At 38.5% G+C, this 57,671-nt stretch carries 61 protein-coding genes (1 of these 61 running past the window's edge); 36 read left to right on the forward strand and 25 right to left on the reverse strand.

Annotated elements, in window-relative coordinates:
* Window positions 1–310: the 5' portion of a hypothetical protein gene (locus tag B9T27_RS02140; RefSeq protein ID WP_086205205.1), read on the reverse strand. 233 nt of this gene lie to the left of the window's left edge; the window shows 310 of its 543 coding nt (coding positions 1–310); the start codon lies at window positions 308–310; its stop codon lies beyond the left edge, outside the window.
* 157 nt (window positions 311–467) lie between these two features.
* Window positions 468–818, reverse strand: coding sequence for an HPF/RaiA family ribosome-associated protein (locus B9T27_RS02145; protein ID WP_086205206.1), 351 nt, complete (start codon window positions 816–818; stop codon window positions 468–470).
* A 523-nt stretch (window positions 819–1,341) separates the two neighbouring features.
* Between B9T27_RS02145 and B9T27_RS02150 the strand changes: the two genes are divergently transcribed.
* Both B9T27_RS02150 and B9T27_RS02155 read left to right on the forward strand, forming a co-directional pair.
* Window positions 1,342–2,064 carry an outer membrane protein OmpK gene (locus B9T27_RS02150; protein ID WP_086205207.1) on the forward strand — a complete coding sequence of 241 codons (723 nt, stop codon included), beginning with the start codon at window positions 1,342–1,344 and terminating at the stop codon, window positions 2,062–2,064.
* Between the two features lie 108 nt (window positions 2,065–2,172).
* Window positions 2,173–2,676: a GNAT family N-acetyltransferase gene (locus B9T27_RS02155; RefSeq protein ID WP_086205208.1), complete on the forward strand. Its 504-nt coding sequence runs from the start codon at window positions 2,173–2,175 to the stop codon at window positions 2,674–2,676.
* Between the two features lie 54 nt (window positions 2,677–2,730).
* Here B9T27_RS02155 and parE read toward each other — a convergent pair whose 3' ends face one another.
* Both parE and B9T27_RS02165 read right to left on the reverse strand, forming a co-directional pair.
* Window positions 2,731–4,611 carry a DNA topoisomerase IV subunit B gene (gene parE, locus B9T27_RS02160; protein ID WP_086205209.1) on the reverse strand — a complete coding sequence of 627 codons (1,881 nt, stop codon included), beginning with the start codon at window positions 4,609–4,611 and terminating at the stop codon, window positions 2,731–2,733.
* A gap of 16 nt (window positions 4,612–4,627) precedes the next feature.
* Window positions 4,628–5,212, reverse strand: coding sequence for a YqiA/YcfP family alpha/beta fold hydrolase (locus tag B9T27_RS02165; protein ID WP_086205210.1), 585 nt, complete (start codon window positions 5,210–5,212; stop codon window positions 4,628–4,630).
* 245 nt (window positions 5,213–5,457) lie between these two features.
* Here B9T27_RS02165 and B9T27_RS02170 point away from each other — a divergent pair, with 245 nt between their 5' ends.
* On the forward strand, window positions 5,458–6,789 hold the full coding sequence (locus tag B9T27_RS02170) for an alpha/beta hydrolase (protein WP_086205211.1): 1,332 nt from the start codon (window positions 5,458–5,460) through the stop codon (window positions 6,787–6,789).
* A 304-nt stretch (window positions 6,790–7,093) separates the two neighbouring features.
* On the opposite strand, the gene B9T27_RS02175 is transcribed toward B9T27_RS02170, so the two are convergent.
* Together B9T27_RS02175 and gshA are read right to left on the reverse strand one after the other, a co-directional pair.
* Window positions 7,094–7,594, reverse strand: coding sequence for a disulfide bond formation protein B (locus B9T27_RS02175; RefSeq protein WP_086205212.1), 501 nt, complete (start codon window positions 7,592–7,594; stop codon window positions 7,094–7,096).
* 32 nt (window positions 7,595–7,626) lie between these two features.
* Entirely contained in the window at window positions 7,627–9,204 is a 1,578-nt protein-coding gene (gene gshA, locus B9T27_RS02180; protein WP_086205213.1) for a glutamate--cysteine ligase, read from the reverse strand.
* Window positions 9,205–9,413: 209 nt separating this feature from the next.
* Here gshA and B9T27_RS02185 point away from each other — a divergent pair, with 209 nt between their 5' ends.
* From B9T27_RS02185 to B9T27_RS02205, 5 genes are all read left to right on the forward strand, one after another.
* Window positions 9,414–9,953, forward strand: coding sequence for a DUF924 family protein (locus tag B9T27_RS02185; RefSeq protein ID WP_086205214.1), 540 nt, complete (start codon window positions 9,414–9,416; stop codon window positions 9,951–9,953).
* Between the two features lie 105 nt (window positions 9,954–10,058).
* Complete coding sequence (locus tag B9T27_RS02190; protein ID WP_086205215.1) at window positions 10,059–10,622, forward strand: CC0125/CC1285 family lipoprotein; 564 nt, start codon at window positions 10,059–10,061, stop codon at window positions 10,620–10,622.
* A 16-nt stretch (window positions 10,623–10,638) separates the two neighbouring features.
* Complete coding sequence (locus B9T27_RS02195) at window positions 10,639–11,943, forward strand: DUF445 domain-containing protein (RefSeq protein ID WP_086205216.1); 1,305 nt, start codon at window positions 10,639–10,641, stop codon at window positions 11,941–11,943.
* Window positions 11,944–11,977: 34 nt separating this feature from the next.
* Window positions 11,978–13,132 carry a methionine aminotransferase gene (locus B9T27_RS02200; protein ID WP_086205217.1) on the forward strand — a complete coding sequence of 385 codons (1,155 nt, stop codon included), beginning with the start codon at window positions 11,978–11,980 and terminating at the stop codon, window positions 13,130–13,132.
* Between the two features lie 115 nt (window positions 13,133–13,247).
* Window positions 13,248–14,615 (forward strand): MATE family efflux transporter, encoded by a 1,368-nt coding sequence (locus B9T27_RS02205; RefSeq protein ID WP_086205218.1) that lies wholly within the window; start codon window positions 13,248–13,250, stop codon window positions 14,613–14,615.
* Window positions 14,616–14,675: 60 nt separating this feature from the next.
* On the opposite strand, the gene B9T27_RS02210 is transcribed toward B9T27_RS02205, so the two are convergent.
* Window positions 14,676–15,521, reverse strand: coding sequence for an SDR family NAD(P)-dependent oxidoreductase (locus B9T27_RS02210; protein ID WP_086205219.1), 846 nt, complete (start codon window positions 15,519–15,521; stop codon window positions 14,676–14,678).
* 200 nt (window positions 15,522–15,721) lie between these two features.
* On the opposite strand from B9T27_RS02210, the gene B9T27_RS02215 reads away from it, so the two are divergent.
* The 3 genes from B9T27_RS02215 to phoR all read left to right on the forward strand — a co-directional run bounded on the left by B9T27_RS02215 (window position 15,722) and on the right by phoR (window position 18,758).
* Window positions 15,722–16,444 (forward strand): TetR/AcrR family transcriptional regulator, encoded by a 723-nt coding sequence (locus B9T27_RS02215; RefSeq protein WP_086205220.1) that lies wholly within the window; start codon window positions 15,722–15,724, stop codon window positions 16,442–16,444.
* A gap of 211 nt (window positions 16,445–16,655) precedes the next feature.
* The gene (phoB, locus tag B9T27_RS02220; protein WP_086204248.1) at window positions 16,656–17,366 is read left to right on the forward strand and encodes a phosphate regulon transcriptional regulator PhoB; all 711 of its coding nucleotides are present in this window, start codon (window positions 16,656–16,658) and stop codon (window positions 17,364–17,366) included.
* Window positions 17,367–17,375: 9 nt separating this feature from the next.
* Window positions 17,376–18,758 carry a phosphate regulon sensor histidine kinase PhoR gene (phoR, locus tag B9T27_RS02225; RefSeq protein WP_086205221.1) on the forward strand — a complete coding sequence of 461 codons (1,383 nt, stop codon included), beginning with the start codon at window positions 17,376–17,378 and terminating at the stop codon, window positions 18,756–18,758.
* Between the two features lie 78 nt (window positions 18,759–18,836).
* Here the strand turns inward: phoR and asd are convergent, their stop codons facing one another.
* The 3 genes from asd to pncB all read right to left on the reverse strand — a co-directional run bounded on the left by asd (window position 18,837) and on the right by pncB (window position 21,853).
* Complete coding sequence (gene asd, locus B9T27_RS02230) at window positions 18,837–19,688, reverse strand: archaetidylserine decarboxylase (protein WP_086205222.1); 852 nt, start codon at window positions 19,686–19,688, stop codon at window positions 18,837–18,839.
* On the reverse strand, window positions 19,685–20,533 hold the full coding sequence (locus B9T27_RS02235) for a sulfurtransferase (RefSeq protein WP_086205223.1): 849 nt from the start codon (window positions 20,531–20,533) through the stop codon (window positions 19,685–19,687). Before B9T27_RS02235 ends, asd begins: the two co-directional genes overlap by 4 nt.
* A 114-nt stretch (window positions 20,534–20,647) precedes the next feature.
* On the reverse strand, window positions 20,648–21,853 hold the full coding sequence (pncB, locus tag B9T27_RS02240; protein ID WP_086205224.1) for a nicotinate phosphoribosyltransferase: 1,206 nt from the start codon (window positions 21,851–21,853) through the stop codon (window positions 20,648–20,650).
* A gap of 347 nt (window positions 21,854–22,200) precedes the next feature.
* On the opposite strand from pncB, the gene B9T27_RS02245 reads away from it, so the two are divergent.
* Complete coding sequence (locus B9T27_RS02245) at window positions 22,201–22,557, forward strand: hypothetical protein (protein ID WP_086205225.1); 357 nt, start codon at window positions 22,201–22,203, stop codon at window positions 22,555–22,557.
* Window positions 22,558–22,681: 124 nt separating this feature from the next.
* On the opposite strand, the gene B9T27_RS02250 is transcribed toward B9T27_RS02245, so the two are convergent.
* The gene (locus B9T27_RS02250; RefSeq protein WP_086205226.1) at window positions 22,682–22,882 is read right to left on the reverse strand and encodes a CopG family transcriptional regulator; all 201 of its coding nucleotides are present in this window, start codon (window positions 22,880–22,882) and stop codon (window positions 22,682–22,684) included.
* Window positions 22,883–23,150: 268 nt separating this feature from the next.
* Between B9T27_RS02250 and dtd the strand changes: the two genes are divergently transcribed.
* Complete coding sequence (gene dtd / locus B9T27_RS02255) at window positions 23,151–23,591, forward strand: D-aminoacyl-tRNA deacylase (RefSeq protein WP_086205227.1); 441 nt, start codon at window positions 23,151–23,153, stop codon at window positions 23,589–23,591.
* Window positions 23,592–23,667: 76 nt separating this feature from the next.
* On the opposite strand, the gene B9T27_RS02260 is transcribed toward dtd, so the two are convergent.
* The 3 genes from B9T27_RS02260 to serB all read right to left on the reverse strand — a co-directional run bounded on the left by B9T27_RS02260 (window position 23,668) and on the right by serB (window position 26,254).
* Window positions 23,668–24,147 carry an SCP-2 sterol transfer family protein gene (locus B9T27_RS02260; protein ID WP_086205228.1) on the reverse strand — a complete coding sequence of 160 codons (480 nt, stop codon included), beginning with the start codon at window positions 24,145–24,147 and terminating at the stop codon, window positions 23,668–23,670.
* A 168-nt stretch (window positions 24,148–24,315) separates the two neighbouring features.
* Window positions 24,316–24,630, reverse strand: coding sequence for a ciprofloxacin tolerance protein AciT (aciT, locus tag B9T27_RS02265; protein ID WP_086205229.1), 315 nt, complete (start codon window positions 24,628–24,630; stop codon window positions 24,316–24,318).
* A 403-nt stretch (window positions 24,631–25,033) separates the two neighbouring features.
* On the reverse strand, window positions 25,034–26,254 hold the full coding sequence (gene serB, locus B9T27_RS02270) for a phosphoserine phosphatase SerB (protein WP_086205230.1): 1,221 nt from the start codon (window positions 26,252–26,254) through the stop codon (window positions 25,034–25,036).
* 77 nt (window positions 26,255–26,331) lie between these two features.
* On the opposite strand from serB, the gene B9T27_RS02275 reads away from it, so the two are divergent.
* From B9T27_RS02275 to B9T27_RS02315, 9 genes are all read left to right on the forward strand, one after another.
* The gene (locus tag B9T27_RS02275) at window positions 26,332–27,618 is read left to right on the forward strand and encodes a hypothetical protein (RefSeq protein WP_086205231.1); all 1,287 of its coding nucleotides are present in this window, start codon (window positions 26,332–26,334) and stop codon (window positions 27,616–27,618) included.
* 283 nt (window positions 27,619–27,901) lie between these two features.
* Window positions 27,902–29,023 carry a bifunctional 3,4-dihydroxy-2-butanone-4-phosphate synthase/GTP cyclohydrolase II gene (gene ribBA, locus B9T27_RS02280; RefSeq protein ID WP_086205232.1) on the forward strand — a complete coding sequence of 374 codons (1,122 nt, stop codon included), beginning with the start codon at window positions 27,902–27,904 and terminating at the stop codon, window positions 29,021–29,023.
* 24 nt (window positions 29,024–29,047) lie between these two features.
* Complete coding sequence (gene ribE, locus B9T27_RS02285; protein WP_086205233.1) at window positions 29,048–29,518, forward strand: 6,7-dimethyl-8-ribityllumazine synthase; 471 nt, start codon at window positions 29,048–29,050, stop codon at window positions 29,516–29,518.
* 3 nt (window positions 29,519–29,521) lie between these two features.
* The gene (gene nusB / locus B9T27_RS02290) at window positions 29,522–29,971 is read left to right on the forward strand and encodes a transcription antitermination factor NusB (protein WP_086205234.1); all 450 of its coding nucleotides are present in this window, start codon (window positions 29,522–29,524) and stop codon (window positions 29,969–29,971) included.
* Between the two features lie 12 nt (window positions 29,972–29,983).
* Window positions 29,984–30,901, forward strand: coding sequence for a thiamine-phosphate kinase (thiL, locus tag B9T27_RS02295; protein WP_086205235.1), 918 nt, complete (start codon window positions 29,984–29,986; stop codon window positions 30,899–30,901).
* The gene (locus tag B9T27_RS02300; protein ID WP_086205236.1) at window positions 30,879–31,400 is read left to right on the forward strand and encodes a phosphatidylglycerophosphatase A; all 522 of its coding nucleotides are present in this window, start codon (window positions 30,879–30,881) and stop codon (window positions 31,398–31,400) included. The genes thiL and B9T27_RS02300 overlap by 23 nt, the downstream gene beginning before the upstream one ends.
* A gap of 21 nt (window positions 31,401–31,421) precedes the next feature.
* On the forward strand, window positions 31,422–32,786 hold the full coding sequence (gene glmU, locus B9T27_RS02305) for a bifunctional UDP-N-acetylglucosamine diphosphorylase/glucosamine-1-phosphate N-acetyltransferase GlmU (RefSeq protein ID WP_086205237.1): 1,365 nt from the start codon (window positions 31,422–31,424) through the stop codon (window positions 32,784–32,786).
* Between the two features lie 12 nt (window positions 32,787–32,798).
* Window positions 32,799–34,637 (forward strand): glutamine--fructose-6-phosphate transaminase (isomerizing), encoded by a 1,839-nt coding sequence (glmS, locus tag B9T27_RS02310; RefSeq protein WP_086205238.1) that lies wholly within the window; start codon window positions 32,799–32,801, stop codon window positions 34,635–34,637.
* Window positions 34,638–34,738: 101 nt separating this feature from the next.
* Entirely contained in the window at window positions 34,739–35,203 is a 465-nt protein-coding gene (locus B9T27_RS02315) for a DUF523 domain-containing protein (RefSeq protein ID WP_086205239.1), read from the forward strand.
* A gap of 56 nt (window positions 35,204–35,259) precedes the next feature.
* Here the strand turns inward: B9T27_RS02315 and B9T27_RS02320 are convergent, their stop codons facing one another.
* Together B9T27_RS02320 and pncA are read right to left on the reverse strand one after the other, a co-directional pair.
* Window positions 35,260–36,228: a bile acid:sodium symporter family protein gene (locus tag B9T27_RS02320; RefSeq protein ID WP_086205240.1), complete on the reverse strand. Its 969-nt coding sequence runs from the start codon at window positions 36,226–36,228 to the stop codon at window positions 35,260–35,262.
* Between the two features lie 96 nt (window positions 36,229–36,324).
* The gene (pncA, locus tag B9T27_RS02325) at window positions 36,325–36,957 is read right to left on the reverse strand and encodes a bifunctional nicotinamidase/pyrazinamidase (protein WP_086205241.1); all 633 of its coding nucleotides are present in this window, start codon (window positions 36,955–36,957) and stop codon (window positions 36,325–36,327) included.
* Between the two features lie 449 nt (window positions 36,958–37,406).
* Here pncA and dapA point away from each other — a divergent pair, with 449 nt between their 5' ends.
* From dapA to purC, 3 genes are read left to right on the forward strand one after another with little or no spacing between them, the layout of a single operon-like run.
* Window positions 37,407–38,303 (forward strand): 4-hydroxy-tetrahydrodipicolinate synthase, encoded by an 897-nt coding sequence (dapA, locus tag B9T27_RS02330; RefSeq protein ID WP_086205242.1) that lies wholly within the window; start codon window positions 37,407–37,409, stop codon window positions 38,301–38,303.
* Window positions 38,304–38,318: 15 nt separating this feature from the next.
* Window positions 38,319–38,924, forward strand: coding sequence for a lipoprotein-34 precursor (NlpB) (locus tag B9T27_RS02335; protein WP_086205411.1), 606 nt, complete (start codon window positions 38,319–38,321; stop codon window positions 38,922–38,924).
* 37 nt (window positions 38,925–38,961) lie between these two features.
* Entirely contained in the window at window positions 38,962–39,681 is a 720-nt protein-coding gene (gene purC, locus B9T27_RS02340) for a phosphoribosylaminoimidazolesuccinocarboxamide synthase (RefSeq protein WP_086205243.1), read from the forward strand.
* A 351-nt stretch (window positions 39,682–40,032) separates the two neighbouring features.
* On the opposite strand, the gene B9T27_RS02350 is transcribed toward purC, so the two are convergent.
* The 3 genes from B9T27_RS02350 to B9T27_RS02360 form a co-directional block, all read right to left on the reverse strand.
* Window positions 40,033–42,384 (reverse strand): glycerophosphodiester phosphodiesterase family protein, encoded by a 2,352-nt coding sequence (locus tag B9T27_RS02350; RefSeq protein ID WP_086205244.1) that lies wholly within the window; start codon window positions 42,382–42,384, stop codon window positions 40,033–40,035.
* A gap of 138 nt (window positions 42,385–42,522) precedes the next feature.
* Complete coding sequence (locus B9T27_RS02355; RefSeq protein ID WP_086205245.1) at window positions 42,523–43,797, reverse strand: replication-associated recombination protein A; 1,275 nt, start codon at window positions 43,795–43,797, stop codon at window positions 42,523–42,525.
* Between the two features lie 195 nt (window positions 43,798–43,992).
* The gene (locus B9T27_RS02360; protein WP_086205246.1) at window positions 43,993–44,445 is read right to left on the reverse strand and encodes a YcgN family cysteine cluster protein; all 453 of its coding nucleotides are present in this window, start codon (window positions 44,443–44,445) and stop codon (window positions 43,993–43,995) included.
* Window positions 44,446–44,635: 190 nt separating this feature from the next.
* On the opposite strand from B9T27_RS02360, the gene B9T27_RS02365 reads away from it, so the two are divergent.
* The 8 genes from B9T27_RS02365 to ahr all read left to right on the forward strand — a co-directional run bounded on the left by B9T27_RS02365 (window position 44,636) and on the right by ahr (window position 49,777).
* Window positions 44,636–44,794, forward strand: coding sequence for a DUF1328 domain-containing protein (locus B9T27_RS02365; protein WP_086205247.1), 159 nt, complete (start codon window positions 44,636–44,638; stop codon window positions 44,792–44,794).
* A 173-nt stretch (window positions 44,795–44,967) separates the two neighbouring features.
* The gene (locus B9T27_RS02370) at window positions 44,968–45,705 is read left to right on the forward strand and encodes a dienelactone hydrolase family protein (protein WP_086205248.1); all 738 of its coding nucleotides are present in this window, start codon (window positions 44,968–44,970) and stop codon (window positions 45,703–45,705) included.
* 64 nt (window positions 45,706–45,769) lie between these two features.
* Window positions 45,770–46,135, forward strand: a complete 366-nt coding sequence (locus tag B9T27_RS02375; RefSeq protein ID WP_086205249.1) for an HIT family protein — start codon at window positions 45,770–45,772, stop codon at window positions 46,133–46,135.
* Between the two features lie 104 nt (window positions 46,136–46,239).
* Window positions 46,240–47,274 carry an A/G-specific adenine glycosylase gene (gene mutY, locus B9T27_RS02380; protein WP_086205412.1) on the forward strand — a complete coding sequence of 345 codons (1,035 nt, stop codon included), beginning with the start codon at window positions 46,240–46,242 and terminating at the stop codon, window positions 47,272–47,274.
* Between the two features lie 62 nt (window positions 47,275–47,336).
* Complete coding sequence (locus tag B9T27_RS02385; protein ID WP_228146125.1) at window positions 47,337–47,873, forward strand: M23 family metallopeptidase; 537 nt, start codon at window positions 47,337–47,339, stop codon at window positions 47,871–47,873.
* Between the two features lie 21 nt (window positions 47,874–47,894).
* Complete coding sequence (locus B9T27_RS02390; RefSeq protein ID WP_086205250.1) at window positions 47,895–48,140, forward strand: hypothetical protein; 246 nt, start codon at window positions 47,895–47,897, stop codon at window positions 48,138–48,140.
* A 22-nt stretch (window positions 48,141–48,162) separates the two neighbouring features.
* Window positions 48,163–48,717, forward strand: coding sequence for a DNA-3-methyladenine glycosylase I (locus B9T27_RS02395; protein WP_086205251.1), 555 nt, complete (start codon window positions 48,163–48,165; stop codon window positions 48,715–48,717).
* Window positions 48,718–48,754: 37 nt separating this feature from the next.
* Window positions 48,755–49,777, forward strand: coding sequence for an NADPH-dependent aldehyde reductase Ahr (ahr, locus tag B9T27_RS02400; RefSeq protein WP_171263314.1), 1,023 nt, complete (start codon window positions 48,755–48,757; stop codon window positions 49,775–49,777).
* Window positions 49,778–49,957: 180 nt separating this feature from the next.
* Here the strand turns inward: ahr and B9T27_RS02405 are convergent, their stop codons facing one another.
* Window positions 49,958–51,397, reverse strand: a complete 1,440-nt coding sequence (locus B9T27_RS02405; protein ID WP_086205253.1) for a PLP-dependent aminotransferase family protein — start codon at window positions 51,395–51,397, stop codon at window positions 49,958–49,960.
* A gap of 99 nt (window positions 51,398–51,496) precedes the next feature.
* Here B9T27_RS02405 and B9T27_RS02410 point away from each other — a divergent pair, with 99 nt between their 5' ends.
* Window positions 51,497–51,916: a hypothetical protein gene (locus B9T27_RS02410; RefSeq protein ID WP_086205254.1), complete on the forward strand. Its 420-nt coding sequence runs from the start codon at window positions 51,497–51,499 to the stop codon at window positions 51,914–51,916.
* Here B9T27_RS02410 and B9T27_RS02415 read toward each other — a convergent pair.
* Window positions 51,876–52,766, reverse strand: a complete 891-nt coding sequence (locus B9T27_RS02415) for a LysR family transcriptional regulator (protein WP_086205255.1) — start codon at window positions 52,764–52,766, stop codon at window positions 51,876–51,878. The two genes, B9T27_RS02410 and B9T27_RS02415, sit on opposite strands and share 41 nt — an antisense overlap.
* 120 nt (window positions 52,767–52,886) lie before the next feature.
* Between B9T27_RS02415 and dkgB the strand changes: the two genes are divergently transcribed.
* Window positions 52,887–53,696, forward strand: a complete 810-nt coding sequence (dkgB, locus tag B9T27_RS02420; protein ID WP_086205256.1) for a 2,5-didehydrogluconate reductase DkgB — start codon at window positions 52,887–52,889, stop codon at window positions 53,694–53,696.
* 265 nt (window positions 53,697–53,961) lie between these two features.
* On the opposite strand, the gene B9T27_RS02425 is transcribed toward dkgB, so the two are convergent.
* Both B9T27_RS02425 and dapB read right to left on the reverse strand, forming a co-directional pair.
* The gene (locus tag B9T27_RS02425) at window positions 53,962–54,612 is read right to left on the reverse strand and encodes an START domain-containing protein (protein ID WP_086205257.1); all 651 of its coding nucleotides are present in this window, start codon (window positions 54,610–54,612) and stop codon (window positions 53,962–53,964) included.
* A gap of 55 nt (window positions 54,613–54,667) precedes the next feature.
* Window positions 54,668–55,483 carry a 4-hydroxy-tetrahydrodipicolinate reductase gene (gene dapB / locus B9T27_RS02430; protein WP_086205258.1) on the reverse strand — a complete coding sequence of 272 codons (816 nt, stop codon included), beginning with the start codon at window positions 55,481–55,483 and terminating at the stop codon, window positions 54,668–54,670.
* A 292-nt stretch (window positions 55,484–55,775) separates the two neighbouring features.
* Between dapB and B9T27_RS02435 the strand changes: the two genes are divergently transcribed.
* On the forward strand, window positions 55,776–55,967 hold the full coding sequence (locus B9T27_RS02435; RefSeq protein ID WP_086205259.1) for a hypothetical protein: 192 nt from the start codon (window positions 55,776–55,778) through the stop codon (window positions 55,965–55,967).
* A gap of 77 nt (window positions 55,968–56,044) precedes the next feature.
* Here the strand turns inward: B9T27_RS02435 and dnaJ are convergent, their stop codons facing one another.
* Both dnaJ and B9T27_RS02445 read right to left on the reverse strand, forming a co-directional pair.
* Complete coding sequence (gene dnaJ, locus B9T27_RS02440) at window positions 56,045–57,157, reverse strand: molecular chaperone DnaJ (RefSeq protein ID WP_086205260.1); 1,113 nt, start codon at window positions 57,155–57,157, stop codon at window positions 56,045–56,047.
* A 91-nt stretch (window positions 57,158–57,248) separates the two neighbouring features.
* Entirely contained in the window at window positions 57,249–57,626 is a 378-nt protein-coding gene (locus B9T27_RS02445) for a hypothetical protein (protein WP_086205261.1), read from the reverse strand.
* Between the last annotated feature and the right edge of the window lie 45 nt (window positions 57,627–57,671).

Raw genomic sequence — 57,671 nt, forward strand, 5'->3', positions numbered from 1 at the left:
AAGGTCCATAACATTCTTCAGCATCCCACAAATGAAAATTTGCTTTGGCTTGAATTAAAGCATCTAAAATATCTAAATGAACTTGTAATGTTTGCTGTTTTTGCTCTGTGCTTAATTGTTGCCCAGCTTCATAGGCTTCACAAATATTTTCCCACCATTTAAATAGACCATCCGACCAAACAGAGACGGCAGGCCCTTTTTCTGGATCAATAAAATTCGGATCAAGACCATCAGCTAACAGACGCTGAACTTGGTTCAGGTCTAAATCTTCTAAAGCCTGTAAAAACACTTGTTGTTGAGCATTTAACATGCCGATCTCTCACTTATATTAGTGTGATGATTATGCCGAATATTTAGCAGAATGTTTCGAGAAATTTTAATGGCTTAACATTTTATTTAAATCATGCCCATTTTTGTTATTTTCTGACAAAGCTCTTGCTCACAAAAAAGCCCCGAAGGGCTTTTTTTTAAATTTCCTCATCTATGATTTCGAGATGAGCAGCACGCGGACTCTCTTTTTTCTCTAATACATGTTCTAAGCTACGTTTCACTCGCTCAATCGCACCATGTAACGCCAAATCAATATTCTTTGCTTTATAGGTTCCTACCACAGGTTTTAAGCCTGCAGCTTTCGCTTCAACCATACAACGGATATCATCATCTCCGCCTTTCGGGCCATTTTCATCACTTAGATGAACAGAAAATTGGGTAATACGTTCACTATGACGTTGAAATTCTTGGTTCAGCTCTTCGCGTACATAGGTAATCAAGCGTTCGCTATTTTGAATGTTTTTATCAGTACGGATTTCAATGTTCATAAAATATCATCCTCTTTCTTCATTTGAATCTTTTATACAAAATAAATGGTCTATATTCTATTTTGCACACGCCTTAAGCTTACTGTTTATCACAGTTCTTCATCTTCAATTAATTGGAATGACTTCCTCCATAATTGAACGGATGAACACTTTTTATCTGCAGATTCGTGTTCTTATGTATTCAATATCAGGCCTTATTGAAAAATAAGCAAGTAGATTTTGAAAAAATTAATGAAAAGAATATGAAAATTGACAACTTATTACAAAGTAAAATAACGTACTGTTTTATATGTATTTTTAATAATTTTTTTCTGTTCAAAAAACAACCTTATTCTAAGATTTTAATCTAGCTACTCCATACTCCTAAAATTATTAAATTTCAATTTTAAATATTAAAATCTAAACCCTCTAGTTTCGAATACTTTTAAAAATTACATATTTTTTTTCTTTGATGCTATTTCAGCTTTATTTTTGCTTAATAATCTGTATCCTTTAAGCGCTTTCTTGGGGGAGAAATTTTTTAATGAAACTTACACACATTACTGCACTGTGCCTGCTCGCTTCAACTGCAACTTTGACGCAGGCAGCACCTGTTTGGCAAGACTTCAGTGTTACTGGTCTATATGGTGAAAACTATGAGTTAACACCAGACAAAAAACAGTCTACTGTAACTTTTGAATATGCAGCAAAGCTTAAATATGGTGATTTTTTTGCTTTTGCAGACCGCACTAACAGCAGTGGTCAATCAGATACTTATTTTGAAGTATCACCGCGTTTAAGCTTAGGCGCAGTTTCAGGTCAAAAACTTGAATTAGGGCCAATTAAAGATGTGTTAATCGCAACCACTTGGGAAGGTGGTAAAGATATGAACAACTATCTATATGGGGTAGGTGTAGATTTAGCGATTCCTTATTTCCAATATGCTCAATTAAACTTGTATCGTGCGAATAATGATATTCAAGCAGATGACTATCAATTGACATTTACCTATGGCATTCCATTTAAGCTTGCAGCTGAAGAATTTCTAGTTGATGGTTTCCTCGATTGGTCTACTGCTGAAAATGATAAAGTTGCTCATTCAAGTGAATTGAACTGGACCACACAATGGAAGTGGAATGTAGGCCCACACATTTCTCCAGCAACACGCTTATATCTTGGTGTTGAATACTCGGTATGGCATAACAAATATGGCGTTCCAGATAAAAATGAAAATAACGTTAGCGCATTAGTGAAATATCACTTCTAATTGCCACTGTGATTTTTATTTAAAGGCAAGACTTCGGTCTTGCTTTTTTATTGCTGTCATTCGCTAAAGTTTTTAAAATAGGTGGACAATTTTTCACTCGGCATTTTTATGGACTTTTTAATTCGTCCCGCTCAAATAGAAGATTTACCGCATATTCTCAAAATTTATAATGCCGAAATTATCAATGGAACCGCAACGTGGAATCATCATCCTAAAACTTTAGCAGATCTAAAAATTTGGTTTGAAGACTTAATCACTCAGCAATTCCCACTGTATGTTGCAGAAGAAAAATATTCCCATAATATTGCAGGATTTGCCGATTATTCTGCCTTTCGTTCAATTCATGGCTTTAAACAAACCATTGAACATTCTGTATTTATTCATCCCAATTTTACACGCCAAGGTTTAGGCAAGACTTTAATGCTTAAGCTGATTGAACATGCCAAACAGCAGAATATGCATGTTATGGTGGCTGCGATTGATCATGATAATACTGGCTCAATTGTATTGCATGAAAAACTAGGCTTTAAACAAACAGGCTACATGCCTCAAGTCGGTCAAAAATTTGGACAATGGCGAGATCTTGTCTTATTACAACTGATATTGGATTAATATTAAAAAAATTATAAATATAGGTGCTAAAAAGCCCCTTTCGGGGCTTGTATTTTATACGGCCAAATCTGCCAAATTACCTTTTTGTTCTAACCAATGCTTACGATCGCCAGAACGTTTTTTTGCTAACAATTTATCCAATAAACCTGCAGTAAAATGAGCATCATCCAAATCTAGTTGAACTAAGCGACGCGTATTCGGATCCATTGTGGTTTCACGCAACTGACTCGCATTCATTTCACCCAAACCTTTAAATCGCATAATCTGTGGATTCTTAGACTTGGCTTTCTTTAAGATAATCTCTAACTCATCATCATCTAGAGCATAATGAACGTCTTTCGCATCATCTACACGATATAACGGTGGCATTGCTACAAATAAATGCCCTTCTTCCACTAAGGCATGAAAATGCTTCACAAATAAAGCACACAGCAAAGTCGCGATGTGTAAACCATCTGAATCTGCATCTGCAAGAATACAGATTTTGCCATAACGTAATTCGGAAAGATCATCACTACCTGGATCTACACCGATGGCAATTGCAATATCATGTACTTCCTGAGAAGCGAGAACTTCATCTGAAGATACTTCCCAAGTATTCAAAATTTTTCCACGAATTGGCATAATCGCTTGGAAGTTTTTATCCCGTGCTTGCTTAGCCGAACCACCAGCAGAATCCCCTTCTACGATAAACAATTCAGACTCTTCTAGTGTATGGCCAACACAATCGGCCAATTTTCCTGGAAGCGCAGGGCCCGAAACAATCTTTTTACGTTCAACTTTTTTCGCGGCTTTTAAACGGCGACCCGCTTTGGCAATTGCCAATTCAGCCAGCTGCATTGCGACTTCAGAGTTTTGATTAAGCCATAAAGCAAAAGCATCTTTGGCAATATTTAAAACAATATTGGATGCTTCACGACTGGAAAGACGCTCTTTGGTCTGTCCCGAAAATTGTGGTTCTTGGAATTTTAAAGACAGAATATAATTCACGCCATCCCAAACATCTTCCGCAGACAATTTCATATTACGGGGCAGTAGATTACGGAGCTCACAAAACTCACGCAAGGCATCGGTTACACCGGAGCGTAAGCCATTTACATGCGTACCACCTTGTGCGGTAGGAATTAAATTCACGTAACTCTCTTGAATTTGCTCACCGCCTTCAGCATTCCAACAAATTGCAAATTCAGCACTCGCACGCTCCACTTCACCTGTTGCAACAAAAGCAGGCTCAGGGATAATTTCACGCTCTTGTAGCTCATCCATCAAATAGTCAACTAGACCATTTTCAAACTGCCACTCTATTTTTTCATTATTAATTTCGTCAATATAAATAATTTGTAGCCCTGCAGCTAAAACTGCTTTGGCTTTTAAATTATGTTTTAGTGCTTTTAAGGCAAATTTAGGTGAATCAAAATATTTATCTTCTGGCCAAAAATGAACCCTAGTTCCTGTGGCACGTTTCGCCACTTTACCTTCTAAAACTTCAAGCGCTGAAACGGGCTCACCTCGTTCAAACGCCATTTTATATAAATTACCTTGACGCTGTACTTCCACTTCTACCCGTGTCGACAATGCATTAACAACAGAAATTCCGACCCCATGTAAACCACCTGAAAATTGGTAGTTATCGGTACTAAATTTACCGCCAGCATGCAGCTTGGTCATGATAATTTCAATGCCACTCTGACCATACTCAGGATGAATATCAACCGGCATCCCACGACCATTATCTTCGACCGATAAAGAGCCATCTTTATAGACGATCACAGTAATTTTATTGGCATGTCCTGCAAGTGCCTCATCGACCGCATTATCAATAACCTCTTGCGCCAAATGGTTTGGACGAGTGGTATCGGTATACATGCCTGGACGACGACGTACAGGATCTAGGCCAGATAAAACTTCAAGTGATTGGGCCGTATATTGAGACACGTTGTAGGTTTTCCTTTTATTTTAGGGAATACGATAAAAATTCCAAAAGCATCGGTATTTTATCTGCAAAATTTTCCATGGCATGGTTGCCATGCATCTCGATCATGATTAAGGATGTATGCGCGGCAGCACTATAATACCGTTGTGCTTCACGATAATCTAAAACTTCATCACCTTGTTGTAACAGAACCAATATTTTGTCTGCATCCTGTACAAATGGCACAGCAATTCGTTCTAAGTGATCAAGTTGTGCATCATCTAAAGTCCAGTGCTCATTTACTTTATACGGAATTTGCTCAACTCCAAATAAATCTCGGAACAATTGCCATGGTCGCATAGCAGGATTAATCAGTACAGCAGGTACACCATATTTCGCGACCAATTGTGTCGCGTAAAAACCACCTAAACTACTCCCAACCAAAACAACATCATCGAATTGTTCAATTAAACTGGAAATAGCATCAAATACCTGTTGAGGCGGCATATTTAAATCGGGCAAATGTACTTTGTACGCTGGATATTGCTGACAATAATGGTTTAATTGCTGTCCTTTAATAGATAAAGCGCTACTTTGAAAACCATGTAAATAGATAATATTCATATCAACTTATTTGAAATTTAACTCAATTTGTTTTATTTTTACGTGATATATATCACAAAATTATACGATTGTTAGGTAATAACCTTTTGTTTGTCAGACAAAATTTTAACATTTGAAGATAATCATCGGTATCTTAAAACTGTTCAGGATGAACAATATTCGATGATTAAATAGGATTTATACATTGATCTGTAGCAAAAATAAAGTCTCCGATATGGATCAATTAGAATTAGGATAACCCACACATGCCGAGTTTAACACCACTACACGAAACCTATTGTAAATGGGATCGCTCCCCACTTAGTCAAGCTGATGTACTGGAAGGTTTAGCTCAACTGGTCAGCACTCGCTTAAGTGGCGTTGTTCAAGATTTTATTCAAGCGATTCAACGCGAAATGCTCTTGAGTGTATTTGGTTTAAGTAAACAAAAAGCCCAAAAATTTCAAATGCAGCCTTATGTCGAAAAGGCTTATCAATTGGGATATAGCACTTTACAGCACTACGGTAACTACTTACTTGCACCCAGTTTACGTAAAATTATTGAACGTTTCCCCAATTTACATGACAAAGCACTAACAGCGAATATGCATTTTCTAATCAGTGCGCTCAATGGTGTTTTAGGGGATTATCTGCTTAGCACTCAGAATCCTCTTGCACTTTCGAGCCTTTTGTATGACCGGTATGGCATGGTTCAGCAAGGTGATTTAGACGGACGTATTGTAATTTTTGTGCATGGTTTATGTATGAATCACTTAGATTGGTCCAACCGTGGTAATGGAGGTATCGGTGAGAAACTGTTAGCGCAGCGTGATAACAACACAATGTTGTATCTCAATTACAATACTGGACGGCGTATTTCTGCCAATGGTCGCAGTCTCTCTAACTTACTTGAAGACTTAGTCAAACGTAATCCACGCATCACCAGTATTGATTTAATTGGACATAGCATGGGTGGCCTTGTTTCACGAAGCGCTTTATTTTATGGCAAACAAAATATGCACCAGTGGTTCCATATGGTGGAAAATTTAGTCTGTATTGGTTCACCTCATCATGGTGCAGTGCTGGAACGTTTTGGTTTTGCCTTACAAGAAAAAACCGGACATTTCCCACTTGTTAAAATGATCAGTCACATCGTAAATATTCGTAGTAATGGTATTTTAGATTTACGCTATGGCAGTGTTCGTGATGATGATTGGGAGCATAATAATGCACGAATTGGCTTAGTCGATGATAATCGTAAACCAGCACCATTGCCTTCACACATCAATAGCTTTTTAGTTGCGGGTACACTCGAGCTTGCCAATAAAAAGAATAAGACTTTAAAAATTATTGGCGACTATTTGGTTAGTGTCAAAAGTGCTTTAGGTGAGCATCCCAATCCACGCTATCAACTCAAACTACCTGAATCCCATAAAGCTGTTTTTTATGGCTTAAATCACTTAGAAATTCAATATCATCCGAGTGTGGCAGAACAAATTGCAAAATGGTTTTACCCAAATCATGATGATTTGGCAGAAAAACAAATTCGTAAATATCTAATTCAATTGGAAAATATGCAAGGCATTGTACAGACCTGATTATATATTTTTAAACCAATTGAGTTTTCAAGTTGGCTTTTCTATGCGGTCATTTGGATTTATGCTTCGACTATAAGTCGAAGACTTTCTATGGGATGCATAATTTCATGGTATGTATGCACTACACATAACCTGCGCGGATTAATCTTTGTACCTATTTCTAGAGTAGAGATATCATCGCTGAGCAAATGAATATTGAGAGTGTCATCCCTATCCATTAAATATTTTTCATCGGGTTATTTTTAATTAGGGCGAGAATACTACAATAAAAAATAGCCAGTTTAAACTGGCTATTTTAAAAGTATTAAGTAGGATATTTACGGAATAATTGCCATAAGCTAATCAAGGTTAAAACACTAAAGAATGCCAAAGACCAAACTGGTAAGGATTGTCCTAAAAATGTCCAATCTACCATGGCACATTCGCCTGAGCCTGTTAATACTTCTTTAAATACAGATTTCATTGGTAAAGTTTCTACCCAATAATCTAGTCCTGGTCCACAGCTTGGCACTTGATCTGGTGGCAAATTTTGTAGCCATACATGACGAGCCGCAACGCCTGCTGACCAAGCAATCGCAACTAAACCTAAAAATGCATAAACACGTTTAAATCCAGTACTAATCGGATTATGTAAACATGCAATTAAGGAAATAAGCCCTAAACCGATTAAACCAATACGTTGAAATACACAAAGTGGACATGGCTCTAAACCCTGAGCATGTTCCAAATACAAGGCAAATGCCATACCGACGACACTTGCTAAAAATAAAATACCACTCACGAAGCGATAATTACGCCATTGCATGGATTTTCCTCTTAATTTTTTATCAGATTGGTTTATCTAAATTTAGCAAGATAGTCATTAAAACTGATACTTGTATCTTGCTCAAGCTGCTGTTGCTGTTGCAGGGATGACTGCGTAAGTGCTTCAAAATACGCTAAAGTTTCAGAGCTTAATACATGCTGTTGGTAACTTTCAAGATGTTGATTTGCCATAAAGCTACCGAAGCTCCATGTCCCACCTTGTTCAAGGGTATCTTCAATTACTTGAGCAGATAACGTTTCAGCAACGTCATCAATACGGCGCTGCATTACCAATATAGCCTGTGTATACAAATCAGTTGCATACGTTTGATTCAGTAACTCGGCTAAAGGTTGCATTGCATTAATGTGCGACTGTAGCCAATCTTCAAGTGAGTACTCCTGACCTGCTTCCATAATCTTGGCATTCGGTGCACGACCACGATTGACCACCTCAGCTTGGTTTTTTTCAATGATTTCTTGTTCATCATCAAACAGATCAGGGCTATCTTTCAATAGACAATATAAGGCTAAAACCTCGAGGAAGCCGGCGCTATCTTCATTGATTCCAATTGCACTATACGGATTCACATCTACCGCACGCAATTCAACATAGCCAATTCCACGATCAGCTAAAGCTTCAGAAGGGGTTTCACCTGCTTGGGGAACTTGTTTCGGACGTACTAAACTATAATATTCATTTTCAATTTGCAGGACGTGATCATTAATTTGAATTGGTTCACCTTGCGCATTATTTAGACCCAAATGACTAAATTGCTCATAAGGCGTATGGACTGCTTTTTGTAGCTCTTCCACATAAGCTTTTAAATTATTGTAATGGATGCCTAATTGTTTCTGTGCAGAATTTTGATAACCAAACTGCCCCATTCTTAAGGCTGTCGCATAAGGAAGATACAAAGTACCTTTCACTAAAGGCAATAATTGATGTTCACGCCCAGTCATAAAACATTTGCACACCGATGGACTCGCACCAATCAGAAATGTCACCAAAGGCGTTAACCGAATAAAATTACGTACTAAACCCAAATACCGATGGCTACGGTAATCCTGCAAATTTAATGCCTTTAAGACAGTATCGGTTTCATGTTGTTGTAATGCTTCAAATACAGTGTCAGGAAATGAAATATTATAATGTACACCCGAAATCGTCTGCATACGACGACCATAGCGAATTCCCAAGCCATGACGATATAAGGTTTTAAATTTTCCAATATTAGATGTGCCATATTGTGCTAACCGAATATTTTCCTCTTGCTCATCCAACATACATGGCATCGACAATGGCCAAAGTTTTTCGCCATTTTCTAAATAACGATGCACAACTGCATGAATATCTGCTAAATAATTTAATGCTTCTGGAATACTTTCTTTCGGCGGAGTAATAAACTCCATCAAGGCTTCAGAATAATCTGTGGTGATATGTGGATGGGTTAGAGCTGAACCCAAAGTTTTAGGATGATCTGCTTGAGATAAGAAACCATTACTTTGCATACGTAAACTTTCACGCTCAATGCCACGTAACATTCCAGTGAACAATGCTGAATCGACCCAAGTCGGTAAAACAGATGGAAAAATCGCTTCGGGTTGATTCATACTTACTCGCTTATCTTAAAGAATTTTTTAAAATAAAATTATTGGATTACATCAGTATAACGTGAATTATTGCTGCTACAGCATGCCCGATTCGATTTTGGACGAACTATTCATTCTATTTTGGCAAATTTTTATCACAAAGTTGCGCTATATAACATCATAAATTTGTGATTTTATAGAACAATAATCGCTAAAGAATTGTAAATATAATGAATTATCAAGCAGTCATCGATTTTTGGTTCAACTCAAACACTCAAACTTATTGGTTCGCTAAAAGTGATGAGTTCGACCAAGAATTACGCAATCATTTTACAGAGGTCCTTGAACAAGCACGTCAAGCTGAACTTTGGACATGGCGGAAAACGGCTGAAGGGCGTTTAGCTGAAATTATTGTACTAGATCAATTTTCACGAAATTTATTTCGTAATTCCCCTGCATCATTTACACATGATCCTTTGGCACTTGCACTGGCACAAGAAAGTATTAGTTTAGGGCTAGACCAACAGCTAGCTCCTGAACAACGTGCATTTTTATATATGCCTTTTATGCACAGTGAATCCAAACTAATGCATGAACATGCACTACAACTTTTTGAAAATTTAGGTAATCCCATTAATTTAGATTTTGAAAAACAACATAAAAGTATTATTGATCGTTTTGGGCGCTATCCACATCGCAATGCAATTTTAGGGCGTCAATCTACACCTGAAGAATTAGAGTTTTTAAAACAACCAAATAGCCATTTTTAATGCTCGGAGTGGCCTTACAAAAACCAGCTTGAAATCCATCTTCGCTCCACCCATTTATAACAATATAAACCCCTAAAACTACTGATCCATCAAAAGGAACGAACCATGAAAAAAGTATTTATCGGTCTGGCTATGGTGGCAGTACTCACAATTTCAGGTTGTGCCACCACACTCTCCAAACCGCGTACATTTGACCAATTAGGGCAGTTTTCAACCTACCCACTCAACGCTCAAACTTTCCGTGTTAGCTTTAAAGGCAATAGCAACATGAGCTTTGGCACAGCAGAAGAAATTACACTGGTAAAAGCAGCGCAAACTACCCTTTTAAATGGCTTTCAGTTTTTTAAAGTCATGAATGACCCGAGTAATCGTACCCAACTGCCCCCACGTCAAGCAGTGGTTTATCCAAATCAAAACTTCTATTATCCCTATAATTATGGCCGACATGGGGCATTCTATCCTCCATTCTATGACATGCCACAAGTGGTCACACTCGATCCAGTACAAGTGTCCTATACGATTGCATGTTTTAAAGACAAAAAATCTGCACCGAATGATGCTTTTGACGCTCGTCTGATTTTGCAGTCTTTAGGACAAAAATATGGCGTTAGTCCGACAGGACAGGTACTACAACCCCAGCCCGCTGAGGTAACATCATCAAAACAATAAAATCTTAGGAATTTGAATGCGTGATTCTGAACAAAGCATACCGAGTTTAAATAGAAGTAAACGTTTTGCCACAATCGCATTAATCGTTGCGATTGTGGCGTGGATTATTTTAATTATTGTTGCTAAATTAATGCCTGAATATGTTTGGTTTATTCATATTCTGATGTTGGGTGCAGAAGCTGGGGTTGTCGGTGGTTTAGCCGATTGGTATGCGATTACCGTATTATTTAGAAATCCTTTTGGCAAAATTCCGATTCCTCATTTTTTAAAAGATCATACTGAAATTATTCCACGCAACAAAGCCCGAATTGCAGAGTCGATGGGAAAGTTTGTTCAAGAAAACTTCCTCTCTCCACAAGTGGTTAAAAGAAGCTTGGCCGATACTGATCTAAGTTTAGCAATTGGCCAATGGCTGGCCAATCCAAGTAATAATAGCCAAGTTGTCGATGTCATTCAGCAGACTGTACCCAAAATTTTTGAATTTGTCGGACAGGAGCAAATTGGACGCTTTATTCAAAATAATAGTGTGCAATGGGCACGTAATACTCGAATGAATAGTCTGGCCAGCGAAATGCTACGGGCAGTTTTAGAAAATGACTTTCATCAAGATGTATTGCAGCGTGGCTTAGATATTGCACATGAATGGATGATGCAACATCCTGAAAAAACCCGCGAACTTACCCAAACTCTCTTTAAAGAACTTGGTGTATCACGATTAGCAAAAGGTGCAAGTTGGATTGGGATCGATGTTGAACAACGTACCATTGATTCTTTATTAGAAAAAGTCGAATCCATGCTGGCAGATTCTGAACATCCTATTCGTCAACAAATAGAAGCCGTCGCGCATCAGCTTATGCTAGAGCTTGCAGATAATAATAGCCATGCTAGCTTACGTTTGAATGAAAGTAAAAATGCTCTATTAGATAGTTCATCAGTCTTGAATTTTATTACAGGCGCGGTGGTCATTCTCTGTGATGCAGTTAAACAAGACTTGCTGAAAGCCAATTCTGGTATTGCTCTTAATTTACGTATTGCGATTCAACAAGTGGGTGAAAACTTAATCCAAAATCAAGCGGTACGTGAGCTTTTAAATGATCGTATGAGTGGTCTTGCGGTAAATTTAAGTGATCAATATAGTGAAAAAGTCATCCGTTTTATTAGTGAACGTATCCATGAATGGGACTCCCGTGAAATGATTGCTAAGATTGAAAATGAAGTTGGCGGGGACTTGCACATGATTCGAGTCAATGGTGTCGTGGTTGGTGCTTTTATTGGATTAACTTTAGGCGTAATTCGCGCAATTATTGATTTTGCGTTATAAGCTATAGTCATCACCACTTTTTCGTGTTTAGGTCATGATCGAAATCCACTCCAAACTCCCCGCGCAAGGTGTCACTATTTTTAGCATCATGACCGCGATGGCGCAACGCCTGAATGCACTCAATCTTGCGCAAGGATTTCCAGATTTTGCTGCACCTCCTGCATTATTAGATGCTTTAAGTAAAGCTACTCTAGAAGGCTATAATCAATATGCATCGGGTGATGGCTTACTCACCCTACGTGAACAAGTCGCCAATCTTTTTTTACAACGTGATCAGCTCACACTTGATCCAATAACAGAAATCACCATTACTCCGGGGGCTACGATCGGCATTTTTTGTGTGATTCAAGCCCTCATTCACGCTGATGATGAAGTTATTATCTTTGACCCCAGCTATGACAGTTATGCACCGAGTGTGCAATTGGCAGGTGGAAAAGCCATTCACATTGCGTTGGATTCAGATGACTTTTCGGTAGATTGGAATCAAGTTAAAGATGCTATTACAGATAAAACTCGAATGGTGATTGTGAATACCCCTCATAATCCGACAGGGGCAATCTGGTCACGTCAAGATTGGTTAAACCTGATTGCATTAATTCAAGATAAAAATATCATCGTCCTATCTGATGAAGTCTATGAACATCTCATTTATGACGGTGAAAAACATCTTTCAGCACTCACCTTTCCTGAACTCCGAGATCGAAGTTTTGTGGTCGGTTCTTTTGGAAAAACCTTTCATGTCACAGGTTGGAAAACTGGATATTGCATTGCATCTCCCCAGCTCATGAATGTTTTTCGCCAGATTTATCAATTTACCAACTTCTGTGGCGTTACGCCGATACAAATGGCACTTGCCAACTACATGCAACAACATCCTGAGCATATAACCGATTTATCTAGCTTCTACCAACGCAAACGTGATTTGTTTATTTCAGGATTAGAAAACTCAAAATTTCATGTAATCCCTTCCAAAGGCACATTTTTTCAAAACCTAGATTACAGCGTAATTCGTCCAGATTTAAATGATGTCGAAATGTGTAAATATCTAGCCGAAGAACATAAAGTTGTAGCGATTCCAGTCTCAGTTTTCTATCAACAAGCACCTAAAAATTTACGCTTAATTCGTTTTTGCTTTGCCAAAAAAGATGAAACTCTAATACAAGCCTGTAAAATTTTAAGCCAAGTATAAGCCCTATATTTACCCGCAAGAAAAAGCCTGAGTTACGCAAAGACTCAGGCTTTTTCATTCAGTTATATGCTACTGTGGCTAAAGAAATAAATGAAAAATGGACCATAATATAACAATGCCACCTCGTAAAAATTTACTGCATCATCCGCAATTTTGGAAAGCATTCTTAATCTTTCTGATGCCGCTTATTGCAACCAATATTTTGCAAAACTTATCTGGAACCATTAATACTGTTTTTGTTGGGCAGATGTTAGGCGTAGATGCCATTGCTGCGATTTCGGTCTTTTTCCCGATCCTTTTTTGTATGATGGCCTTCGTGATTGGCTTATCTGCAGGTGCAACGGTTCTGGTTGGACAAGCTTGGGGCGCACAAAATATTGAAAAAGTCCGCTGTGTAGTGGGTTCAACCCTATTTATGACATTAATTGGGGGGAGTGTAATTGCATTATTGGGAGTTGTTTTTGCACATAAAATCCTATTGTTTCTAGGTGTCGATCCTAAAGTCATGCATCTGTCTTTACCTTATGTACAGTGGATGCTTGCAGGAAGTCCATTATTATTTATTTATATTATTTACACCTCTATTTTACGCGGTGTCGGTGACAGCACTACCCCACTGATTGCTTCAGGACTGACCATTTTAATTGGCCTAATGGTCACTCCTGTATTGATTGCAGGTTATTTTGGCTTTCCGAAAATGGGAATTATTGCTCCTGCTATTGCCACCATTATTGGGTTCTTATCGGTCTTAGTTTTTCTATATTTTTATTTAAATAAAAAGCATCACCCCCTTAAACTAGATCGGGCTTTAATCGCACACATCAAGCATGATCCCGAACTCAGTCGTCTCATTTTAAAATTAGGCATTCCGACAGGGGTGCAAATGGTGACCAACTCTGTTGCAGGCTTAGTCATTATTGGTTTAGTCAATCAATATGGTTCGCATGCCACAGCAGCATATGGTGCAGTCAATCAAGTTCTAAATTATATTCAGTTTCCTGCTTTATCGATTTCAATCGCTGCCTCAATTTTTGCAGCACAAGCGATTGGTGCTGGAAAATCTGAACTTCTAAGTAAAGTCACCAAAACGGCCTTAACCATGAATATCGTGATTACTGGCAGTTTAGTTACGTTGGCTTATTTATTCTCTAAATATTTAATGGCTTTATTTATTACCGATCCAAGTGTGGTGATCTTAGGCCAACAGCTCTTATTCATTGTGTTGTGGTCGATTCTATTTTTTGGTGCGAGTGCTATTTTTGCATCGATCATGCGAGCCAGTGGTACCGTCAATGTCCCAATGTTGATTAATATTGCCGCCATTTTATTGATCGAACTCCCCTGTGCCTATTGGTTTAGTCATCGCTGGGGGCTACAAGGAATTTGGTATGCTTATGCCTTATCCTTTTTTAGCTTGTGTCTTTTACAAGGTAGCTATTATCAATTTGTATGGAAGAAAAAAACGGTTAAAGTACTTATTTAAAGAGGACAAAAACCTGCTTTCGCAGGTTTTTCTTTTTAAAAAAATTTAAAAACTAAAAGCTTATTTAGGCTCTAAACGTTTACTCATTTTGGTGGCAAAACCAGTAATTTTTTGATATCCAGTCGGTAAAATCCGTTGGATAAGATCTAAGCTTTTGGCATCATTCCCAATCAGTAAACGACGTTTATCTTTAAGTACAGCATCCAAAATTTGCTGTGCAGCTTCTTCAGCTGGCATACGTAATAATTTATTGAATGCTTTGGCTGATTTTTCAGGATTCATACCTAAAGAACGTAAACTATCATTCATACGTGCATCATTGGCAATATTGGTTCGAATTCCACCTGGATGCACACACAATGCACTGACGCCACAATTTTCCAAATCAAGTTCTTGGCGTAAAGACTCGGTGAAACCACGCACAGCAAACTTACTTGAGTTATAAGCGGACTGTGTTGGTTGCGCAGTTAAACCAAACAAACTTGAGGTATTGATAATGTGGCCTTCGCCTGTTTGTTTCAGGTAAGGTAAAAATTCTTTAGTACCATAAACCACACCCCAATAATTAATACCCATAATCCATTCTAAATCGTCGTAGCTCGCACCCTCGACAGTCGACCCTAGAGCAACACCTGCATTATTAAAAATCATATTCACTGAACCATGATTTTGTACGGTATCTTCAGCCCAAGCTTTAATTTGATCACGATCAGCCACATTGACCTTTTTACTGGTGACGCGTACCTGATACGGTTTAAGTAATTCAGCTGTTTCTGCTAGCCCTTTTTCATTCACATCACTAATAGATAAGTGACAACCTGCTTTAGCCAATAAAATTGCTAAATGCTGTCCCATACCTGAGCCTGCACCAGTAATTGCTGCAACTTTATTCTTAAAATTTTTCATTGAGTTTCCTTGTTTGAATTTTCCACACACAGTGATTTTTATTGTGTGGCTCACTTGATCACTATAAATTTGACAATACTTATTGTCAATATACTCAGCTTTTATTGATGTAAATTCAAACAAAAATATGAACATAGGTTTAAGCGACATTTATTGATAAAATATTGTCATTGGCACACCTTCATTGGCATAAATATACTATGACTAAACAAGATTTAACTCCTGATGCATCCGCAGCAAAAGCAATAAAAAAAGTGGCTAAAGAGCGTCAATTTAAAGGGATGTCCTTGTCTGAACGCAAACTGGCACGCCGACAAAAACTTATTGAGGCGGGTATAGAAGCCTATGGCACACATGGATTTTTTTCAGTGACGGTCAAAGATATCTGTAATGAAGCTAAACTGACTGAACGTTACTTCTATGAATCTTTTAAAAAAAGTGAAGAACTTTTTCAAACGATATTTTTACAATTAATTGAATCTTTACAACAAAATGTGATGCAAGCCGTGATGCAAGCTGCGCCTGACCCGCAAAATATGATTGATGCCGGTTTAAGCGCACTCTTTTCAATGTTAAAAAATGATCCACGTATGGCACGTATTATTTATATCGATGCAATGCTGGTACAAGAGCTGCATAATCACGCTACTATTCATGAAACCATGAGTCGTTTTGACCGTATGATTCATGCTTTTGTCATGCTGATGATGCCGCATATAAATCTGAATGAAAAACAAGTTTCACTAATTGCGACTGGCTTAAATGGCTATGTTACCCAAATTGCCATTCGTTGGGTCATGGGTGGATTTAGACTCTCATTCGATGAGGTTTTGCACTCTTGTAAGATTGTTTTCGCTTCTTTGCTCAAAAGCTTATCAGAAAAGGAAAAAAATAGCCCCAAATCAAATATTGTTATCAAATGATCTTCCACTTAATCTAGTAAGTTGAATTTAAAATATTTAATGGCCAAGTCTAGTCATATAAGATGTATATAGATGCGTGAAAATTGTCACAATTCATTGCAAAAATAAGTGAATCAGCCATTTTTGCAATGATACTGTCATAATTAATCTTTGTAATAAGCCTGTCATAAATATAAAACGGTAAAACCGTTCATACATAGGATATTGCGTTGTGAAAGATGACTATATTTTAATCGTCGATGACGAACTTCCGATCCGAGAAATGATCCATACATCATTGGACATGGCCGGATTTCAATGTTTACAAGCAGAAGATGCAAAACAAGCACATCAAATGATTGTCGATCAACGACCTGCATTAATTTTATTAGATTGGATGATGCCGGGTGGTGTCAGTGGCGTTGATTTATGTCGTCGTCTAAAACGAGATGAAAATCTTTCTGAAATCCCTGTGATTATGCTCACTGCTCGTGGCGAAGAAGACCATAAAGTCCAAGGGCTAGACGCTGGTGCAGATGACTATATGACTAAGCCATTTTCAACACGTGAATTGGTTTCTCGAATTAAAGCTGTATTACGTCGTGCCAATGCACTTAGTGGTGAAAAAGCGATTGATGCAAATGGCTTAATTCTTGATCCTGTCAGCCAACGTGTTAGTTTTAGTGACAAAATTTTAGAGATGGGCCCAACTGAATATCGCCTACTCGCTTTCTTTATGACCCATCCAGAACGAGCCTACACTCGCTCACAACTCCTCGATCAAGTATGGGGTGGTAACGTGTATATTGAGGATCGTACTATTGATGTCCATATTCGTCGTTTGCGTAAAGTACTTGAACCTTTTGGTGTAGACCGTTATGTTCAAACTGTTCGAGGTACTGGCTATCGTTTTTCGACCCGTGCCGATGTTGCCTTAGGTTAATTTTAGTTTATGTATGAACCCTACCCCACTCCCGATCTTGCTCGAGATCATAAAAAATTTCGCTATAGCAGTTTATGGACATTTGCCAAGCAAGATTTACGCCTCTTAATCTTTTTACTGGTTATCGGAGGCTTTATTGGTTTAGGGGTAGGATATTTTTGGGTTGGTCTGTGTATTGCCTTTTCGATCTTTTTTGCATTTCAGCTTCGCTCCTTGTATCTGGTCAATGAATGGATTTCCAATCGCCCTTATGAAGTTCCACCCAACTTAGATGGAATTTGGGGGGCATTACTCTTCAATGTCTATCGCGCACAACGCCAAGAACGAGTTGTGCAGGCTGAAATGGTGGGACTGATTGATCGTGCACAATCATCATTGGTGGCTTTGGCTGAAGCAGTCGTATTAACCGATGAATTACACCAAATTGAATGGTGGAATCCAGCAGCAGAAAGATTATTAGGCATTCAACCGTTAGATCGTGGACGTAATCTGCTAACGATTATTCGTCAGCCTAGTTTTATCGATTATTTTAATCATATTGATAAATCTCCAGACGGTATCAAAATAAAGTCCTCGGTTTTTGAGGAGCATTATGTACAAATAAAATTGACCCGATTTGGCAGTGAAAGTCGGCTATTGCTGGCCTACGATGTCACCCGTATTCATAATCTGGAACAAATGCGTAAAGATTTTGTCGATAATATTTCACATGAATTGCGGACACCTCTGACGGTGCTTAGTGGCTATATTGAAACCTTTACCGATCAAGAAGATTTAAATCCGCGTTGGAAACGTGCTTTTGACCAGATGCATTCACAAACACGAAGAATGAATGCACTAGTCAATGATTTATTATTGCTCTCCCGTTTAGAGGGCAATAAACAAATTGCCAAAAACCAAATTATTGAAATGCCAAGTTTGATGAATCAACTTTTTGATGATGCACAAGCCTATAACGTCGATTATGGTCATACTTTAAATTTAGAAATTGATAGTCATTGCGATTTAATTGGCTCAGACACAGAATTGGCCAGTGCTTTTAGTAATTTAATTACCAATGCAATTAAATATACCCCTAAAGGAGGGACGGTCACGATCGGGTGGCATGATGATGGCGAACATGGCTACTTCACTGTACAAGATACTGGGATTGGGATCGATCCAAAACATTTACCCCGTCTGACTGAACGTTTTTATCGTGTGGATAGTGCCCGCAGTCGTCAAACTGGCGGAACTGGTCTAGGCCTAGCTATTGTCAAACACGTGTTAATGCAGCATGCAGCCTATTTAGAAGTCGAATCGAAAGAGAATCAAGGTTCAACCTTTAAAGTCGTCTTTCCTAAAGAACGCCTTTATAACCCTGATGAAAGCTTAAATTCCTTTGAAATATAGAAAACTCTACAGGCTCTAAACACTAAAACAACCTATAAAAAAGCCCTGTTTCAACAGGGCTTTTTTCATTCTATAATACTAAACTACTGTACCTAAACGCTCACCCATGACGACCGTTGAATTGGCTTTGAATTGTGTATCCCATGCCATTTTATCCTGTTCAAATAAAATGATAGCCGTTGAACCCAAGTAAAAACGCCCCAGCTCATCGCCTTTTTTAAGTTTCATCTCATGATGATTTAACTCTAAACGACCCGATGGTTTCACTTTACCTGTTGCTACTGTTTCAATACCGGCCACAATCATAGCGCCGACTAAAACGACTGCCATACGACCCAATTCAGTATCAAATAAACAGACCATGCGTTCATTGCGTGCAAATAAACCCGGAATATTTTCCGCTGTGGTTTGATTGACTGAAAACAGTTCGCCTGGAATATACAACGTTTCCGTCAAGGTTCCTGCAAATGGCATATGCACACGATGATAATCCCGCGGTGATAAATATACTGTTGCAAACTCACCATTCTTAAAAGGTTCAGCCAGTTGCGGATCCCCAATTAGTTTTTCGACCGAAAAACTTTGCCCTTTGGCTTGAAAAACATCACCTTCTTGAACTAAACCAATTTGTGAAATCGCACCATCCGCGGGGCTGACAATACTACTTGGATCTGCATCAACTTCACGCACACCGTCTTTCAATGCGCGGGTAAAAAATTCATTAAATGATTTAAACTTCAAAGCATCCGTTTGTTGTGCGATAGATAAATCAATATCGTATTTGGCTTTGAATGCTTGAATCGCGACATTCTTAATCACTGGATGTTCACTGGCAGCAACTTTACCCACGACACGGCTCAGTTGTTGCTGTGGAATAACGCGTTGTGCTTGAATGAAAATTTGTTTTTTTAACTTGGATGTAAGACTCACGAAGGTGATTCTCCAGTAATAATTGGACTGTCAAGGCGATTGCCCCATTCGCTCCACGCACCATCATAAGCTTGGATATTCCAACCGAGTAATCGACCCACAATATAAGCCAATCCCGAACGGTGATGTGATTGACAATACACCACCACAGGCTGATCAAGTTGAAAACCCAATTGTTGTAAACGTTGTTGAGTGCGTTCTAAAGGCTGCAATTTTAAATGATTTTCACGATCAATTGCAGTACTCCATTCAAAATGAAGTGCGTTTGGAATGTGACCGCCGCGTCGCGCTGCAAGTCGTTGACCAGTATACTCATCTAGTGTACGACAATCCCAAAGCTGTATCGCCTGCTGTTGTACTTTTTCTAACAATTGCGGATATTTAATTCTATATTTTTGAATATCACTTAAGTTGGGTGAAATCAGGTTTGCGACTGGAACAACTGGATCAACATTCGATGTTGTCGGTAAACCTGCACCTAACCAAGCATGAATCCCACCATTTAACACACTGACTTTGTTAAAACCAAGACAATGCAAAGTCCAAATTAACCGCCCTGCCCATGCACCACCTTCATCGTCATACACCACTACATGCTGCTCAGGTGAAATATTCAACGCTTTGATAAGTGTATTTAAACCTTCTGCATCTGGCAGTAAACCCATTGCTTGCTCTTCTTGGCGCACCAACAAATTGGGTTTGAGATGAATTGCATGTGGTATATGCAGTTGCTCATAAACCGATCTTCGACTGAGATCGATAATACGTAACAACTCATGTCCTAAAAAAGGCCTAAGCTGATCAGTTTCAATCAATAACCCAAAGTTAAATACAGATGCTGTCATAATCTTTTTTCGAATTTTAGTCCATCAACTTGCGCAATCTTAACATAGTCATTTTTATCAGCATGCTAATTTCCTACATTCCTTTGCAAAAAATCAGCACTCAAATCACGAAAACTAAAGCTCTTCTTTAATCTCAAAAACCTGACGTAAGTACGCGAGAAATGTATCGTTATCAGTCATCGTTTTGCCAGGACTATCAGAAATTTTGGCCACAGACTGGCCATTACATTCCACCAATTTTAAAACGATATTCAGTGGCGTTTGCCCCATATCATTGGTTAAATTAGTGCCAATACCAAAACTGACTTGGAAACGATCTTTGAAGTATTGATACAAACTCCAAGCACGCTCTAAATCTAAACCATCACTAAACGTAAGCATTTTTGACTTAGTATCCACTTTCAATTTTTTGTAGTGCATAAAAGCTTTATCCCCCCACTCGAAAGGGTCTCCACTATCATGACGCAAACCATCAAACAACTTGGCAAAATACAAATCAAAATCACGTAGAAATGCATCCATTCCCACCACGTCTGTCAATGCAATGCCTAAATCACCCCGATATTCCTGCACCCAAGTTTCTAAAGCTGCTTTTTGGAAATCTCGCAAACGAACATCCAAGGCCTGAAAAGCTTGTAAGAATTCGTGTGCCATGGTGCCAATCGGAAAAATACCCAATTCTTTGGCAATTAACACATTGCTCGTCCCACGGAAAATAGTCGGTGCGACCTTATGAAAGGTTTGAATAATATGTTTTTGCCAAGCCAGACTATAACGACGGCGTGTGCCAAAATCGGAAACTAAAAAGGGTGGATCATTAGGATATTGTTGTTGTGTATATTGTTTTAACAATTGTACTTTTGCTTGCAGACGACGTTCACCTTCAGCGAGAACCTCATCGGAACGAATACGACGGAAATATAATTCATTGACAATGGCGAGTACAAAAATTTCAAACATCATCGCCTGAACCATCGGGCCTTCAACCCAAATATCCAAACGACCTTCGGTATCAATCCCCGCTTTAATAAAGCGACGTTTAAGTTGGAATAACTCTAAATAATCAACAAAATCACTTTTAATAAAGCGCATGCTGCGTAAATAAATTAGTTCATCTTCTTTAAAGCTTAGCTGACACAGAAAATCAAGTTGCTCATTTAAATCATCTAAAATATCAGTCAATGGATAAACCGTATCATCCAAATTGCGGCAACGAAAATGATAAACACTATGCGTTTGTGGAAATTTATGAAGTACCACTTGCAGCATTGTAAATTTATACAAGTCGGTATCGAGTAAAGATTGAATGATTGGTTGCATAGCAGACCCATTAAGAAGTTCTTTTATCACGATAAAAGGTTAATTGACTCTTACAAACCCAAAAGATGTGATTTATCAGATTTTTATCATTTTAACAAAAAACTATCGATTGAACCGTAAAGAGATCATCTTTTTTATCCAGACTCAAAAAATATTAACATATTATTATCATTTAATTATTATTAAATATTTTTTTATATACAAATATTGCAATAAAATTAATTTTTAATTAACATCATTTGTAATGAAAACAGCATTTTATTGGCAAGCTATACAATAGAATTAAGCTTTTTATTGGTTCTTAAATCCAAAAATTATGTACTTACTCACAAAAAAGGAATTGCACCATGGCTAAACTTAGCTTGGATCCTCTGAATGATATTGACGGTTTCGTAGTTGCCGCACTAGTAGACAGTACCAGTGGTTTAGCACTCGCAACAATGGGTTCAGGTATTGACTTAGAGCTTGCTGCTGCGGGGAATACAGAAGTAATTCGTTCAAAACGTAAAGTGGCAAAAGCACTTAATCTCAATGATCGAATTGAAGATATTTTGATTACACTGGGTAAGCAATATCATATATTACGTCCATTAGATCGTAATGAAGATCTTTTTCTTTATTTGGTTTTAGATCGTCAAAAATCAAATCTAGCGATGGCGCGTCACGAGTTAAAAGCGTTTGAAAAAGAATTAGATTTTTCTTAAGTTACACATAAAAAACTGTCCTCGCGTTAATCTAGGACAGTTTTTTATCTCGATCAGTTACAACTTAGCCAACTTAAATCATTAACATATTTTGACTCAATCTTATGAGATTGTAGGGTACAAGCTATTCATCTGGGGTTGATTTATCTAAATTAGATGAATTCATTTTTGTGGCATATTCCACACCATGGGTCTGTAAATAATCACGAATCAATTGTCGAACGACTTGTGATGGTTTTAAGTCTTGTCGATAACATAATTCTTCAAATGCTTGTTTTTTAATTGGATCAATCAAAATAGTCAATCGTGCTGTTTTATTTTCCATACCTTTCACCCATCACCAAATGATCATATTATTATCATATTATTATCATTAAATATTATCAAGATCTGCTTCAAAGGTCAGACGCTTTTAAGTCAGTTTATTATCATCTTTCATATAAAACTAGCATAATAAGAAAGAGATAGAAAACCATATTTTAATGATGTGTTTTATTTTGCTTAGCTCTAAAGGTAATGCCTCAGACCTAAGCTTTTGATCAGCTGCTTTGCTAAACTGGTATAAAGCTAAATTGAAGGTGTAAGTATCAAATATGCGGGCATTATTACAAAGAGTTCTAGAAGCCAAAGTAGTTGTAGATGGTGAAATTATAGGACAAATTGAAAAAGGCGTTTTAGTTTTTCTTGGCCTAGCGAAAGATGATAACTTAGATAAAGGTAAAAAACTGATTGATAAAATTTTAAAATATCGTTTTTTCGATGATGAACAAGGTAAAATGGGTTGGAATATCAGCCAAGCTCATGGTGGGCTTTTATTGGTGTCACAATTTACCCTCATGGCACAGACTCAGAAAGGTTTACGTCCTGATTTTGCTCCAGCCATGCCACCCGCTGAAGCGAAAGAATTATATGAACAACTTGTTGGTTATGCTCAATCTCAATTTGAACGAGTACAAACGGGTATTTTTGCAGCAGATATGCAAGTCCATTTGGTGAATGATGGGCCGGTCACTTTTAATTTAGAAGTCGAATAATCAATCGTAGCAATGCATAAATAAAAAGCCTATTACAATGAATAGGCTTTTTATTCTAGAGATGCTCTAAAACAACTTAACGACCAGTTTTTTCTTTTAAAAATTGACGTGCTATTTTAATTTTATCTTTCACTGGCTTTGGTACTTTTGGTGGAATTAATTTCGCAACTTGGTTAAACCAAACCAACAAACTAAAGTCACCTTCCATTTTAATGCTGCCTTCTTGCATTCCAGTCATGAATGCCGTTGGGTCACCTTTAATCAGTGTTTTTACACCTTGCTCGCTATCTGCAAATTGTAAAATAAAATCTGCTTGCTCAGGACAACCTGAAACGGTATCAATCTGACCATTATTTACAATGATTTGACGTGCAACACCTAAATCCGTCCCAATTTGAATACGAAACTGACGATCATGAGTCAATTCGATGAATTTAGGACTGGTACGCGTCAATTGCTTCATACGAAGTGCAAGTCCCAATACCAAAAGATCAAGCGGATCCGTACTTGCATCGACGATAGGTAATTTCACCACTGGAATTGAAGAAAATTTCATGACATTTAAGCCTGTTGTTTTAATATAAAATTGAATCCGCCCATCCTAGCATAACTTATTATTTTTAGAACAAAGCTTTGTATAACAAAATATGAAAAAGGCATAAGACTAAATAAGCCCTGTCAAAATTAGGCTAAATTTTAAAAAATGCACGAGATTACTAACTTATTATTCATCTTCATAAACTGGCGTATGCTCTATATATTGTCGATTTTCCAAGGCTTTCTGAGCACGGCTATCTTCTCTTAATAAAAATACAGTTAAAGCCAGCATTGCTAAACTTAATGCACTTAAATAACTATAAGTCACGGATAAAGCCAAAATGTTTTGTACGCTGAATCTAATCGCTTCTAAAATTCCCCAGAACAACATACCTGCACACATAAATCCTAACCAATGACGGTAAGGGGAAAAGAAAACAGTTATTAACGCGACAGCAATCAGTCCAAAACCGATTAATGCTGCAAAAGTCGCTGTTACCATAAAAACCTCCGTCTATTCAGTGTATCTCTCATACTAGCTTTAATCGTGTTTTATAACACCGTTTAAGCTTATTTATGGAATTATATAAAAGCTTCTGTAATGCATTATGGATAGTTTTAAGCAGAAAAAAAGTCTTGCTTGATGTTTAAACGACATACCTTGTCGCAACATTCTTTTGTCATTACACTTTTATTTGCTACGTTTTTGACCCAACCTATCAGGCATCAAGATCGGCGTGTCATTACAAAAAAATACCGATCAAAATGATGATAAAAAACTTTTTTTCGATTCTTTTAATCGATTTTCTTGTGTTTAATTTTTTAAAGCAATCCTAGATTCACTTCATTTAAATATGAAAAATGCGACTCTAAAGTCGCATTTTATAATCATATTTTGCAATCATTCAGGCACGATTCAAATCTTTATCGTGCACACCTAAAAGGTAAAGTACACCATCCAAACCCACACTAGAAATAGCTTGATTGGCATTTTGACGCACTAAGGGTTTAGCTCTAAACGCGACACCTAATCCTGCAATTGAAAGCATTGGTAGATCATTAGCGCCATCCCCGACAGCAATGGCTTGTTCGAGCGAAATCCCCATCGAGTCAGCAAGCTCACGCAGGAGTAAAGCCTTCCGAGCGCCATCGACAATATGTCCTTTGACTTCGCCTGTAACCATGCCATCTTCTACATCTAAAATATTGGCATGTACTTCATCAATACCTAACTTTTCTTGTAGATATTCCGCAAAATACTGAAAACCACCAGAAAGAATCGCTGTCCGATATCCTAAGGCTTTTAAGGTCGAAATTAAACGCTCTGCCCCTTCTGTCACAGTCAATCGCGCTGCAATTTTTGGAAGAACAGAGGCATCTAAACCTTTAAGTAAAGCCACACGTGCACGGAAACTCTGCTGAAAATCGAGTTCACCTAGCATTGCACGTTCTGTAATTTCAGCGACTTGCGTACCCACACCTGCTTCGATGGCTAACTCATCAATCACTTCTTGTTCAATTAAGGTTGAGTCCATATCAAAACAGACCAAACGACGATTACGACGGTAAGCATTATCTTCTTGTACCGCAACATCTACACTTAACTCATTCGATAAGCGTAAGCACGCTGCTCGCATTGCAGTTGCATCCAGCATTTGACCACTCAAGCCAAATTGCACACATGATCGTTTTGGATCTTCAGCATCATCTTTACGTTCAGGACGCCCCGATAATCGGGTGACTGTTTCGATGTTAAAGCCTTGGCCAGAAACAATATTGGTGACTGCTTGTAAATGAGCAGCAGTTAGCTCTGGTGCTAAGGCGGTCACGATATAACGTGTCCGACCACCTTCACTCACCCACTGGTCATATTCTGTGCCTGATATTGGTTTAAAGCGAACAGTTAAACCAATATCATGTGCTAAAATAAGCATCTCTTTCATTGCCAAAGCAGTTGCAGTTTGGTCATTTGACGCAACCACAATACCTAAAGTCAATTGGTTATGAATAACGGCCTGACCGACATCTAATATTTGCAAAGAATGTACGGACAATACTTGCATTAATCGAGTAAACTGATTGGGTTGGTCTGGCCCTAAAAATGATATAAGAATGATTTCGCGCATGAATTGACTCTGGTCTGAGCTACAACTATTGTTAGAATCATAATCGATATAGAATATTTTTTCTTTGGAAGTTTACGTTGAATGCACCTAGACAAGGGCTATTTGCTAGCCTACTTATCGTAAGTTTTGCATTGCATACCTTTTTGTTGGTAGTTGCAACGACACATCAGCTGAATGAAAACCGCGCCAGTCAAGGTCAACTCATGACTAGTCAATTGGTTGCAGATAGTATTGCTGAGCTAGAACCGCCCAATACCGTTTCATTGGCTTTATTGGCCAATCGTTATGCAACCAACCCTAGTGTTGCCTCGATCCGTATCTTAGATGCAAAAAAACAAGTACTGGCCACCAGTGGTTTAGCAAAAACTCGCCAAGGCGAAGTATTTGTCCGTGATGCATTACAACATGATAAAAATGTGGGCAGCATCGAGATCACTTTGATTAAACCCAGTATTGGCGAAATTTTACGTACCCAATGGCTCGCAATTTTAGCGTCACTTTTTATTCACGGATTGCTTTGGTTAGCTTATCGTGCAATTGCACGCCCAACACGCAGTGAATATTTGGCTAAACTAAATAATGAAGCACGGTTAAAACATGAAATTCAACAGCTCACTGAAACCTTAGAAGCAGAAAAAGCCAATCGCACCTTAGTGATCGCACAAGCTCAGCAACAGACTAAACCCAAGTCTGAACCACAACCTATAAATTTATCGGCTATCGAACAAAATATTATCGCTTTAAACATTCAATACTATGATCCTAAACAGTTAATTCAGACTGTCAATCAATCGGTCTCGGCTCCCTATTTCAATCTTTGTCAGATCTTTTTAAATAAAAGTATCGAACTCTGTGCACAACATTACAAACTCAATTCACATGATTTTATTCGCAATCAAGAATTTAATCAGCAAGGTGCAACCATCAGTGTTTCCGCTCAAATACCGCATGCAACTGAATGCTTATTGATGGTCGGTTCCGTTTTCCAATTACTCTCAGAAGTACTCTATAAACGTTACCGTGAAGAAAAACGCTTTGTTTTACAAACTCGCTGTTCTGTCGCTTCTACTGTTGATGCCATGCAGTTAAATGCGCCACAAGCTGCTGAACGTTTGACACATCATTTAATTGCTAAAGAAATGGCACTGCATTTAAGCAATGATCTGTTAAAAAATATTACTGAGTGCTACCAATTAATGCTCATGCCAAATCCAAACAATGTGCTGACTCGCCATGCCTTTATGATTAATGGCATGAATACAGCATGTGCTGAACTGGCTCAGAGTATTCGGACGGAAATTCTGAAAGGTAAAAAAAAGCCAAGTGTTCCGATGAATGAATCAGAACCAGTCACCGAAATTTAATTCTCAATACAGTCTCCAACCTGATTTAATGAACCCTTAAATCAGGTTTTTTTATGACTGCAGCCAAGCCTAGAACCTATATCAATATTCAAATGTCCATTTTTCAAACAAAAAGATATACTTTTGAATTTTCTATGGCTTTTCAATTAGCTAATAAGCTGTGTATAACAGTCTAGGTAAAGGGAATGTGATAAGCATAGGCAAAACACATGAAAACACGTTAGACTATGCCACAATGAATTAATCAAAATGTCACGTAGACAGAACAAGAAGGTGAAGGTTGATGCCGCTCAATACTGTTGAAGAGCTTGTAGCAGATATCCGCGCAGGAAAAATGGTCATCCTGATGGATGATGAAGATCGTGAAAATGAAGGTGACTTAGTCATCGCTGCAACTCACGTGCGTGCGGAAGACATCAACTTTATGATCACTCATGCACGTGGTTTAGTCTGTTTAACCTTAAGCCGTGACCGTTGTCAGCAGCTTAATTTACCACTCATGGTCGACGCCAATGGCGCGCAACATGCGACCAATTTCACCCTATCAATTGAAGCTGCGAATGGTATTACCACAGGCATTTCTGCGGCTGAACGGGCACATACGATTCAAACCGCTGTCGCTGCGCATGCGAAACCAACCGATATCGTTCAACCTGGACATATTTTCCCATTAATGGCACAACCTGGCGGTGTCTTGCATCGCGCAGGACATACAGAGGCAGGCTGTGATTTATCGCGTTTAGCTGGTTTAGAACCTGCATCTGTAATTTGTGAAATCATTAACGAAGACGGTACAATGGCACGTCGTCCTGATCTTGAGGTTTTTGCTGAAAAGCATGGGCTCAAAATCGGTACAATTGCAGATTTAATTCACTACCGTATGACCAATGAGCAAACTGTAGAACGTATCGATCAACAAAGCATTGAAACTGAATACGGCACATTTGATTTATACCGTTACCGCGAAATTGGTAGTCCTGATATTCATTTGGCTTTTGTGAAAGGTGAGCCTAAGCAAGGGATCACTACCGTTCGTGTACATGGCTTTAATCCTATTCGTGACTTGCTTAAACTGAATAAAAAAGGTGGCGAAGCCGCTTGGAATTTAGACAAAGCACTGAAAGCGATTGCTGATAGTGAGCGTGGTGTTCTGGTATGGATTGGTCAAGGTCATTTATCTGACTTGGGCCCTGCTTTGGATGCATTAACAACGCCTAAACCAACAAAATCGAGTTCTGCCCTGTCTCAACAATATCAAACGATTGGTGTCGGTGCACAAATTTTACGGGATTTAGGGGTGGAAAAAATGAAACTCCTCAGCTCACCATTACGTTTTAATGCATTATCTGGTTTTAATTTAGAAGTAGTGGAATATGTCACTGCTGATCAAACTTCTGTTCAATAACTTTTATTAAATATCGAGGTTGCTATGGCGATTCGCCGTATCGAAGGTTTATTACATCTCGCGAGCGAAGACCGTTACGCGATTTTAGTTGGTCGTTTTAACAGCTTTGTTGTTGAACATTTGTTAGAAGGTGCAATTGATACGTTGCATCGTCATGGTGTATCCGACGATAATATCACTGTCGTTCATGCACCCGGTGCATGGGAACTTCCAGTCGTGGCTAAAAAATTAGCAACTTCCGGTAATTTCGATGCCGTGATTGCACTTGGCGCAGTGATCCGTGGTAGTACACCACATTTCGACTTCGTTGCAGGTGAATGTGCCAAAGGTTTAGGTGTAGTTGGTTTAGAGACTGGCTTACCAGTAATTAATGGTGTATTGACTACGGATAGTATTGAACAGGCGATTGAACGCTCTGGTACAAAAGCAGGTAATAAAGGTGGCGAAGCTGCTCTTACTGCAATTGAAATGGTTAACCTGTTAAAGGCAATTTAAAGCATGTCGCAAACACTCCAAGCTACTTATGCAGCAAAACGCAAAGCACGTCGTTTTGCTGTACAAGGGATTTATGAATGGCAAATGAGCCACAACCCTATTCATGAGATTGAAGCACGCACACGTGCCGAGAATGCCATGCATAAAGTGGATCTCGGCTATTATCATGAGTTGCTCACACAAGTGGTCGCAAATCATGAAGCATTGGATGCGTTACTGATGCCAGTACTTGATCGTGAGATTAAAGCATTGGATGGTGTTGAACTTGCAACACTACGTCTCGGCGCATACGAACTTAAAGATCATCTTGAAGTTCCATACCGCGTTGTACTAGATGAAGCAATTGAACTCGCAAAACACTTTGGCGGTGCAGACAGTCATAAATACATCAATGGTGTATTAGACCGTTTGGCAACTCGTCTTCGTGATGCAGAAAAACAGCAAGCTAAATAAGTTATTGTTGCTATGGCTGAGTTCTCAATTATTGATACCTATTTTAATCGTCAGAATTTCTCTACGGTTGATTTAGGTGTCGGTGATGACTCAGCCCTGCTCACTCCACCACCGAACCAACAATTGGTTATTTGTACCGATACACTAATTTCAGGTCGGCATTTCCCACTTAATACTGCGCCACATGCTATTGGTTGGAAAAGTGTTGCTGTTAATTTATCTGATATTGCCGCTATGGGTGCGAAACCGCATAGTATTCTTTTAGCATTGAGCTTACCCCAAATTGATCATGACTGGCTCAAAGGCTTTAGTCAGGGTTTATATGATTGTTGCGATCAATTTGGTGTCAGTTTAATTGGTGGAGATACCACCCAAAGTCCTCATTTGACCATTACCGTTACTGCACTCGGCTGGATCGAAAGCGGCAAAGCCATTACTCGTTCTGGTGCTCAAGTCCATGATCTGGTCGTGGTCAGTGGTTCTGTCGGTGATGCTGCTTTTGCACTACAACACCCAGTACATGCTTTACAAAAACGATTGGATTATCCAACTCCACGCTGTGAACTTGGAGTCATGCTGAAAAGCCTCGCTTCAAGCATGATTGATGTCTCAGATGGGCTGGCGCAAGATTTAGGCCATATTTTAAAAGCATCTAATGTTGGTGCAAAATTAGAACTATCACACTTACCTATTAAGCCAGCTTTAAGCCATTTGCCCGAAAATGAGCAATGGCAATATGCTTTAGCGGGTGGTGATGATTATGAATTATGCTTTACGATAACAATGCAAAACTACCAAAAACTTTTGCAATTACAACCCAATGTGACAACAACAATCATCGGGGAAATTACGCAAAAAAGCGGATTAATATTTGAAAAAGATGGCCGAGATCATCCACTTCAATTTCATGGATATCAACATTTTGCATAAACCTTCTATTGTTTTCAAAAAAATGACTTGGTTTGAACGCATTATTGTATTCTGCGGAGTTGGGTTTGGTTCTGGCTTAGCACCTAAAGCACCAGGAACCTTTGGTTCTGCTTTTGCACTGCTATTCATACCGATTTGGCTTGCAATTGGTTTTTCTAGCTCCATATTGGCCATATTAGTGATGTCTTTTATAGGCGTTTATATTTGTGGTCAAACCGCCAAGATTATTCATGTACATGACGATGGTCGCATTGTTTGGGATGAATTTGCAGGACAATCGATTACCTTTTTACCCTTGATCTACTTTGGACAAATGAACTGGATCTGGGTGGCTGTCGGTTTTGGCTTATTTCGGTTATTTGATATCTGGAAGCCTTGGCCTATCCGTATCATTGACCAAAAAGTTGATGGCGGTTTTGGTATCATGTTCGATGATATTATCGCAGGCCTATGGGCAGCACTCTGTATTTTTATCTACTTATACTTTTCTAGGGCTTAAGCCAAATCTGTTAGGTGTTATATGTCAACTACTGTGATCATTCTTGCTGCAGGTAAAGGCACCCGAATGCGTTCTAGCCTCCCAAAGGTGTTACAGCCCTTAGCAGGACGTCCATTGCTCGGTCATGTGATTGAAACAGCAAAACTATTACACGCTAAAAATATTATTACAATTTTTGGTCATGGTGGTGATCTCGTTCAACATGCTTTTAGCCATGAAAATATACAATGGGTAGAACAAACAGAACAATTAGGGACGGGTCATGCCGTCAAAGTGACGTTACCAGTATTACCCCAAGAGGGCATCTCTTTAATTCTGTCTGGCGATGTTCCTTGTGTACAGCAAACGACCTTACAACGTCTCATCGATGTTTCAACGGAAACTGGAATTGGGTTAGTAACCCTAACCTTAGATGATTCTACAGGCTATGGTCGTATCGTTCGTAAAGACGATAAAATCCAAGCCATTGTAGAACATAAAGATGCTTCCGAACAACAGCGCCAAATTAAAGAGATTAACACTGGTATTTACTGTGTCAGTAATGCCAAATTACATGAATGGTTGCCTAAACTCAGCAATGACAATGTTCAAGGTGAATATTACCTAACTGATATTGTTGCTATGGCACTCGCAGATGGGATGGAAATCGCATCTATTCAGCCTGAACTGGCATTTGAAGTTGAAGGTGTAAATGACCGTGTTCAACTTGCAGCTTTAGAACGTGAATTTCAGTCTCATCAAGCAAAAAAATTAATGCAGCGAGGCGTACACCTGATTGATCCGTCACGTTTTGACTTACGTGGTGCATTAACCGTTGGTACTGATGTGCAAATCGACATTAATGTCATTATCGAAGGTAACTGTACTTTCGGAGACAATATTGAAATTGGTGCAGGTTGTATCATCAAAAATACCACTATTGCTTCAGGTACTAAAGTTCAGCCTTATAGCATTTTTGACAATGCAGTTGTTGGGGCAGATGTACAGATTGGTCCTTTCGCACGGCTACGTCCAGGTGCAAAACTGGCAGATGAAGTCCACATTGGCAACTTTGTCGAAGTGAAAAATACTTCTATTGGTCATGCATCGAAAGCCAATCATTTTGCTTATTTAGGTGATGCTGAAATTGGTGCGGAATCAAATATCGGTGCAGGTACAATTACCTGTAACTATGATGGTGCCAATAAGCATAAAACAATTATTGGTAATCATGCCTTTATTGGTACAAATAATTCATTGGTTGCACCCATCAAAATTGGTCATGGTGCAACGACAGGTGCGGGTTCAGTGATCACGCATGATGTCGCAGACAATAGCTTGGCCTTTGAACGTGCCAAACAAATTACTAAAGAAAATTATCAACGTCCCCAAAAGGTCACGAAATAAGAGGATATAACGATGTGCGGTATTGTTGGTGGCGTTGCTGAACGTAGCATTACAAATATTTTAATTGAAGGTCTAAAACGCCTTGAGTATCGTGGTTATGACTCAGCGGGTGTAGCATTGATTGACCAATGCCAAATCTTACGTGAACGTCGCGTCGGTAAAGTGGCCAATTTAGAGCAAGCTGTAACTGAATCGAATATTCAAGGTTCATTAGGCATTGCGCATACCCGTTGGGCAACGCATGGTAAGCCAACTGAGAATAATGCACATCCGCATATTTCTGATACTGTTGCTGTAGTACACAATGGAATTATCGAGAACTATCAAGAACTGAAAGATGATCTTGAAGCTTTAGGCTATGTATTCACTTCACAAACAGATACTGAAGTCGTTGCCCATCTTATACATGATGCACTTAAATCAACACCGAATTTACTTAAAGCAGTCAGCCAAGTTGTTCCTCAGCTGAAAGGTGCCTACGCGCTCGGTATCGTACATACTGATCATCCTGATGAACTGATTGCAGTACGCGAAGGTTCTCCACTGGTGATTGGTGTGGGTATTGGTGAAAACTTTATCAGTTCAGATCAATTGGCACTTTTACCAGTGACCAATCGCTTTATCTACCTTGAAGAAGGTGATATTGTCCGTTTAACCCGTGAAAGCATTGAAATTTTTGTCGATGATCAATTGATTGAACGTCCAGTTAAAGAGCTGGATGCCACAGTCAGTAATGCATCTAAAGGTGAATACAAACATTACATGCTCAAAGAAATTTATGAGCAGCCTGAAGCAATTCAACAAACCATTTCTCAAGCGTTAAATAGCAATGCCTTGCGCGATGATTTCTTACAGCATGCCGAAGTTGATTTTAATAATATTCAACAAGTGCAAATCATTGCCTGTGGTACCAGTTACCATGCTGGAATGATTGCCAAATATTGGTTTGAGCAACTCATAGATCTGCCTTGCCAAGTGGAAATTGCCAGCGAATTTCGTTATCGTACGCCAGTAATCGTGGGCAATACTTTGTATGTTTGTATTTCTCAATCGGGTGAAACTGCTGATACTTTGGCTGCATTACGTGATACACAAAAACGTGCCAAAGCGAAAGGCTTAAATATCACCACCATGACGATTTGTAACGTTGCAACGTCTTCAATGGTACGTGAAACCAATCATCATTTACTCACGCTCGCAGGTCCTGAAATTGGGGTTGCTTCAACCAAAGCATTTACCACACAGCTTGCGGCTTTAATATTATTGATCCTAAAAATTGGTCAAATCAAGCAAACGATGACGGCTGACAAAATTGCTGAAATTACTGCTGAACTTTGGCATCTTCCGAAAGTCATTTTAGATACCTTACAAAATGACAAAGATATTTTACGTTTATCCGACCTGTTTAAAGAGAAGCAACATTGCTTATTCTTAGGCCGTGGCACAGAGTTTCCTATTGCACTAGAAGGTGCATTAAAACTGAAAGAAATTTCATATATTCATGCAGAAGGTTATGCTGCAGGTGAACTCAAACATGGCCCATTGGCTTTAGTTGATCATGACATGCCTGTGGTTATTCTGGCACCTAAAGATGAAATGCTCGATAAATTAAAATCAAACATGGAAGAAGTTCAAGCCCGTGGTGGTGAGCTATTTGTCTTTGCTGATGAAAATAGCGGAATTAAAAATAAAGATCGTCAACATGTAGTTAATGTACCAACGATCAGTCCACTGTTAGCACCAATTGTATACAGTATCCCGGTGCAATTGCTGTCTTACCACGTGGCTGTATTACGTGGTACAGATGTCGACCAACCACGTAATCTTGCAAAATCTGTGACTGTTGAATAATATTTACAAACATATCGTTAAATATTAACCACTATAGATTTTAAGCGTTAAAAGCCGATAATTGATTTATCGGCTTTTAACTATTTCGGGTTTTAAAACAGATGAAATACTTAATCAGCGCCTGCTTAATTGGTCAAAATGTCCGCTATGATGGACAGAATAGTCTCCAGCAAAAAATCCAACAACTGATTGTAGATCAATGTGCTGTCAGCATTTGCCCTGAGATGGCTGGGGGATTAAGTACACCACGTTTAGCTGCTGAAATTATTGGGGGTCATGGCGAAGATGTGTTAACAGGTAAAGCACATGTCCTAGATTCTGCAGGTCTTGATGTGTCTAATGAATTTATTCGAGGCGCTTATCATGCTTTGCAACTTGCTCAAAAATATCAAGTAACGCATGTCATACTAAAAGCCAATAGCCCTTCTTGTGGTTCAAAATTTATTTATGATGGCTCTTTTAACGGTACAAAAATTCTAAGCAATGGAGTAACAGCCGCGTTATTAAAACAGCACGGATATCAGGTTATGACTGAAGATGAGTTTATTCAAACTTTAACTCCTTAAAATATTTAAAACGTAACACAATCAAAACACGCAGTAGCGATTCATTTTAAAATTTCTTATTCCTCAACTATTTTATTTTGTTTATTTTTCAGCTTATCCGCTTTAGCAGCCCAATAGGTTGCCAGTGCAGGTCCAGAAATATTATGCCAAAGACTAAAAATCGCACTAGGAACTGCAGTGACTGGTGATGCAGCAAAATGTACCGCTGCCAAAGCCACGCCAAGTCCTGAATTTTGCATGCCGACTTCCACTGCAACAGCCTTACAATCTGCATAAGGTAATTTGAAAAATCGACTGATCCCAAAGCCCAATAAATATCCTAACCCGTTATGTAAAATTACAACAGCTAAAATTAATACACCTGATTGTAAAATGGCAGCCTTACTGCCCCCAATAATTGCAGCAACGATTGCAACAATTGCAACGACTGAAATTAAAGGCATCACTTGAATATATTGCTCAACTTTTTGTTTTAATACAGCACGTGTCATTAAACCTAAAAGAATTGGAACCAAAACTACCTGTAGAATGGATACAAACATCGATGTTGCATCAATTTTCAGCCATTGGCTTGCCAATAGGTAAAAAATCGCTGGGGTTAATAGTGGTGCAAGCAAGGTCGAGACTGAGGTACACGCAACAGAGAGTGCGGTGTTACCTTTGGCCATATAGGTGATGACATTAGATGCTGTTCCACCAGGACAACAGCCTACTAAAATTACTCCAATTGCAATTTCAGCGGGTAGTTGAAACAATTTACACAGTAAATAAGCCAGTGCAGGCATCACGACAAATTGTGCGACCACACCAATAAAAACGGCTTTAGGGCTTTGCAAGACACTTTTAAAATCAGCTAACGTCATGGTCATTCCCATGCCGAACATAATGATACCCAGCATCCATGTAATATAGGTTTTTAACCAAACAAATGCTTCTGGAACAAGCATAGCAATGCCTGCAAATAAGATGACCCACAATGCGAACGTTTTTTGGATGAATTGACTAAAACGCAATATTACCAACATCTATTCTTCCTAAATTCAATTTTTGTTGTCATGCTTATGTGAAAGAAATATCTCAAAACTTATTGGCTATTTGCCGAAGCGACCTAATTTTTAGCATTATGCTGGTAAAATATCTTTGCTAATTAGGCGTTTTACCCCATGGGCCAACATCTCTTGCCATGCCTGTTGTAAAGATCCATTTAAATCAATTCCTTTGGTTGCATCTGCAATAACATAAGTATTAAAGCCCAATTGACTCGCATCGATTGCCGTCCAAGCCACACAAAAATCCGTAGCAATGCCTGTGATATAGACAGTATCAATTCCACGCTCTTTTAAATAAGCCGCAAGCCCAGTCGTCGTCTTATGATCTGCTTCTTTAAAAGCTGAATAACTGTCAATCTGTGAGTGAAAACCTTTACGAATGATAAGCTGTGCCGTGGGAATATTTAAATCTGGATGTAATTCAGCATCATGTGTTCCCTGCACACAATGTGATGGCCAAAGTACTTGTGTCCCATAGGCCAATTCTAGCGTTTCAAAGGCCTGCTTCCCAGCATGATTCTCTGCAAAAGAAATATGATTTTGAGGATGCCAATCTTGAGTAATGACAACATTCGCAAAATGCTGTGCGAGTTGATTAATGCATGGAATAATCTGATCTGCATGCGCAACCGCTAGATTACCACCAGGTGTAAAACCATTCTGTACATCAACCACAATTAACACACTACGTTCAGATTGGAACATTATTCCAACTCCCTAACTACGCCAATTGATTTAATATAAATAATTGATATCTTAAAAAATTACAAATAAGTTTATGCGCCATATAAAAACTTAAACTTGATACTATTTTTAGATTTAAACGGATGTTCTCTAAAATAGACGTATAGTTATTCAATTCAAAATCGATTTCAAAATCAAGATAACATGGCTTTCAACAAGATCATCTGACAAATTTGCACTGGTTTGACTTCATTCTAGATAAACTGAACCGAGTATTTGTTTCTTTTTATAAAGTTTTTCTCTGCTTTGACTAAAGCATATTGTTCTAACCCGCTGAATCAGTCATAATTTGCATAAGCATTACTCAATCACTCAAACGAGTGCTGAATGCTAAAATCAAAATACTGCAACCATCTACACCCTTGTTTTCTTACATTCAAGTGGATGGAAAAATAGGATATTTTTTCAAAATGACTCAGCAAGCACAGATCATTCAAGGCTCAATTGTCGCAATCGTCACCCCCATGTTTGAAGATGGCAGCGTAGATTGGAAGGGTCTCGAGAAGCTCGTTGAGTGGCATATTGCACAGGGCACCAATAGCATCGTTGCGGTCGGTACCACTGGCGAAGCATCTACACTAAGCATGACAGAACATACACAAGTAATTAAAGAAATTATTCGTGTGGCGAATAAACGCATTCCTATTATTGCAGGTACGGGTGCAAACTCAACACACGAAGCAATTGAACTCACTAAAGAAGCCAAAGAGCTTGGTGCAGATGCCGCACTTTTAGTCACACCATATTATAATAAACCGACTCAAGAAGGTTTATATCAACATTACAAAGCTGTTGCAGAAGCTGTTGATTTACCGATTATTCTTTACAATGTACCGGGTCGTACTGGTGTAGATATGCTTAATGAAACCGTGATTCGTTTAGCTGATATTCCACAAATTGTTGCGATTAAAGATGCAACTGGTGATGTGCCTCGTGGTAAAGAACTGCTTGACGGCCTGCAAGGCAAAGACATGATCGTATATTCAGGTGATGATGCAACCGCTTGGGAACTTATCGGCTTAGGTGCACGTGGTAATATTTCGGTCACTGCAAATGTTGCACCGAAAATCATGAGTGAGATTTGTGCTGCAGCTCTTGCTGGAAACTTGCCACTCGCTGAACAACTCAACCAAAAAGTTGCAAATTTAAACAATATTCTGTTTTGTGAATCGAACCCAATTCCTGTGAAATGGGCACTTCATGAAATGGAATTAATTGGTACGGGTATTCGCCTACCATTAACTCCGCTTGCAGAACAATATCGCACTCTACTGCGTGAAGAACTTAAAGCAGCGAGTGTCCTTTAATAAGAGCTTAGTATGATGCAATTACGTTTTGGTTTAACTCTTGTCCTTTCAACTTTAAGTCTGGCAGGTTGTAGTACATTTGGAATCAGCAATGGTTCTTTAGATTATAAAAACACAACCACTTTAGAGCCTCTTAAATATCCTGAGGGTTCAATGGTTAGACCAGCAACGCCATTGTATCCTTCACCTGTTGTTGATCCACTTGCGATTGAACATGCACCTAAATTTGAAAACAAGCGTGCTAATCGTTTTGAATTACCTCGTCCTGAGGTGGCAAAAACAACAGAAAGCAACCTTAATCTAACATCCAATACAACGGTTGGACGTCCACAACTGATAACTGATGGAAATGCAAATCCATTGCTTAAGATTGATGGAAATTCTGCTACAATTTGGCAATACACACTTGCTACACTCAGCAGTCTTAATCATACCCTTATCGGTCAAAGCAAAAATGCTTATGAAGCCACTGTTAAAGTCGATAATAAAACGTATGTCTTAAGGCTTACCTCTGTGGGTTCTAGCAATAATCTTGCTGTATTCAATGCCGATAATAGTTTTGCAGACAAAGAAAAAGCTGCAGAGTTGTTAACTCAGATTTACCAAAACTGGCCAGCCTAGTCGTTCTAGGCAATTTTTTTTGAAAAAGGTTCCCCCCATGTTAAAACAAACCTTGCTCTATACTGGTAAAGCTAAATCTGTTTATGAAACAGACAGTGCTGATCATCTAATTTTAGTTTTCCGTGATGATGCATCTGCATTCAATGGCGAAAAAATAGAGCAACTAGATCGTAAAGGTAAGGTGAATAACCGTTTTAATGCCTTTATCATGGAAAAATTGGCTGCGGCTGGTATCGAAACTCATTTCGAAAAACTTCTTTCTCCAACTGAGGTTTTAGTTAAAAAATTAGACATGATCCCTGTAGAATGTGTGATGCGTAACTATGCAGCAGGTTCATTATGTCGTCGTTTAGGTGTAGAAGAAGGTTTAGAACTTACGCCGCCTACATTTGAATTATTCTTTAAAGATGATGCTTTAGGCGATCCAATGGTGAACGAATCTCAAGCGATTGCTTTAGGTTGGGCAACTGCGGAACAATTGGCAGACATGAAAGAACTTACTCAAAAAGTGAATGTCGTTCTTAAAGATCTGTTCGACCAAGGCGGTATGCTTCTGGTTGACTTTAAACTTGAATTTGGTGTGTTCCATGACCGTATCGTACTGGGTGATGAATTTTCTCCAGACGGTTGCCGTTTATGGGATAAAGACACGAAGAAAAAACTCGACAAAGACCGTTTCCGTCAAGGTTTAGGTGGTGTTGTTGAAGCATATGAAGAAGTTGCTAAACGTATTGGTGTAGACCTTTCAGATATCTAATTAGATTCTATTGATTCAAAAAACCGAGTCAAAGGACTCGGTTTTTTATTGCCTATCAGTCTTATACATCCGTTGCTTCGGGACTTTAGGCTTCCGCCATCCGACCCAACATCGATATATCGATTTAGAACGCTCTACTCAGCATTTAATACTAGCCTAGTAATAGTAATAGTAATAGTAATAGTAATAGTAATAGTAATAGTAATAGTAATAGTAATAGTAATAGTAATAGTAATAGTAATAGTAATAGTAATAGTAATAGTAATAGTAATAGTAATAGTAATAGTAATAGTAATAGTAATAGTAATAGTAATAGTAATAATATAATTTTTAATAGATTCATAATCTGATTTATTTGATTATTACTTTCACTGGTTTGGAAAAAATATGATAAAAATACTGCTGATCAATCTGATACTTATAGCCCGCTAAAACATAGGCCGTACCTTTCTGGGTAAAACTCACACTCCCTGCTTTCGTTTCATGCTGAGGTGATCTAGCAAGAATAATAAATTGCTGAGCCTGCCCTTTCAGTTCTATTCCATCTTGCTGTTGCAGTTGAACATCCATTTTTAAAGGTTGCCCTACTTTAAGTTTTAGCTCAGAGGGTGCTTGAATATCAACAATATATTTTGAATATAGCTGCACAAAGTTGGTGGTCACTCCATTTAAACCCGCCACATACAGTTGTTTAAAAGTCGTATCATTCAAGTTCCAAGGCCAATACGTCAGCCCACGGTGCTGGGTTTCAGCAAATAATTTCACCAAATCATTTCGGTACGGTGGATGATAAGACGACGTATATTTCTGAGCCTCCGCTAAAATTTGACGACTATTGATTAAAACTTGATTTGAACTAGGCATATTCTGAATTAATATTCCTGTTGAAACCATCGGTAAATGATTTTTCACTTGCTGAATTTGGTCTCGGTTAAAAGAGGTGATGATCACCTGATCCTCAACAGCATATTTTTCTATTTCAGTTTTTAATGCAGATACTAATTTTGGATTTGCACTTTTCATTTCAATCATCAGTACAAAATTTTGCGTATTTTTAAAGCTTGCAAAATACTCAGCCAGTGTTGGTACAGAATAGTTTTTATTTTTAGTTCTTAGCTGCTGTACTTCAGCCAAAGTCATCTCTTCAATTTTACCCGTGCCTTTAGTCGTGCGATTAACTGTTTCATCATGCATCACCACCACATGATTATCTTTGGTGAGATAAATATCGTTCTCAACCAGATCTGCACCTAAAGCAACAGCATATTTCGCGCTTTCAAGGGTATTTTCATCCTCCAAACTTGGAACACCACGATGCCCAATAATGAAAGGCTTTCTCAACAACGTATTTTTCGGAAATTGCTTGAGTAAAGCATCAAAGGCAGCACTATCGGTTGTCATGATTCCATTGACACCTGAAGTTAGAACAGAAGCAACCTCTTGCGCAGTTGTAGCTGATGAATCCACCCAAACAGTCATCAATAACTGTTGTAAGAAACGTACATTTTTCACATCAATCAGTTGCTTGGGTAATACCACAATTTTAGCAAATGCCTGATTGGCCATTTGCATAACTGCACTTAAATCTTTTCGACTGCTACTTAAATTTTTTGCCTGACTTAAATCCAAAGCCGTCCGTATCATCGGTAGCTGTTGATGTGCAAATTGCAGGAGCTCGGTTTCACTCGACAAAAGCGTAATATCACTCAAGTCTTGCGATTTAGCCAATTGCTTTAATACTGTTATCGTCTGCTGATCTTGAATACTCAATACCGCAATATTTTTACGTTGTGTATTACTTAAATAATGCTGCAAGGTAGACACTGGATTTCCAGATGTATCCAATAAATTTAATTTAGCATCTAAATGATAATAAACTTGATTAGCTGAAACAGTGTTTACATTCAAATCAGCTGACATTTTTTGAATCAGGGTCGCTGCTGCAGAGACTTGTGTAGTCGATGCTTGAACAGCGGTCACTTTATTATTTAAATTCGGTAAAACCGTATTTTGTTCCGAAACTTGAATACTTTTCACTTTCATAACCAAACCGGCTACTGACAATCCGATGTCACCATTTAATTGCGGTTGATCTAACTCAACATTCTGCAACAAGACATTATTCAGGTATTGCTGCACACGGTTGCCATGCACAATGACAGTTGCCTTATAGAGTTGATTGGCTTTTATATTTTCTGGAAATGCTTTGCTTTCGATTACATTCCATTGTCCATTGGCTTTACGATTACCAAATTCAGTGCCATTTTTTGCTGCCGTATCAGCACGAACCGTGAATTGATAATATTTTTTAGGAATAAAACCTTGAGTAGCGACAATATCGTAAATCACACTGCCCCAACGGCTAGGATTCACAGCTTGATCTAAAGTAAACTCCATATCAATACGATAATTCTGTAGTTTTGCTAATTCTGTCGGTAATAAAATTGAGGTCGTCTGCATGGTACTTTTGCGACCATCAATATGTAAAAAACCATCCTGAATAAAGATATTTCCCACATTATTGCCCGGGACTCTCCAACCTTGAGGAATCATTTTTTGTTGTTCAAAATTGATTTGCACATGTTTTTTAGCGAGTGCTGAAGCTATGGCGACATTAGGGTTGTTTATATTTTTTGTACTTTCTGCATAACTTTCAATAGAAAAAATAGAGAGTAACGTTATTGTGAATAATGATAATTTCATAAATGCTTTCTTAAAACTGAAATAGTTATCTCAATTTTTTAGCCTAATTCCAGAAAATTTGGACACATTCTAAACTTTTATGTGACGAACAGCACTCATTTAAAAACGTATCCAACCGCATCCTGTTGAGTGCTACCTTTATTCTGACTGCTGACTGTCTTGCCATCGACGCTGTTGTAAACGCTCCCCTTCAACTTCACGTTTATTCCGTGCAGACTCATACAGTTTTGTACCCTTTAGTTCAGGTGGCAGGTATTCCTGTCTGACAAAATGCTCAGGATAATGATGTGGATATAAATAATCGACTCCATAGCCCTGTTCTTTCATTAACTTGGTAGGTGCATTGCGAAGATGTAACGGCACAGGTAAATTTGCTGTTTTTTCCGCGAGCTCTAAAGCCTGATTGATGGCTAAATAAGTACTGTTACTTTTCGCACTGGTCGCCAAATAGACCGCACATTGGCCTAAAATAATTCGACACTCAGGCATACCCACCGCTTGTACAGAACGAAAACACTCTCCTGCAAGCAGTAAAGCATTCGGATTGGAATTGCCAATATCTTCAGATGCGGCAATTAGCATACGACGAGCAATAAAAACGGGATCTTCACCGCCTTTTAGCATCCGAGCCATCCAGTACAAGGTCGCGTCTGGATCACTACCGCGAATTGACTTAATAAATGCAGATACCAGATCGTAATGTTGTTCACCCGATTTATCATAACGCGCAATATTTTGCTGTGCCACTTTCACCACAATCGCATTGGTGACAATATTTTCAACATCAGCGTCAAAAGTACTGGCAATTAAATCAATTAAATTAAGTGCCTTACGTGCATCTCCTGCTGCGAACTGCACCAGTGCATCATATTCTTCAATGAGTAAATAACGGTCTTTTAAAAACTGATCTTGCTGGATAGCACGATTGATTAAATCTTGAATCGCTTCATTACTTAATGCATTTAAGCTGTAAACCTGACAGCGAGACAACAAAGCACTATTGACTTCAAATGAAGGATTTTCAGTCGTTGCGCCAATTAAAGTAATTTTGCCTTTTTCCACGGCATTTAATAAGGCATCTTGCTGAGATTTATTAAAGCGATGAATTTCATCAATAAATACAACTGGTGTCAGTAAATCACCACTTTCAGCAATAATTTCACGCAGTTCTTTAACGCCTGTATTTAAAGCAGATAGACTGACAAACGGTCGGTCAACGGCTTGAGCCAACAGCAAAGCAATGGTCGTTTTACCAACGCCAGGAGGACCCCAAAAAATAATAGACGGTAAATGTCCTTGATCAATCATTTGCCTTAAAGGCGCACTTGCACCCAGTAAATGATCTTGCCCGATAATTTCAGACAAATCACGAGGACGAAGACGTTCAGGAAGTGGAATGTGGGTGTCTGACATATTCTTTTTTAAATCATTAATTTCTATCCATAGTCTACTATGCAATACGATGAATCAAGAATTTTTAGTAATAGATGCTGCAATTTTCAATCAGCAAATTAATATCAAGCTTTAAAATAAACATCAATTGTTCAAGATTCTAATTCACTTCGGTTATCAGCATGCATGCAGCCTAATTACTCAAGAGTAGTTTATTTATCTAACCCAACGAACCACATAATCTTCAATATCATCTTCGTTGATATCGACTTCAGAAATACAACGACCAGCAGCAGATTTTTTGGCTTTAATAACACTATCTCGAGAACCTGTATTGAGATAATGCCACGAAGGTAAATTTCTGCCTTCATTTAAACGTCTATAAGCACAACTAGGTGGTAACCAATGAATCGTTTGTAATTTTTCTGGTGTGAGCTGAATACAATCAGGAACCTGTGTTGCACGATTTGGATAATCTGAACAAGCCGCTGTTTTACAATCGAGTAATTTACAAGACACCATAGTATAAGCAACCTCTTGCGTATCTTCATCTTCTAGTTTCACTAGACAACATAGACCACAACCATCACACAATGCCTCCCACTCGGCCTGACTCAACTGATCCAGTGAATATTTTTTCCAAAATTGTGGACGTAATTCATTACTCATAAAACACTAAAAATCTAAAAGCACTATTTTTTGATTATATCATTTTTTAAACACATACTTATGATCCTCTAAACTTACATAAAACCTTCATGCAACCGCTACAAATTGACATTGTTTACACACAACGAAACAGCTGTTTTTGTGAGTAAATTTTATACTTAAAAATAATTCAAAAAAATGGAGAAGAGCTATGTTTCGTTGGGCCATTATATTTGCTGTGATTGCATTACTGGCTAGCCTACTAGGATTTAGTGGTGTAGCAGGTATGTCTAAAGACTTTGCTGTTATTTTATTGGTTGTTGCTGCAGTTCTTGCAATCATTGGATTCATCTCTAAAGGTAAAGTTTAAATCCAATTATAAATTTTCAGTTAAAAAAGAAGGAATACTACCTTCTTTTTTAACTTCACTATAAAAATATTTACTCACATTTCTATTGTTATTATTCGAAACAAAGTCAGTTTAAATCGCTTTTTTTGTGATTTAATAAATCCTATTCTTTATTGTATACAAGGATTTAATACATGACTGCCTCTATTCAGACTCGAGAAATTCAGTATACCGCAGCAGACGGTAGCACATTAATTGGCTATTTTGCCGCACCTGAAAATACTGCACCTATTGCAGGTGTCATTGTTGCTCCAGAATGGTGGGGACGTAATGAATATACTGAACAACGTGCAAGAGAATTGGCAGAACATGGCTACGCAGCTTTAGCAATTGATTTGTATGGCGACAAAAAAGTCACTACAGATGCCAAGCAGGCTTATGCATGGATGATGCAAACATTTGAACATGCTGACACCAATGTGATTCGTTCATCTGCAGGACTCGCAGCTTTAGTAGCACAACCTGAAGTCAATCCAGAGCAACTTGCGGCGATTGGTTTTTGTTATGGCGGAAAAGTAGTCCTTGATTTAGCTCGTTCAGGTGCAAACTTAAAAGCCGTAGCCACCTTCCATGCCAACTTATCCGCTCAGACCCCAGCAGAAAAAGACCATGTTAAAGCCGAAATATTAGTCTTGCATGGTGAAGAAGACAGTATGGTGTCTTTAAAAGATGTTGAAAATTTTAAAACTGAAATGCAGCATGCCAATGTGAAATATACCGTAATTGTGCTAAAAGATGCTAAGCATGGATTTAGTAATCCATTGGCAGATGAAAGAGCCAAAGCCAATGGGGTCGATTTAGCCTATAACGCTGAAGCAGAAAAAAAGGGCTTAAATGCGATGTATGATTTACTGCAACGCCAATTGCGTTAATCATTTACAGCACCAATTAAATTATGAATTTTACAAGATTCAACTTTAAGATGAGGGAATTAAAATGACTGAAAAAAACTGTCCTTTTTGTGAATTTGATGAATACGACATCATTGATAAAAATGAATTTGGGGTAATTTTACCTGAGCAAAATCCTTTAACCAAAGGGCATTCCGTCATTATTCCTGTGCGTCATATTGCTTCTTTTTTTGAAATTACAGATAAAGAACGTAAAAGTATTCAGTCCTTACTCGAATTAGCACGGAATGAACTTAAAATTCGCCATCAACCTGAAGGTTTTCACATTGCCTTTAATGATGGTAATGTCTTTGATGAGAAAAATTCCGGACATTTACACATTCACATTATTCCACGTTATAAAGACCAACCCTTGGTTCTAGACCAGCGCTGGGGTGTGATAGCTGAATAATAGGATTAAGTTTTAAAAGCGCTGCGGCGCTTTTTTTATATCAATTTGAGTGAGTCATGCCTGAATTAGTTATACTAACTAGCTCTCCAACTCTGCCGAATCACATGTCGCAATTTTCCTTTTCAGATGCACTTTTAACTTGGTTTGATCAACATGGTCGTCATGACTTGCCTTGGCAAGTCACAGATAATCCATACAAAGTTTGGGTATCTGAAATTATGTTGCAACAAACTCAGGTCAAAACAGTCTTACAATATTTTGATCGCTTTATCGCACGCTTTCCAACAGTAGAGACTTTAGCCACTGCATCTTGGGATGATGTTGCACCTTATTGGGCTGGTTTGGGCTATTACGCTCGTGCACGTAATTTGCATAAAGCAGCGGTAATTGTGCATCAAAATGGACAGCTCCCAAAAAACTTAGCGGAATGGGTTGAACTCCCAGGCATTGGACCCTCTACAGGCGGCGCCCTGATGTCCCTTGGTTTACGTCAATATGGCGTCATTATGGATGGCAATGTCAAACGAGTATTATCGCGGTTTTTTGCCATAGAGGATGATTTATCTAAACCTGTACATGAACGTGCTATGTGGCAACTGGCTGAAAGTTTATGCCCAACTTTACGCAATCACGACTACACCCAAGCCATTATGGATTTAGGTGCCACAATTTGTACACCGAAAAAGCCACTGTGTTTATATTGTCCAATGCAACAACATTGCCAGGCTCATCAACAAGGTTTAGAAACTGAACTTCCTTACAAAAAACCGAAAAAACCTGTTCCAGTAAAAGTAGCAAAGGTCATATTAATTCAGTCAGATGATCAATGGTTATGGCAACAACGCCCTCACTCTGGGCTTTGGGGGGGCTTATGGTGCTTACCGATCATTGAAGATGATGTAGAATTTTCACAACTTTGCCAACAATTGAACTTAGTTTCCAAAGTTGAACCAGTGAAAATTTCACATAGCTTCACCCATTTCACTTGGATTTTAACAGCACATATTTTTAGAATTGATCCAGATCAACAAGAATTTCTACAAACTGAACTAATTGGTGAATGGTGCTCACCACAAAAAGCTACACAAATGGGCATCCCAACTGCCATGAAAAAATTGATCTCCGCGCTTGAGATATGACATAGTTAGACACAACTTAATTCCATTTATTCATATTAAAAACTTAAGAATAAGGATATCTCGTGTCAGCTTTTTTCCGCTTTTTCTTACTGAGCAGCTTGGTCATTTTTATCGCTGCATGCACCACCACACCAAAAAAGCCTACGGCTCTAGTACCGAAAAGTTTAATCCAACTGAGAGCTATGTCACTTTCTAATCATTTGCCGATTCCAGTAGATGGGATTCAAGAAAAGTATTTAAAAGACACTTGGGGAGCTGCACGAAGTCAGGGGCGTAACCACGAAGGCATCGATATTCTTGCTCCACGTGGAACAAAAGTTTTTAGTACCACCGAAGGTATTATCAGTAGTTTAAAAAATAATAATTTAGGTGGTAAAGTAGTATGGCTGATTGGACCGAGCGGTGCATGGCATTACTATGCCCACTTAGATGAACATAACCATCGCTTGAATGAAGGTGACTACATTCAAAAGGGTACGCTCATCGGCTATGTTGGCAATACGGGTAATGCACGGCATACTGCACCTCATTTGCATTATGGCCTTTACTTAACTGGTAAAGGTCGCGGTGCAGTCAATCCTTATCCATATTTACGTTAATCTACAATCTAGGAAATTTTCATGTCAGAAGCTTTGATCAATCGTTTAGTTGAATTTGCAGAATCAGGCAATCAGCAGAAGATTGTGCTCAATGGACAAACACATCAAGGTTGGATTATGGAACTATCTGAAGATGCACTCTTGATAAGCACAGGGTTTGCAGATAAAGCTGGACAAGATATCTGGATTAAATTTAGTGAATTAAATCAGGCAAAATTATCTTTTTGGGATAATAAAAAAGATCAATGGATCGAATTCAATCTTTAAGAAAGACATTAGGAGCATCAAATTGACAACTCAACGCTGTGGCTGGTGCTCAAATGATCCACTTTATATGGCATATCATGATCATGAATGGGGAAAAGCCAATCATAATGAAAAGCATTTATTTGAAATGATCTGCTTAGAAGGACAACAAGCAGGTCTTTCGTGGATTACTGTTCTTAAAAAACGAGACAGCTATCGTGAATATTTTTTCCAATATGCGATAGAAGAGATTGCTCAGTTTACCAATGAGCACTTAGAATCAAAACTACAAGATGCGGGCTTAATTCGGCATATTGGAAAACTCAAAGCGATTCGTGACAATGCTACTGCATGGCAAAACATGAAAAATCAAGGCATAGACATGGTCAATTGGTTTTGGAGTTTTGTTGACCAGCAGCCCTTAATCAATGACGTTCCTGACTATAAACAAGCGCCTGCACAAACAGAAATTAGTCAAAATCTGTCTAAAATATTAAAAAAAAATGGATTTAAGTTTGTAGGACCGACCACCTGTTATGCGTTCATGCAAGCTATAGGCATGGTCAACGACCATGAAAATAACTGTAGTTACCGTTAAATATCTCTAGTAATAAAATCAAAAACAGGAAGAATTTATTATGACTAATACTATTCAAGCTTATGCTGCTATGCAAGCGGGTGACCCTCTCACTCCATATCAATTTAATGCAGGTGAATTACCAGCACATCAAGTTGAAGTTAAAGTAGAGTATTGTGGGCTCTGCCATTCTGACGTTTCGGTCATTAACAATGAGTGGGGCAATTCTGTTTATCCTGTTGTTGCTGGACATGAAATTATCGGTACCATCACACAACTGGGTTCAGAAGCAAAAGGACTTAAAGTGGGTCAGCGTGTGGGAATTGGTTGGACAGCTGAAAGCTGCCAATATTGTGACCCTTGCGTAAGGGGTCAACAAGTTTTATGTACTGGTGAAAAGAAAGCAACCATCGTTGGACATGCAGGTGGCTTTGCCGATAAAGTTCGTGCAGGTTGGCAATGGATTATCCCCCTTCCTGACGATTTAGATCCTGAAAGTGCTGGTCCACTTTTGTGTGGTGGAATTACGGTATTTGATCCGATTTTAAAACATAAAATTCAAGCCATGCACCATGTAGGTGTTATTGGTATTGGTGGTTTAGGACATATAGCAATCAAACTATTAAAAGCATGGGGCTGTGAAATTACCGCCTTTACCTCAAGCTTAGATAAAACAGCTGAGTTAAAGGCTATGGGTGCCGATCATGTAGTCAATAGCCGTGATTCTGCTGCCTTAAAAACTCAACGTGGCAAATTTGACTTACTTCTATGCACCGTCAATGTATCTCTAGATTGGAAGTCATATCTAAATACCCTTGCCCCGAATGGGTCAATACATATGCTAGGAATGGTACTTGAACCAATGGCGATTCCTGTTGGAGCTCTCATTAGTGGAGCAAAATCAGTTACTGGTTCACCGACAGGCTCTCCTTTTGCACTGCGTCAGTTATTACAGTTTGCTGCACGTAAAAATATTGCACCACAAATTGAGCTCTACCCTATGTCTCAAATTAATGATGCTTTAGCACGATTACATTCTGGTCAAGCACGTTATCGCATTGTCTTAAAGGCTGATTTCTAAAAGAATATACTGAACAAGGTGGCATCAGTGCCACCTTTGGACTGTGTTATAAGGATACATCTTCAGGTCACTATAAGATTTTGGTTATGATTAAGCTCATCAAGGCCAAGTACATCTCAAAATAACCATTCTGACTTTAGCCTCTATAATTTCGATGATAAAAGGCTTTTTATACAAAATTTAAGCTACATTGACTGATGTTAATTGTCTACGAGTCCAATCGGCCAATAATACGATGGCTTCACGAATATCGTCTGACAGTTCATGTCCTGCATTCAAACGAATACAATTTTTATAACGCCCATCTTCACCGAAGACTTCACCAGGAACAATGTTAATCCCCTGCTGTTGTGCAAAACGATACATTTCTAAACTATCAATCTGCTCAGGTAATTGAATCCAAAGTGCATAGCCGCCATTCGGTTGATTTAGACGAATATCAACCTGATAAAAAGCAGCGATCATAAATTGTCGATACTGCTCAACCTGTGCTATGAGAATGGGTTTCAGTCGGATCAAATGCTCACGATAAGCACGGCTATAAATTAAATCAGCAAGACCTAATTGTAATGGCGTATTCACTGCGACATTGGACATCAAGAGTTGTGTACGTAAATGCTGTAAGCGTTGTGGAATACAAAACCAACCCACTCGATAAGCAGTAGATAAAGATTTCGAAACTGATCCGCAAAAAATTACATAGCCTTGTTGATCCCAATATTTAATCGGTAAAGGTCGCTTGAGACTAAAACTACATTCGGCATAAATATCATCTTCAATCACATAGCATTGGTACTGATTGGCCAGTTGTGCAATTTTTTCTTTCTGCGTATTGCTTAAGCTAAAACCTAATGGATTTTGAAAGTTTGCGGTGAGTAAACAGGCTTTAGCACCTGAACTTTGCATCACTTGCTCTAAGCGCTCTAAATCAAATCCATCGGTATCGGCAGGAATTTCTACAATTTTACGTTTTAAAGCAGCTAAAAGTTGTAACTGACCATTAAAATTCGGGGTCGGCACAATGATACTGTCCCCCATTTCAGTCAGGCTCTGAATCATCACCGATAATGCTGGCATACAACCGTTGCTAATATAAATCTCATCCTTGGCAATATAAAAACCATCTTCTGCCCAATGTTCAGATAAGGCTTCTCGTAAGCGTAGATGGCCTTGTTTATCACTATATAAAAAATCTTCAGGCTTACTGTGCTTTAAAGCACGTTGAATGGAACGACGTAAAGCTTCCACTGGAACCAGATTCGGGGAAATTTGAATCGCACCTAAATGAATTAATTTATTATCAATAGAGGCTTGTTGAATCTCAATTTGTAATTCTAAATTAGAAATTTCCCTGGGTTGAGATTGAAAGTCTGGATGATTGGGGCGCGGAGTGTGCTGTATTACAGCTTGTTTCGCACTGACAAAATAGCCCGACTTATTTTTAACGTAAATCAACCCTTGCGCTTCTAGTAATTCATAGCAATTTTTGACTGTATTCATACTGACATTTTGCTGTTCAGAAAATTGACGCAATGAAATTAAACGCTGTCCCGCAGCAAGTTTACCCTGCTTAATTTTTTCCGTTATTTGCTCTGCCAAAATTCGATATTGAAAGGCCATATCTCTGTACTCATTTTTTAGAATTCTGTGTATCTGTATCTATCAACATAACAGATTTATGCTGCATGTACAGTTTACAAACTTCAAAAGGAGCAGCGCATGAAAATAATTAAACGCAGTACCCTCATTTTGGCGATCAGCTTTCTATTCACCGCGTGCCAACCGCAAGCAACCAATAGCGTGGCACAAAAACAGCATTTTATTTGTAAGTCTTTAATTGAAGGTTTCTTAAAAACACAACAGTTGGGGCAATACCAATTACAACATATTCAGCCCACGTTGCATCAAACAGCAGCACAACGTTTGTATCGTTACCACATGACTTCAGACAATACTATGCGGATTAATATGCCATATCAGCAAGATATCAACTTTGAATGTAATCAAACTTCCGCACAACGTTTTGAATTAAAACTGCTCAACCATGAACAGCAAGAAATTCAAACCTTAGTGAATTTAGACTTACCGCCACAAAAGACTATCGATACTTTGACAGCTTTTGTGCTAAAAACTCAATAAATAAACGGACCCGCTTCGGCAAATGTTCTTGCTGGTAGTAGACTGCATGGATGCTCTGCTCATGCAACTCAATTTGATCTTCGAATAAAGCAATCAAGCGCTTTTGTTGAATATCCCGATGTACCAAAAATGCAGATAAGCACGTAATGCCTAAACCATCCAATGCCATTTGACGCACAGTTTCGCCATTGGATGCCTTTATTTTTGGATGAATAGTCAGTTGCTCTTCATCCACATAAATTGGCCAAGTATTTAAATGTGCTACTTTACTAAAACCAATTTGCGCATGATTCAAAAGATCTTTCGGACTTTGAGGATAACCATGACGCTCTAAATAGTCTGGACTTGCAACAATATATAAACGGCTTTTACAGAGTAATTTTGCATGTAAACTTGAATCATTCAGCTGTCCAAAACGAATTGCTACATCTGTTTTATGTTCTAGTAAATCAATAATTTGATCACTGCTATTCAATTCAATTTCAATATTCGGATAAAGCTGAGTAAATTCGTGTAGTAATGGCACAATTACATGCAAGACAAACGGTGTCGCTGAATCGACCCGAATCAAACCCGATGTCGCACTGTCTGACTTCAGTAAGGCATCTTCTGCCTCATTTAAATCATGCACAATTTTTCGCGCTTTTTCTAAAAATAGTTGCCCTTCTTGGGTTAATTTTATTTTACGCGTTGTCCGTTCCAGTAAGGTTACATTCAGCTTCGTTTCCAGTCGTTGCAAAGCACGACTAACCCCAGAAGTGGTTTGTTGTAACTGTCGTGCTGCAGCAACAATTGATCCACTATCAACGATATAAATAAAAGCTTGTAGTTCTTCTAATGTTGACTTCATGGTGATTAATAACTCAACTTTATTGACTTTTACTCAATAATATTTTGCAGAGTACAGGATATTTTAGCAACACTAAAAACAGCATAATGAAGCTAATTTCATCAATAGGTAATTTAAAAAATGGCAAATATCGTTCCAAAATTTGGTCTAGGTACATTCCGCTTATCGGGTCAAATCGTTATCGACTCAATTAAAAATGCTTTAGATGTGGGCTATAAAGCAATTGATACTGCACAAATTTATGGCAACGAAGCAGCCGTTGGCCAAGCCATTGCTGAAAGTAAAATCAACCGAAATGAACTTTTTATCACCACTAAAATCTGGACTGACAATTATCGTGCTGATCGTTTAATTCCGAGCCTTAAAGAAAGTTTACTAAAACTACAGACTGATGCTGTAAATTTAACCTTAATTCATTGGCCAGCACCTTCACTGGGAATATCTGTCGAAGAAATGATGCAAAACTTACTGGTAGCAAAACAACAAGGTTTAACCGAACATATTGGTATTTCAAACTTTAATATTGAACTTACTCAACAAGCCATTGATGCTATTGGTCTTGAAAATATTGCCACCAATCAACTTGAGCTTAGTCCTTATCTTCAAAACCAAAAACTGGTGAATTTTCTTCAATCGCAACAGATTGATGTCACATCCTATATGACATTAGCGTACGGTAAAGTTTTAAATGATCCCGTTTTAACGCAAATCGCACAGCAACATCAGGCATCTACAGCTCAAATTTCTTTAGCTTGGGCACTACAAAAAGGTTTTTCGGTTATTCCATCTTCAACTCAACGTGAGCATTTAATTTCAAATTTAAAGGCACAGGAAATTCAACTTTCAAATGATGAAATGGAATTAATTACAACCTTAGAACGGAATAGTCGTGAAGTTAATCCTGAAAATTTAGCGCCTCAATGGAACTAAGAAATACTTAAGATGAAAATTAATTTTATACTTTTTTGCCTTGGCGGTTGGTGCATTTAACTTAGGAAATGTACTCAGTGCTAGCGCAAGATAATACGGTTTTAAATATAGGCTAGGTTATGCAGCAGTGTCTTATATAGGTGTTATTGACTGAACTCACACTCATTCTTGTTGTTACTCAAATTAAATTTGCTAAATAACTCGAGCAACAACTCAGCTAGTAAAGTACGGCCAATTAACGCAGTGATAACTTACATATTGAAGGCTATTTTAAAATCTCAGGTAAAACTGGTAATTTATTGTTTTTGGCTAACTCTACTTTCATCTTCTGTAACATCTGATATGGCTGCTGCTCAACCAACATATTGGTTACACTTTGTGGAATAGAACCTTCTGGATCAGCAAAACCTGAGGTGGTCACTTTCACTTTGTTTTCTGCTAATTTTTGAAAAGTCCAGTCTCCTTCATAATTTTTTAACCGAATATAATCAGTATTTAAAGCCTTACCCTGATTCAATGCTTTATTCTTAATGGTCACTAGGCCATTATTATCTTTAGACATTTTTCCACGAACCACCATATCTCGATCTTTTAAAGGAAATGGAAAGTCTAAAACCATGTAAATAATAAATTCACCTTTCTTATCATCCCGAGACAACAATTCAGCTTTGGCAACATTTGGTGCCCATTTAGATGTATTCGCAATATCTAAAACCAATGCAATCGCGCGCTCCATCGGATAGTCTAAGGTCGTTTCTGCCTTATAAGACAAAACTGGATTATTCACATCCTGATAAGTCCAAACCTTGATATTATTTTTGTTCAAACTAAGCTTTGCATTACTGGGTAAAGCAGCTTGTGCTGTCAGGCTAAAAGAACTGGCAACACAAGCAATCAACATCATTTTTTTATTCATTTTATTTTTCAATTCATTTTCATTCTTTTATATTTTAACCCACACTGCTCTAAGCTTAAATATCATTTAAGCCTAAAACGTCTTTCATATCATATTTTTTGGCATCTTTGCCCACGACCCAAGCCGCAGCACGAACAGCCCCAGCAGCAAAATTCATACGATTCGTCGCTTTATGAGTGACTTCTACACGCTCTCCTTCGCCAATAAACATCACGGTATGTTCACCAACAATATCACCACCACGAATCGTTTCAAAACCAATGGTTTCACGTTCACGCGGACCCGTATGTCCTTCACGACCATACACAGCGACTTTTTTCAAATCACGACCTAGAGTATCGGCAATTGCTTCACCCATCATCAATGCTGTGCCCGATGGTGCATCTACTTTATGACGGTGATGTGCTTCAATAATCTCAATATCGACGGTATCTGCAAATACTTTTGCTGCGAGTTCGAGTAGTTTAATTGAAACATTAACGCCCACAGAATAATTCGCTGCATAAACGACAGGTGCATAGGTAGCACTTTCATCCAATACTGCTTTTTGCTGATCAGACATGCCTGTAGTTCCAATAACCATGGCAACACCCGCTTCACGACATAGTTTCAGATGCTGTTCAGTCGCTACTGGCGCAGTGAAATCAATGATCACATCACAGTCTTTTAATATGTCCTTTAAATGCCCAACAACTTTAACACCCACAGCACCAATACCTGCAAGCTCACCAGCATCTGTACCAATGAGCGAGCTTTCTGGGCGCTCAACTGCTGCTGCCAATTGATAACCTGCTTGGTGTACTGCTTGGATCAAAGTCCGACCCATACGACCACCGGCGCCCAATACACCAATGCGTGGAGTTGCTGACATAACATATTCCTAATGTTGATTCTAAATTGTCCTTACTATAGCAAAACTCTGTACCGAGACTAAGTTTCAAAGCTAAATATTTCATCGAAAATATGCAAATCGAGTATTCTTAACCTTTATATCAAAACTACACCAAATCAATCAGCTCCAACTCAAATATGATCTATTCCATCTTTAAATTTCAATCTACAGAAATAAACCCTTTGAACGACTCATTTTCATCTCACTGTAAACATTACTCCCCAGACTACGCATCACGAATGAGAAAAAGATGAATTATAAGGAGATCCAGATGCATTCGAAAAAAATCGCTTTAAGCTTAGTATTAGGCATGATGATTAGTACCAGTTGGGCTGAAACAGTTGCTACAGCAGATACAATCACGATTGTCGAAAATAAAAATACATCTCAAATTTTAAATAGTTCCACTGAAACTCAAGTCGAAATTAGGGTTGAAGATATTGATTCACCCAATTTAGAATAAGCTTTGATGCATAATTTCTAATACAAAAAAAAAGGGTATATTTACATATACCCTTTTTTTTGTTGATCTGATTAAAATTAATCAAATAAACCAAAGAATGATTTTTTCTTTGGAGACGATTTATTATCATCACCATCCATTGTTTCTTGCAATTCTTTTAACAATTCACGTTGACGTGCAGTTAAATTAACTGGTGTTTCAATCACAATACGGCAAAGCAAGTCACCCTGCATGCTGGTACGGACAGGTTTTACCCCTTTACCACGTAAACGGAACATTTTCCCAGTTTGAGTTCCCTCAGGAATTTTCAAACTTACGCGCCCTTCAAGCGTTGGAATTTCAATTTCTTTACCTAATGCAGCATCTGCAATGCTGACTGGTACGTCCATATATAAGTCTGCGCCATCACGTTGGAAAACTTCATGCTCACGGACTACAACTTCAACGTACAAATCACCAGACTGACCATCACGAATGGCTTCGCCTTTACCAGTCAAACGTACGCGGTCGCCATTATCTACGCCAGCAGGAATAGTTACTTCTAAAGTTTGTTGGCGATCTGAAACACCCGAACCATGACATTTAGTACATGGGTTCTTAATCATGGTACCTTGACCACGACAGCTGCTACAAGTTTGCTGCACAGAGAAGAAACCCTGTTGCATACGAACTTGACCCGCACCATGACAAGTTGGACAGGTTTGAACATCTTTAGGGTTTTTTGAACCTTTACCATCACAAGCATCACAAGGTGCTGGTGCAGTAAACGTAATTGTTTTTTTCACGCCCTTAACCGCTTCTTCAAGGGTCAGTTCCATCACATAACGGAGGTCTGAGCCACGACGAGCACGTTGCTGACTACGCCCACCACCGCCACCGAATGCGCCACCGAAAATATCACCAAATTGGCTAAAGATATCTTCTGCGCTAAATCCGCCACCGAAGCCACCACCACCGTGACCACCTTCAAACGCATTATGTCCCATACGGTCATACATACTACGCTTTTCGCCATCAGAAAGAATTTCATACGCTTCTGCAGCTTCTTTGAACTTATCTTCAGCTTCGGCGTTGTCAGGGTTACGGTCTGGATGATACTTCATCGCCATCTTACGGTAGGCTTTTTTAATTTCATCATCACTAGCGGTTTTAGCGACGCCTAAAACCTCATAATAATCACGTTTAGCCATGTTTGGCGATGCTCCACAGAATTTTAGATACTTTACTGCGAAGTAAGATGGGGACGGCTATTTCGTTTTACAAGCATCTATCAGAAAAATTTTAGAATACAGCTTTGTTCTTAAGATACTTACTAAAGCCTTTTAACCATGCATTGAGAAGATAGAGCCATGCAATTGCGCTAAAAACGACACCAATCACAGTGCAAGCTTTAACCCAAAGAAAGCTATCCCAATAAAAGAAAATCAGCGGAATAAACCATAATGCAGCAAAAACAGCCAGAAGCATAAATAAGATCACGCTACGCATCACCCATAATGCTTGGGCATGCATCCAGACTTCCGCATTATCTACTTGAACCACTTTTCGTGCCAGCCAATATGAAATGACTGCAGTTACAATGGTAAATAATGCAAGAAACATACAAACATAAGAGATCGTGATGTATCGACGATGCTGCTCTAAATTGTCTCGCCCCATAGGTGTTTATATACCTCTATCCATTGCATGTTCATTTAATTTTAT

The organism is Acinetobacter sp. ANC 4648 (genome assembly GCF_002135345.1).
GTDB lineage: Bacteria > Pseudomonadota > Gammaproteobacteria > Pseudomonadales > Moraxellaceae > Acinetobacter.

Excerpts from the sequence above, each read along its gene's own strand:
- B9T27_RS02390 (WP_086205250.1), top strand. The coding sequence starts at position 47,895 with ATGTCAGAAGCTTTGATCAATCGTTTAGTTGAATTTGCAGAATCAGGC.
- B9T27_RS02210 (WP_086205219.1), bottom strand. The coding sequence starts at position 15,521 with ATGAAAAATTTTAAGAATAAAGTTGCAGCAATTACTGGTGCAGGCTCA.
- B9T27_RS02195 (WP_086205216.1), top strand. The coding sequence starts at position 10,639 with ATGCGTGATTCTGAACAAAGCATACCGAGTTTAAATAGAAGTAAACGT.
- B9T27_RS02350 (WP_086205244.1), bottom strand. The coding sequence starts at position 42,384 with ATGAAATTATCATTATTCACAATAACGTTACTCTCTATTTTTTCTATT.
- B9T27_RS02410 (WP_086205254.1), top strand. The coding sequence starts at position 51,497 with ATGAAAATAATTAAACGCAGTACCCTCATTTTGGCGATCAGCTTTCTA.
- pncB (WP_086205224.1), bottom strand. The coding sequence starts at position 21,853 with ATGCAACCAATCATTCAATCTTTACTCGATACCGACTTGTATAAATTT.
- dapA (WP_086205242.1), top strand. The coding sequence starts at position 37,407 with ATGACTCAGCAAGCACAGATCATTCAAGGCTCAATTGTCGCAATCGTC.
- B9T27_RS02375 (WP_086205249.1), top strand. The coding sequence starts at position 45,770 with ATGACTGAAAAAAACTGTCCTTTTTGTGAATTTGATGAATACGACATC.
- B9T27_RS02145 (WP_086205206.1), bottom strand. The coding sequence starts at position 818 with ATGAACATTGAAATCCGTACTGATAAAAACATTCAAAATAGCGAACGC.
- B9T27_RS02260 (WP_086205228.1), bottom strand. The coding sequence starts at position 24,147 with ATGAAATTTTCTTCAATTCCAGTGGTGAAATTACCTATCGTCGATGCA.
- B9T27_RS02315 (WP_086205239.1), top strand. The coding sequence starts at position 34,739 with ATGAAATACTTAATCAGCGCCTGCTTAATTGGTCAAAATGTCCGCTAT.
- B9T27_RS02335 (WP_086205411.1), top strand. The coding sequence starts at position 38,319 with ATGCAATTACGTTTTGGTTTAACTCTTGTCCTTTCAACTTTAAGTCTG.
- B9T27_RS02200 (WP_086205217.1), top strand. The coding sequence starts at position 11,978 with ATGATCGAAATCCACTCCAAACTCCCCGCGCAAGGTGTCACTATTTTT.
- glmU (WP_086205237.1), top strand. The coding sequence starts at position 31,422 with ATGTCAACTACTGTGATCATTCTTGCTGCAGGTAAAGGCACCCGAATG.
- B9T27_RS02165 (WP_086205210.1), bottom strand. The coding sequence starts at position 5,212 with ATGAATATTATCTATTTACATGGTTTTCAAAGTAGCGCTTTATCTATT.
- purC (WP_086205243.1), top strand. The coding sequence starts at position 38,962 with ATGTTAAAACAAACCTTGCTCTATACTGGTAAAGCTAAATCTGTTTAT.
- B9T27_RS02370 (WP_086205248.1), top strand. The coding sequence starts at position 44,968 with ATGACTGCCTCTATTCAGACTCGAGAAATTCAGTATACCGCAGCAGAC.
- aciT (WP_086205229.1), bottom strand. The coding sequence starts at position 24,630 with ATGGTAACAGCGACTTTTGCAGCATTAATCGGTTTTGGACTGATTGCT.
- B9T27_RS02445 (WP_086205261.1), bottom strand. The coding sequence starts at position 57,626 with ATGGGGCGAGACAATTTAGAGCAGCATCGTCGATACATCACGATCTCT.
- B9T27_RS02425 (WP_086205257.1), bottom strand. The coding sequence starts at position 54,612 with ATGAATAAAAAAATGATGTTGATTGCTTGTGTTGCCAGTTCTTTTAGC.
- B9T27_RS02355 (WP_086205245.1), bottom strand. The coding sequence starts at position 43,797 with ATGTCAGACACCCACATTCCACTTCCTGAACGTCTTCGTCCTCGTGAT.
- B9T27_RS02175 (WP_086205212.1), bottom strand. The coding sequence starts at position 7,594 with ATGCAATGGCGTAATTATCGCTTCGTGAGTGGTATTTTATTTTTAGCA.
- B9T27_RS02215 (WP_086205220.1), top strand. The coding sequence starts at position 15,722 with ATGACTAAACAAGATTTAACTCCTGATGCATCCGCAGCAAAAGCAATA.
- B9T27_RS02360 (WP_086205246.1), bottom strand. The coding sequence starts at position 44,445 with ATGAGTAATGAATTACGTCCACAATTTTGGAAAAAATATTCACTGGAT.
- mutY (WP_086205412.1), top strand. The coding sequence starts at position 46,240 with ATGTCGCAATTTTCCTTTTCAGATGCACTTTTAACTTGGTTTGATCAA.
- B9T27_RS02185 (WP_086205214.1), top strand. The coding sequence starts at position 9,414 with ATGAATTATCAAGCAGTCATCGATTTTTGGTTCAACTCAAACACTCAA.
- B9T27_RS02250 (WP_086205226.1), bottom strand. The coding sequence starts at position 22,882 with ATGGAAAATAAAACAGCACGATTGACTATTTTGATTGATCCAATTAAA.
- B9T27_RS02320 (WP_086205240.1), bottom strand. The coding sequence starts at position 36,228 with ATGTTGGTAATATTGCGTTTTAGTCAATTCATCCAAAAAACGTTCGCA.
- B9T27_RS02415 (WP_086205255.1), bottom strand. The coding sequence starts at position 52,766 with ATGAAGTCAACATTAGAAGAACTACAAGCTTTTATTTATATCGTTGAT.
- glmS (WP_086205238.1), top strand. The coding sequence starts at position 32,799 with ATGTGCGGTATTGTTGGTGGCGTTGCTGAACGTAGCATTACAAATATT.
- phoR (WP_086205221.1), top strand. The coding sequence starts at position 17,376 with ATGTATGAACCCTACCCCACTCCCGATCTTGCTCGAGATCATAAAAAA.
- B9T27_RS02435 (WP_086205259.1), top strand. The coding sequence starts at position 55,776 with ATGCATTCGAAAAAAATCGCTTTAAGCTTAGTATTAGGCATGATGATT.
- serB (WP_086205230.1), bottom strand. The coding sequence starts at position 26,254 with ATGCGCGAAATCATTCTTATATCATTTTTAGGGCCAGACCAACCCAAT.
- B9T27_RS02300 (WP_086205236.1), top strand. The coding sequence starts at position 30,879 with ATGGATATCAACATTTTGCATAAACCTTCTATTGTTTTCAAAAAAATG.
- dnaJ (WP_086205260.1), bottom strand. The coding sequence starts at position 57,157 with ATGGCTAAACGTGATTATTATGAGGTTTTAGGCGTCGCTAAAACCGCT.
- B9T27_RS02190 (WP_086205215.1), top strand. The coding sequence starts at position 10,059 with ATGAAAAAAGTATTTATCGGTCTGGCTATGGTGGCAGTACTCACAATT.
- dkgB (WP_086205256.1), top strand. The coding sequence starts at position 52,887 with ATGGCAAATATCGTTCCAAAATTTGGTCTAGGTACATTCCGCTTATCG.
- B9T27_RS02170 (WP_086205211.1), top strand. The coding sequence starts at position 5,458 with ATGCCGAGTTTAACACCACTACACGAAACCTATTGTAAATGGGATCGC.
- gshA (WP_086205213.1), bottom strand. The coding sequence starts at position 9,204 with ATGAATCAACCCGAAGCGATTTTTCCATCTGTTTTACCGACTTGGGTC.
- dapB (WP_086205258.1), bottom strand. The coding sequence starts at position 55,483 with ATGTCAGCAACTCCACGCATTGGTGTATTGGGCGCCGGTGGTCGTATG.
- nusB (WP_086205234.1), top strand. The coding sequence starts at position 29,522 with ATGTCGCAAACACTCCAAGCTACTTATGCAGCAAAACGCAAAGCACGT.
- dtd (WP_086205227.1), top strand. The coding sequence starts at position 23,151 with ATGCGGGCATTATTACAAAGAGTTCTAGAAGCCAAAGTAGTTGTAGAT.
- ribE (WP_086205233.1), top strand. The coding sequence starts at position 29,048 with ATGGCGATTCGCCGTATCGAAGGTTTATTACATCTCGCGAGCGAAGAC.
- B9T27_RS02150 (WP_086205207.1), top strand. The coding sequence starts at position 1,342 with ATGAAACTTACACACATTACTGCACTGTGCCTGCTCGCTTCAACTGCA.
- B9T27_RS02365 (WP_086205247.1), top strand. The coding sequence starts at position 44,636 with ATGTTTCGTTGGGCCATTATATTTGCTGTGATTGCATTACTGGCTAGC.
- B9T27_RS02155 (WP_086205208.1), top strand. The coding sequence starts at position 2,173 with ATGGACTTTTTAATTCGTCCCGCTCAAATAGAAGATTTACCGCATATT.
- B9T27_RS02205 (WP_086205218.1), top strand. The coding sequence starts at position 13,248 with ATGCCACCTCGTAAAAATTTACTGCATCATCCGCAATTTTGGAAAGCA.
- B9T27_RS02405 (WP_086205253.1), bottom strand. The coding sequence starts at position 51,397 with ATGGCCTTTCAATATCGAATTTTGGCAGAGCAAATAACGGAAAAAATT.
- B9T27_RS02245 (WP_086205225.1), top strand. The coding sequence starts at position 22,201 with ATGGCTAAACTTAGCTTGGATCCTCTGAATGATATTGACGGTTTCGTA.
- pncA (WP_086205241.1), bottom strand. The coding sequence starts at position 36,957 with ATGTTCCAATCTGAACGTAGTGTGTTAATTGTGGTTGATGTACAGAAT.
- ribBA (WP_086205232.1), top strand. The coding sequence starts at position 27,902 with ATGCCGCTCAATACTGTTGAAGAGCTTGTAGCAGATATCCGCGCAGGA.
- thiL (WP_086205235.1), top strand. The coding sequence starts at position 29,984 with ATGGCTGAGTTCTCAATTATTGATACCTATTTTAATCGTCAGAATTTC.
- B9T27_RS02235 (WP_086205223.1), bottom strand. The coding sequence starts at position 20,533 with ATGACAGCATCTGTATTTAACTTTGGGTTATTGATTGAAACTGATCAG.